50 protein-coding genes and 3 pseudogenes (1 of these 53 cut by a window edge) are annotated in these 57022 nt (G+C 71.0%); 20 read left to right on the top strand and 33 right to left on the bottom strand.

Translation table 11 applies throughout. The features are described 5' to 3' along the window. A pseudogene (locus tag ABZ484_RS12090) lies at positions 1-87 on the top strand (sugar phosphate isomerase); the annotation flags it as partial. A 9-nt stretch (positions 88-96) separates the two neighbouring features. Here the strand turns inward: ABZ484_RS12090 and ABZ484_RS12095 are convergent. From ABZ484_RS12095 to ABZ484_RS12105, 3 genes and pseudogenes are all read right to left on the bottom strand, one after another. Next, positions 97-384: pseudogene (locus tag ABZ484_RS12095) on the bottom strand (nucleotide pyrophosphohydrolase); the annotation flags it as partial. Between the two features lie 44 nt (positions 385-428). Then, complete coding sequence (locus ABZ484_RS12100; protein WP_358865789.1) at positions 429-1712, bottom strand: ATP-binding protein; 1284 nt, start codon at positions 1710-1712, stop codon at positions 429-431. Positions 1713-1808: 96 nt separating this feature from the next. Continuing rightward, positions 1809-2198, bottom strand: coding sequence for a cell division protein SepF (locus ABZ484_RS12105; RefSeq protein WP_358865790.1), 390 nt, complete (start codon positions 2196-2198; stop codon positions 1809-1811). A gap of 436 nt (positions 2199-2634) precedes the next feature. On the opposite strand from ABZ484_RS12105, the gene ABZ484_RS12110 reads away from it, so the two are divergent. Next, the gene (locus ABZ484_RS12110) at positions 2635-4284 is read left to right on the top strand and encodes a cellulase family glycosylhydrolase (RefSeq protein WP_358865791.1); all 1650 of its coding nucleotides are present in this window, start codon (positions 2635-2637) and stop codon (positions 4282-4284) included. A gap of 731 nt (positions 4285-5015) precedes the next feature. Here the strand turns inward: ABZ484_RS12110 and ABZ484_RS12115 are convergent. Together ABZ484_RS12115 and ABZ484_RS12120 are read right to left on the bottom strand one after the other, a co-directional pair. Then, entirely contained in the window at positions 5016-6044 is a 1029-nt protein-coding gene (locus ABZ484_RS12115) for a LacI family DNA-binding transcriptional regulator (RefSeq protein ID WP_358865792.1), read from the bottom strand. Between the two features lie 283 nt (positions 6045-6327). Next, entirely contained in the window at positions 6328-8802 is a 2475-nt protein-coding gene (locus tag ABZ484_RS12120; RefSeq protein ID WP_358865793.1) for a glycoside hydrolase family 2 protein, read from the bottom strand. A 268-nt stretch (positions 8803-9070) separates the two neighbouring features. Between ABZ484_RS12120 and ABZ484_RS12125 the strand changes: the two genes are divergently transcribed. The 3 genes from ABZ484_RS12125 to ABZ484_RS12135 all read left to right on the top strand — a co-directional run bounded on the left by ABZ484_RS12125 (position 9071) and on the right by ABZ484_RS12135 (position 12382). Further along, positions 9071-10390 carry an extracellular solute-binding protein gene (locus ABZ484_RS12125; RefSeq protein ID WP_358865794.1) on the top strand — a complete coding sequence of 440 codons (1320 nt, stop codon included), beginning with the start codon at positions 9071-9073 and terminating at the stop codon, positions 10388-10390. 115 nt (positions 10391-10505) lie between these two features. Further along, positions 10506-11510, top strand: a complete 1005-nt coding sequence (locus ABZ484_RS12130; protein ID WP_358865795.1) for a sugar ABC transporter permease — start codon at positions 10506-10508, stop codon at positions 11508-11510. Continuing rightward, entirely contained in the window at positions 11507-12382 is an 876-nt protein-coding gene (locus ABZ484_RS12135; protein WP_358865796.1) for a carbohydrate ABC transporter permease, read from the top strand. Before ABZ484_RS12130 ends, ABZ484_RS12135 begins: the two co-directional genes overlap by 4 nt. Before the next feature lie 73 nt (positions 12383-12455). Here ABZ484_RS12135 and ABZ484_RS12140 read toward each other — a convergent pair whose 3' ends face one another. From ABZ484_RS12140 to ABZ484_RS12170, 7 genes are all read right to left on the bottom strand, one after another. After that, a complete protein-coding gene (locus ABZ484_RS12140) occupies positions 12456-13457 on the bottom strand; it encodes a polysaccharide deacetylase family protein (RefSeq protein ID WP_358865797.1) in 1002 nt (333 codons plus the stop codon). A gap of 37 nt (positions 13458-13494) precedes the next feature. Beyond that, positions 13495-14496: a glycoside hydrolase family 11 protein gene (locus ABZ484_RS12145; protein WP_358865798.1), complete on the bottom strand. Its 1002-nt coding sequence runs from the start codon at positions 14494-14496 to the stop codon at positions 13495-13497. A 323-nt stretch (positions 14497-14819) separates the two neighbouring features. Continuing rightward, positions 14820-18023 (bottom strand): M28 family peptidase, encoded by a 3204-nt coding sequence (locus tag ABZ484_RS12150; RefSeq protein ID WP_358865799.1) that lies wholly within the window; start codon positions 18021-18023, stop codon positions 14820-14822. Positions 18024-18256: 233 nt separating this feature from the next. Continuing rightward, positions 18257-19693 carry a helix-turn-helix transcriptional regulator gene (locus ABZ484_RS12155; RefSeq protein ID WP_358865800.1) on the bottom strand — a complete coding sequence of 479 codons (1437 nt, stop codon included), beginning with the start codon at positions 19691-19693 and terminating at the stop codon, positions 18257-18259. 731 nt (positions 19694-20424) lie between these two features. Further along, entirely contained in the window at positions 20425-21084 is a 660-nt protein-coding gene (gene folE, locus ABZ484_RS12160; protein ID WP_358865801.1) for a GTP cyclohydrolase I FolE, read from the bottom strand. A gap of 1 nt (position 21085) precedes the next feature. Continuing rightward, positions 21086-21541, bottom strand: a complete 456-nt coding sequence (locus tag ABZ484_RS12165; protein WP_358865802.1) for a hypothetical protein — start codon at positions 21539-21541, stop codon at positions 21086-21088. Positions 21542-21614: 73 nt separating this feature from the next. Further along, complete coding sequence (locus tag ABZ484_RS12170) at positions 21615-22163, bottom strand: DUF2231 domain-containing protein (protein ID WP_358865803.1); 549 nt, start codon at positions 22161-22163, stop codon at positions 21615-21617. Positions 22164-22284: 121 nt separating this feature from the next. Between ABZ484_RS12170 and ABZ484_RS12175 the strand changes: the two genes are divergently transcribed. The 8 genes from ABZ484_RS12175 (at position 22285) to ABZ484_RS12210 (ending at position 29961) form a co-directional block, all read left to right on the top strand. Continuing rightward, positions 22285-23037 (top strand): helix-turn-helix domain-containing protein, encoded by a 753-nt coding sequence (locus ABZ484_RS12175; protein ID WP_358865804.1) that lies wholly within the window; start codon positions 22285-22287, stop codon positions 23035-23037. 234 nt (positions 23038-23271) lie between these two features. Then, the gene (locus tag ABZ484_RS12180) at positions 23272-23973 is read left to right on the top strand and encodes a GNAT family N-acetyltransferase (RefSeq protein ID WP_358865847.1); all 702 of its coding nucleotides are present in this window, start codon (positions 23272-23274) and stop codon (positions 23971-23973) included. Between the two features lie 194 nt (positions 23974-24167). Continuing rightward, positions 24168-24821, top strand: coding sequence for a GntR family transcriptional regulator (locus ABZ484_RS12185; protein WP_358865805.1), 654 nt, complete (start codon positions 24168-24170; stop codon positions 24819-24821). A gap of 47 nt (positions 24822-24868) precedes the next feature. Continuing rightward, positions 24869-25627, top strand: coding sequence for a PIG-L deacetylase family protein (locus ABZ484_RS12190; protein WP_358865806.1), 759 nt, complete (start codon positions 24869-24871; stop codon positions 25625-25627). Beyond that, complete coding sequence (locus tag ABZ484_RS12195) at positions 25627-26322, top strand: 4-carboxy-4-hydroxy-2-oxoadipate aldolase/oxaloacetate decarboxylase (RefSeq protein ID WP_358865807.1); 696 nt, start codon at positions 25627-25629, stop codon at positions 26320-26322. Before ABZ484_RS12190 ends, ABZ484_RS12195 begins: the two co-directional genes overlap by 1 nt. Then, on the top strand, positions 26319-27401 hold the full coding sequence (locus ABZ484_RS12200; RefSeq protein ID WP_358865808.1) for a 4-oxalomesaconate tautomerase: 1083 nt from the start codon (positions 26319-26321) through the stop codon (positions 27399-27401). The genes ABZ484_RS12195 and ABZ484_RS12200 overlap by 4 nt, the downstream gene beginning before the upstream one ends. Next, entirely contained in the window at positions 27398-28351 is a 954-nt protein-coding gene (locus tag ABZ484_RS12205; protein ID WP_358865809.1) for a catechol 2,3-dioxygenase, read from the top strand. Before ABZ484_RS12200 ends, ABZ484_RS12205 begins: the two co-directional genes overlap by 4 nt. A gap of 296 nt (positions 28352-28647) precedes the next feature. Continuing rightward, positions 28648-29961 (top strand): aromatic acid/H+ symport family MFS transporter, encoded by a 1314-nt coding sequence (locus ABZ484_RS12210; protein WP_358865810.1) that lies wholly within the window; start codon positions 28648-28650, stop codon positions 29959-29961. A 96-nt stretch (positions 29962-30057) separates the two neighbouring features. On the opposite strand, the gene ABZ484_RS12215 is transcribed toward ABZ484_RS12210, so the two are convergent. From ABZ484_RS12215 to ABZ484_RS12230, 4 genes and pseudogenes are all read right to left on the bottom strand, one after another. Continuing rightward, positions 30058-30753 (bottom strand): hypothetical protein, encoded by a 696-nt coding sequence (locus ABZ484_RS12215; protein ID WP_358865811.1) that lies wholly within the window; start codon positions 30751-30753, stop codon positions 30058-30060. Positions 30754-30782: 29 nt separating this feature from the next. Next, positions 30783-31799: pseudogene (locus ABZ484_RS12220) on the bottom strand (hypothetical protein); the annotation flags it as partial. 221 nt (positions 31800-32020) lie between these two features. Beyond that, entirely contained in the window at positions 32021-32464 is a 444-nt protein-coding gene (locus tag ABZ484_RS12225) for a PIN domain-containing protein (protein WP_358865812.1), read from the bottom strand. Further along, positions 32461-32721, bottom strand: a complete 261-nt coding sequence (locus ABZ484_RS12230) for a CopG family transcriptional regulator (protein ID WP_358865813.1) — start codon at positions 32719-32721, stop codon at positions 32461-32463. The genes ABZ484_RS12225 and ABZ484_RS12230 overlap by 4 nt, the downstream gene beginning before the upstream one ends. Before the next feature lie 260 nt (positions 32722-32981). Between ABZ484_RS12230 and ABZ484_RS12235 the strand changes: the two genes are divergently transcribed. Beyond that, on the top strand, positions 32982-33476 hold the full coding sequence (locus tag ABZ484_RS12235) for a hypothetical protein (RefSeq protein WP_358865814.1): 495 nt from the start codon (positions 32982-32984) through the stop codon (positions 33474-33476). A gap of 302 nt (positions 33477-33778) precedes the next feature. Here ABZ484_RS12235 and ABZ484_RS12240 read toward each other — a convergent pair whose 3' ends face one another. Both ABZ484_RS12240 and ABZ484_RS12245 read right to left on the bottom strand, forming a co-directional pair. Continuing rightward, positions 33779-35110 (bottom strand): TRAM domain-containing protein, encoded by a 1332-nt coding sequence (locus ABZ484_RS12240; RefSeq protein WP_358865815.1) that lies wholly within the window; start codon positions 35108-35110, stop codon positions 33779-33781. 119 nt (positions 35111-35229) lie between these two features. Further along, the gene (locus ABZ484_RS12245; protein WP_358865816.1) at positions 35230-37305 is read right to left on the bottom strand and encodes an APC family permease; all 2076 of its coding nucleotides are present in this window, start codon (positions 37303-37305) and stop codon (positions 35230-35232) included. 463 nt (positions 37306-37768) lie between these two features. Between ABZ484_RS12245 and ABZ484_RS12250 the strand changes: the two genes are divergently transcribed. Further along, a complete protein-coding gene (locus ABZ484_RS12250; protein WP_028424335.1) occupies positions 37769-38440 on the top strand; it encodes a TrkA family potassium uptake protein in 672 nt (223 codons plus the stop codon). After that, positions 38440-39117 (top strand): TrkA family potassium uptake protein, encoded by a 678-nt coding sequence (locus tag ABZ484_RS12255; protein ID WP_358865817.1) that lies wholly within the window; start codon positions 38440-38442, stop codon positions 39115-39117. Before ABZ484_RS12250 ends, ABZ484_RS12255 begins: the two co-directional genes overlap by 1 nt. Positions 39118-39250: 133 nt before the next feature. On the opposite strand, the gene ABZ484_RS12260 is transcribed toward ABZ484_RS12255, so the two are convergent. The 8 genes from ABZ484_RS12260 to ABZ484_RS12295 all read right to left on the bottom strand — a co-directional run bounded on the left by ABZ484_RS12260 (position 39251) and on the right by ABZ484_RS12295 (position 46816). Beyond that, complete coding sequence (locus tag ABZ484_RS12260; RefSeq protein WP_358865818.1) at positions 39251-40027, bottom strand: DUF3159 domain-containing protein; 777 nt, start codon at positions 40025-40027, stop codon at positions 39251-39253. 3 nt (positions 40028-40030) lie between these two features. Continuing rightward, positions 40031-40429 carry an OB-fold nucleic acid binding domain-containing protein gene (locus ABZ484_RS12265; protein WP_358865819.1) on the bottom strand — a complete coding sequence of 133 codons (399 nt, stop codon included), beginning with the start codon at positions 40427-40429 and terminating at the stop codon, positions 40031-40033. A 58-nt stretch (positions 40430-40487) separates the two neighbouring features. Further along, positions 40488-41174, bottom strand: coding sequence for a response regulator (locus ABZ484_RS12270; RefSeq protein WP_358865820.1), 687 nt, complete (start codon positions 41172-41174; stop codon positions 40488-40490). Next, entirely contained in the window at positions 41171-43822 is a 2652-nt protein-coding gene (locus ABZ484_RS12275; protein ID WP_358865821.1) for a sensor histidine kinase KdpD, read from the bottom strand. Before ABZ484_RS12275 ends, ABZ484_RS12270 begins: the two co-directional genes overlap by 4 nt. A 162-nt stretch (positions 43823-43984) precedes the next feature. Continuing rightward, on the bottom strand, positions 43985-44677 hold the full coding sequence (locus ABZ484_RS12280) for an ABC transporter ATP-binding protein (protein WP_358865822.1): 693 nt from the start codon (positions 44675-44677) through the stop codon (positions 43985-43987). Positions 44678-44875: 198 nt separating this feature from the next. After that, positions 44876-45646 (bottom strand): DUF3710 domain-containing protein, encoded by a 771-nt coding sequence (locus tag ABZ484_RS12285; protein WP_358865823.1) that lies wholly within the window; start codon positions 45644-45646, stop codon positions 44876-44878. 1 nt (position 45647) lies between these two features. Beyond that, positions 45648-46226: a dUTP diphosphatase gene (dut, locus tag ABZ484_RS12290; RefSeq protein ID WP_358865848.1), complete on the bottom strand. Its 579-nt coding sequence runs from the start codon at positions 46224-46226 to the stop codon at positions 45648-45650. A gap of 5 nt (positions 46227-46231) precedes the next feature. Further along, positions 46232-46816 carry a PaaI family thioesterase gene (locus ABZ484_RS12295; RefSeq protein ID WP_358865824.1) on the bottom strand — a complete coding sequence of 195 codons (585 nt, stop codon included), beginning with the start codon at positions 46814-46816 and terminating at the stop codon, positions 46232-46234. A 57-nt stretch (positions 46817-46873) separates the two neighbouring features. Here ABZ484_RS12295 and ABZ484_RS12300 point away from each other — a divergent pair, with 57 nt between their 5' ends. Beyond that, a complete protein-coding gene (locus ABZ484_RS12300; protein ID WP_358865825.1) occupies positions 46874-47347 on the top strand; it encodes a DUF3093 domain-containing protein in 474 nt (157 codons plus the stop codon). 88 nt (positions 47348-47435) lie between these two features. Here the strand turns inward: ABZ484_RS12300 and ABZ484_RS12305 are convergent, their stop codons facing one another. The 4 genes from ABZ484_RS12305 to ABZ484_RS12320 form a co-directional block, all read right to left on the bottom strand. Next, a complete protein-coding gene (locus tag ABZ484_RS12305; protein WP_358865826.1) occupies positions 47436-48458 on the bottom strand; it encodes a hypothetical protein in 1023 nt (340 codons plus the stop codon). Positions 48459-48471: 13 nt separating this feature from the next. Then, on the bottom strand, positions 48472-48768 hold the full coding sequence (locus tag ABZ484_RS12310; protein WP_003997302.1) for a DUF4193 domain-containing protein: 297 nt from the start codon (positions 48766-48768) through the stop codon (positions 48472-48474). A 404-nt stretch (positions 48769-49172) separates the two neighbouring features. After that, positions 49173-50405 (bottom strand): HAMP domain-containing sensor histidine kinase, encoded by a 1233-nt coding sequence (locus ABZ484_RS12315; protein WP_358865827.1) that lies wholly within the window; start codon positions 50403-50405, stop codon positions 49173-49175. Between the two features lie 6 nt (positions 50406-50411). Further along, positions 50412-51065 (bottom strand): response regulator transcription factor, encoded by a 654-nt coding sequence (locus ABZ484_RS12320; protein ID WP_028424348.1) that lies wholly within the window; start codon positions 51063-51065, stop codon positions 50412-50414. Positions 51066-51514: 449 nt separating this feature from the next. On the opposite strand from ABZ484_RS12320, the gene ABZ484_RS12325 reads away from it, so the two are divergent. Next, the gene (locus tag ABZ484_RS12325) at positions 51515-51688 is read left to right on the top strand and encodes a hypothetical protein (RefSeq protein WP_181446635.1); all 174 of its coding nucleotides are present in this window, start codon (positions 51515-51517) and stop codon (positions 51686-51688) included. A gap of 123 nt (positions 51689-51811) precedes the next feature. Here ABZ484_RS12325 and ABZ484_RS12330 read toward each other — a convergent pair whose 3' ends face one another. Then, positions 51812-52642, bottom strand: coding sequence for an inositol monophosphatase family protein (locus ABZ484_RS12330; RefSeq protein WP_358865828.1), 831 nt, complete (start codon positions 52640-52642; stop codon positions 51812-51814). Positions 52643-52650: 8 nt separating this feature from the next. Beyond that, the gene (locus ABZ484_RS12335) at positions 52651-53778 is read right to left on the bottom strand and encodes a ferrochelatase (protein WP_358865829.1); all 1128 of its coding nucleotides are present in this window, start codon (positions 53776-53778) and stop codon (positions 52651-52653) included. A 167-nt stretch (positions 53779-53945) separates the two neighbouring features. Between ABZ484_RS12335 and ABZ484_RS12340 the strand changes: the two genes are divergently transcribed. Both ABZ484_RS12340 and ABZ484_RS12345 read left to right on the top strand, forming a co-directional pair. Further along, positions 53946-55184, top strand: coding sequence for an MFS transporter (locus ABZ484_RS12340; protein ID WP_358865830.1), 1239 nt, complete (start codon positions 53946-53948; stop codon positions 55182-55184). Then, entirely contained in the window at positions 55144-56472 is a 1329-nt protein-coding gene (locus ABZ484_RS12345; RefSeq protein ID WP_358865831.1) for a D-arabinono-1,4-lactone oxidase, read from the top strand. Before ABZ484_RS12340 ends, ABZ484_RS12345 begins: the two co-directional genes overlap by 41 nt. Here ABZ484_RS12345 and ABZ484_RS12350 read toward each other — a convergent pair. Next, on the bottom strand, positions 56396-57022 hold the 3' portion of the coding sequence (locus tag ABZ484_RS12350; protein WP_358865832.1) for a hypothetical protein. Its footprint extends 219 nt past the window's final position; the window shows 627 of its 846 coding nt (coding positions 220-846); its start codon lies off the right edge, out of view — the gene reads right to left on this strand; the stop codon is at positions 56396-56398. The genes ABZ484_RS12345 and ABZ484_RS12350 overlap by 77 nt on opposite strands.

Here is a 57022-nt window from a genome sequence, read left to right on the forward strand (position 1 = left end):
GTCGGCGACGGCGGTCTGCCGCTCGTGCGCGACGCCCTGCGCACCAACGACACCCGGCTGGTCGCGGCGGCCCTCGGCGACTACGCGACCGACCATGCGGTCGATCTTCGCCGAGAGCGCTGCCAGGGGATCCACGTCGAGCACTTCGCACAGTTGCAGCAGATAGGCGAGGACGTCCGCCACCTCGTCGCGCACACGGTGGGCGGTCTCCGGGTCGGCCATGACCCGCGCCGACTCCTCCGGAGTCAGCCACTGGAAGATCTCGACCAGTTCGGACGCCTCCACGCTGAGCGCGGCCACCAGGTTCTTCGGGGTGTGGTACGGCTGCCAGTCGCGCGCGGCGGCGAACTCCGCGAGCCGGCGCTGCAACCCGGCCAGGTCCACGTCCCCGGGGCCCCGGGACTCCTCGCGTTCCTCATGGTGATCGGTCACCGCACCAGGTCTACCACTCGCGCCTGTCCCGCCTCCCCCACCGCACCCGCCCACTCCCCGTCGCTCACCGCCCCGGCGAGGCGGATGTGGCCCCGTTCGCACATCCGCGCCGCCAGCCGCAGCAGCCCGTCGCGCTGCCGGGGGTCCAGCCCCGTGCCGAAGTCGTCGCAGAGCACCGTCAGCGTCTGCAACGCCGCCGGCACCTCCCCCACCGGGTCGACGTCCAGCACCCCCGGCCCCGTCAGCAGCACCAACGCCAGCGCCGCGTACCGCAGTTCGCCGTCGCCCAGCCGCTCGAACCCGGTGCGCACCCCGTCCCCGCGATCCAGCACCGCCCGCACCCGCCCGTCGCCCACCGGCTCGGCGAGCACATCGGCCACCGGCCCCGCGCATCCGGCGCGCACCGCCTCCACCAGCAGCCCGTGCCGCCGCCCGCACTCGGTGCGGGTACGCCACAGGACGGCGGCCAGGTTGTCGCACCCGCGCATCAGACGTCCCGTTCCGACCGGCGCCGGCCCGCGCATCCGTGCGGGCCGCGGCTGGCACACGTACACCGACCTCAGGGCGACCACCATCTGCTCCGCGGCGGCGAGCACCTGCCGCTGCCCCTCGGTCTTCCCGGCCACCCGCAGCGGCAACAGCGCGGTGCCGAGCCGGTCGTCGGGCAGCGGCGCCCTGGTCACCACCGTCGAGCCGGCCGTGTACCAGGTCGCCTGGACGGCCCGCCGGCCAGGATCGCGCAGCGCCGTCTCCAGCAGGACGCGCCCGCCGGCCGTCAGCCTCTCCCCCACGACGCGCAGTCCGGGCTCGGCCTGCACGGCCAGATCCAGCCGCACCGGCCCCTGGGGGCCGTCCGCCGTACAGCCGATCCGGAATCCGCGGCGGTGCTGGGCGTCCGGCCGCGCGCGCTCGGGAACGCAGGCGCCGGGATCCGGGAACACCTCGTCGAGTTCGGCACCGCCGCCGAGCCGGGCGAGCGCCTCGTACGCCCTGAGCGCGCTGGTCTTGCCGCAGCCGCTGGGCCCGGCCAGAAGCGTGAGCGGCCCGAGCGGGAAGCGGGAGCCGCGGTGCCCGGCGAAGGCGGACAGCCGCAGTTCGGTGACACACGGCCGCTCCGGCGGGGTCGGGCTCGGGGACGTACGGGAGGTGGACGGGGACGCGGACGGGGGCGCGGCAGCAGGCCTGGGCGAGGCCGTCTCGGGCAAGGACGGCTCGGACGAGGACGGCTCGGACGAGGACGGCTCGGACAGGGGCATGGCGGACGCCGGGAACACGGACATGCCCGGACGGTAGGGCCCTACCGCACGGGCGAACCGTTCCGCCCGGCCCGCCTTCCTACGATCGGGGGACGGCCCCCGGCAGTCCGCCGTCCCGGCTCACGCGCCGGGAGCCGCCGCCCCTTCCATCAGCCCGCTCACCTCGGTGCCGGCCGGCGTCAGCAGGAACACGTTCCGGTCGACCCGGTGCATCCCGCTCGCCAGGCCGAAGACGACGCCCGTGCTGAAGTCCAGCACCCGCTTGGCCACCTCGGTCTCGGCACCGGTGAGGTCCAGCAGCACCGGGACGCCCGCCATCAGCGTCTCGGCGACATCACGGGCGTCCGCGAACACGTTCACCCTGAGCACGACGAACCGGCGCCGCGTCTCCGTCTCCGCCTCCGGGAGCGCTCGGTGGCTCACCGCGGACGGCCAGGCGTCGCGGCCCCGCAACGGGACGACCTGGGCGAGCCCCTCCCACTGTTCATCGGTGACGTCGTAGCTGTTCACCGGCTCCCCCTGACCTGACTCGCGCTGATCGCCTGCATCAGCCAATTCTTACGCCATGTCACCTGTTCGGCCCAACAGCGACACGGTGCGCGACGACACCCGGCCCGTCGTCACCGTCGCCCCCACGCCTCGCTCAATCAGAGATCAGGGCGAATATACCGGTTTATCGCCCGCGCAAGATTGCCGCGCCCCGCTGCGCACCGGAAAGAATTCACTAAACACCTTCTAAACCCTCCACGCCTTCTGGACAACGTCACCCGCTCCCGACACAGTGGTCGCCCGGCGGGAGCGAACAGCGCTCCCGCACCCACGCCAGGGAGCGCACCGACAGGAATGAGGCACCACAGAACGTACTGAACCCGCGCTGAACCGGTTTCCATCAGCGAGACTTTCGCAATTTCCCACCTGTCGTGCCCCCTCGACCCGGGAGCACCCCATGAGAAGAAGACTCACCGCCGCCACAGGCACCGTCCTCGCCCTGTGCGCCTCTCTTCTGGCCTTCACCCCGCACGCCGAGGCCGCCACCACCGACGCCACCGCGACCGCCACCGCCGGGTTCCAGGTCCGCGACGGCCGCCTGCTCGACGCCAACGGCGCGGACTTCGTCCTGCGCGGCGTCAACCACGCCCACACCTGGTACTCCAGCCGCACCGACCAGGCGCTGAAGGACATCAAGGCGAAGGGCGCCAACTCCGTGCGGGTCGTGCTCAGCACGGGCGACCAGTGGACCAGGAACGACACCGCGGACGTCACCCACGTGATCGACCAGTGCAAGCAGAACCGCCTCGTGTGCGTCCTGGAGGCCCACGACACCACCGGCAACGGCGAGGCGGGTGCCGCGGTACCGCTGTCCAAGGCCGTCGACTACTGGCTGAGCATCAAGGACGCCCTCGCGGGCCAGGAGAAGTACGTCATCGTCGACATCGGCAACGAGCCGTACGGGAACGCCGGTTACGGCACCTGGACCAACGACACCGAGACCGCCATCGCCCGGCTGCGCGCCGGCGGCATCGACCACACCCTCATGGTCGACGCCCCCAACTGGGGCCAGGACTGGTCGTTCACGATGCGCGACAACGCCGCCGGTGTCTTCGCCGCCGACCCCGACCGGAACACCGTCTTCGACATCCACATGTACGGCGTCTACGACACCGCCGCCGAGGTCACCGACTACCTCGACCACTTCGTCAGCGCGAACCTGCCCGTGGTCGTCGGCGAGTTCGGCAACATGCACTCCGACGGCGACCCCGACGAGGATGCCATCATGTCCACTGCCCAGTCGCTGGGCATCGGCTACCTGGGCTGGTCCTGGAGCGGCAACAGCGGCGGCGTCGAATACCTCGACCTCGTCCAGAACTTCGACGCGAGCAAGCCCACGGCCTGGGGCCAGCGGCTCTTCGACGGCGCCAACGGCATCAAGGCCACCGCGAAGGAGGCCACTGTCTTCTCGGGCGGCAGCGCCGACACCACACCGCCCACCGCGCCGGGCATGCCGACCGCCTCCGACGCCACGGCCGACAGCCTCCGCCTGACCTGGCCGGCCGCCACCGACGACACCGCGGTCACCGGCTACGACGTCGTACGTGTCGACGGCACCACGGAGACCGCCGTCGCCTCCTCGGCGACGACCGGCGTCACCGTCACCGGCCTCACGGCGAACACCACCTACGCCTTCGCCGTCTACGCCCACGACGCGGCCGGCAACCGCTCACCGCGCTCGGCCACCGTCACCGCCACCACCGGCCGCGGCGACACCGCCGCCGCCTGCGCCGTCGGCTACAAGCTGAGCGACTGGGGCAGCAGCTTCAACGCGGACGTCACCATCCGCAACCTCTCCACCCAGGCGGTCGACGGGTGGGAACTGGACTTCGCCTTCCAGGGCGGCCAGCGGATCAACTCGGTCTGGAACGCGAAGGCGACGCAGAGCGGCAACCAGGTCAGCGCCACCAACGAGTCCTGGACCCGCACCATCCCCGCGGGCGGCCAGGTGAGCTTCGGCCTGAACGGCTCCTCGACGGGCGGCAACGGCGTCCCCGCCGCCTTCACCCTCAACGGCCGCACCTGCACCATCGCCCCCACCTCCTGACCACCCGGAAGGGAAGGGGCAAGGAATGATCGGAGGGTTTGCGCCAACCTGCCGGAGAGAGGCCCTGCCGCGCCTCCTGACGGTGGCACAGCCCTCCGCACGTCCCCGCAGGCCCGCGGGACCATAAACCGGCGAGACCGCAGACCCGCGAGACATGGGGACACGCAGGGACGTGCGGAGCACCGGAGCCGCAGACCGTCCAGGTACGCCGGGGCCGCAGCCCCGCGTCGCGCTCCCTCCGACGCGCGGGATCCAGCGACCAACCAGGGCCGCAGGCCGCAGACCGGCCGGATTCGCCGGGGACCACAGGCCACCGCCACACCCCGGCCCAGGCGCGAGATCCACGGACCAGCCGGAGCCGCAGACCGCCGACCAGGCCGAATTCGCCAAGGCCGCCGGCCTTCGTAGCCGCAAGTCGGCCGGGGCAGTGGCCAGGGACCAGCCGAGACCTGGGAGTCGCAGACCGACCGGGGCCAGAGACCAGACACCAGCCGAGACCCGGGAGCCGCAGACCGACCGGGGCCGGAGGCCAAAGACCAGAGACCCAGCCGAGACCCGGGAGCCGCAAGCCCGCGTAGTGCCCGCGGCCGCGTCGCGCCCAGCCGACCCGGCGGGGGCCGCAAGCACCGCGGGCACCGCAGGCACCGCGGGCACCGCAGGCACCGCGGGCACCACAGCACCACGAGCACCAAGAGCACCGCGGGCGCGTCGCACTCCCGCCCCGCCCCCGCCTACGGCCGCGGCGGTGCCGTGGACGCGCGCGGGACGAGCGAGGGGGTCGCCACCGGGCGGGACGGGACGTCCTCACCCGCGATCACCTCGAACAGCACCCGCGCCACCTGCGCGCCGAAGCCGTGCACGTCGTGGCTCATGGCCGACAGGGTCGGATGGGTGAGCCGGCACAGTTGGGAGTCGTCCCAGGCGAGCAGGGACAGCTCGTCGGGGACGGAGATGCCCATCTCCGCCGCCACGCCCAGCCCGGCGACGGCCATGAGGTCGTTGTCGTAGACGATCGCCGTGGGGCGGTCGGCCGTGAGCAGCAGCGAGCGGGTGGCGCGGGCGCCCTCCTCGCCGGAGAAGCCGGTCTCCGCGTGCAGGCCGTCGTCCAGGCCGAGGCCCTCCATCGTCTCCCGGAAGGCGGCCCAGCGGATGGCGCTGTGGCCCAGGTCCGCCGGTCCGCCCACGCGGGCGATCCTGCGGTGGCCCAGGGCCGCCAGATAGCGCACGGCCTCGGCGGTGGCGGTGGCGTCGTCGGTCCACAGCGAGGGCAGTCCCCCGGTCAGGCTGGGATGCCCCACTGCCACCGCCGGCAGCCCGAGCGCCCTGAGGGGGCCGAGGCGCGGGTCGTCGCGGTGGAAGTCGACCAGGATGGAGCCGCCCACCTGGCGCTCCCGCCACCAGGTCTCCTGGAGGACGATCTCCTCCTCCAGGCTGCTGACCAGGCGCAGCAGCAGGGAGCAGCGGCGTTCGGCGAGCACGCTCTCGATGCCGGAGATGAACTCCATGTAGAACGGCTCCAGGCCCAGCAGCCGGGCCGGACGGCAGATCGCCAGGCCGATGGTGTCGACGGACTGCCGGGACAGGCTGCGCGCCGAGGAGTTCGGCGCCCAGCCCAGCCGCCGGGCCGCGGCGAAGATGCGCTCGCGGGTGGCCTCGGAGACGCCCGGCTTGTGGTTGAACGCCAGCGACACCGCACCCTTGGAGACGCCGGCGGCCGCCGCGACGTCCTTGATGGTCACGCGTTCGGCGGGCGCGCTCACCTGAAACCTCCGAGGAAGGCTCCGGCTCGGGCCGGGTGATGAATCGGCCCCCTGCGGAGCAGGGCAGGGAATGAGATTCCATCCAAAAGGCGAAAGACTGCCCACACGGTTCGGTAAGCTGACTGTCGTGCGTTGCGAGAGCCAAGCACGCGCAACTCCTTTGTCCTAACGGGCAACCGGGCAGGTTCCGTCCCGGCTGGTGCTGAGAGCGTCAGACTGGTCCGCTCGCCGAGCGAACGAGCTGCTTGAGCCAGGAATCCCTCGGCTTCAGCAGGGGGAGGGTTCAATGGGGTTCCACGCAGAACAGGGCTGAACGCACCGCGTTGGCATCGGTGCCGGTGTTGACACTGGTACCGATGTCGCCGGTGAGCCCGCTGATCCGGAACCGGGCCCGCTCGCCGGGCAGCAGTGTGCGCAGACCGCTGTCGCAGACGGCGTGCGGGCCGAGCCGGTCGGCCTGCAGCAGGAGATCTCGTACCAGGGTCTGTGCTGTCACCACGACCTCGACACTACCGCCGCCGTCACCGTCCAGGCTCGGGGCCGGGGCGCCTACCTCGACGTCGTAGCGGGGTGCGGGGTGGGCGAAGTCCTTGTCGGGGACGGGGAAGTGCAGCGCCCGGTGGCCGTCGGCGTCGGCCACCAGGAACTCCTTCGCCGACCGCCGGTCCGGTACCAGGTCGTCGGGGACGGTCGGGCGGACCACCGAGCGCGGCGCGGCCGTCACGTCGAGCACGGTCTCCTGGACGGTGGATCCGTCCGCGCGCAGCCGCCGCAGGCGGACGGGGGTGTGCCAGGGCTCGGCGGACTGGTTGACCACGGCGAGGGTCGGGGCCCCGGCGTCCCCCGCCGGGGGCAGGAGCGTGAGGAGGCGGTCCGCGTAGACGCGGCGCAGTTCGTGGTAGAGCGGCTTGGGGCGGCCGTCGCCGTCGATGGCCGCCCAGGAGCTGACCGGCCAGCAGTCGTTGAGCTGCCAGACCACGGTGCCGGCGCACACCGGCCAGTGCGCGCGCCAGTGCTCGATCCCGGCGGCCACCGCGCGGGCCTGCACCAGTTGGGCGAGATAGTGCCAGCGGTCGAAGTCGTCCTCGGGCGGGGTGAAGTGGCGGGCGATGCCCCGGTTGAGCTTCCCGGCTCCGTCCTCGGCCTTCTGGTGGTGCAGCATGCCCGGGGAGTCGGGTGCGAGCCGCTCGCCGGGCAGCGCGCGGCGCAGCGTCGTCATCGCGGGCGGACCCTGCCAGCCGAACTCGGCGACGAAGCGGGGCACCGAGGCGCGGTAGTCGGCGTAGTCGCGCCGGTTCCACACCTCCCAGGAGTGGTGGGTGCCGTGCGCGGGGTCGTTGGGGTGGTGCTCCCACGAGCCGGACCAGGGGCTGCCCGCGGTGTAGGGGCGGGTGGGGTCCAGGTCGGCGACGACGCGGGGCAGCAGGTCCAGGTAGTAGCCGCCGCCCCAGGAGTCGCCGGCGAGAGCGGGCTCCCAGTCCCAGTCGCGGAAGCCCCAGAGGTTCTCGTTGTTGCCGTTCCACAGGACGAGGCTGGGGTGCGGCATCAGTCGGACAACGTTGTCGCGTGCTTCCGCCTCCACCTCGCCGCGCAGCGGCTGCTCCTCGGGGTAGGCGGCGCAGGCGAAGAGGAAGTCCTGCCAGACCATGAGCCCGAGTTCGTCGCAGGCGTCGTAGAAGGCGTCGTCCTCGTAGATGCCGCCGCCCCAGATCCGTACGAGATCCACGCCCGCCTCGGCGGCCTGCCGCAGCCGGGTCCGGTAGCGCTCGGGTGTGACGCGGGACGGGAAGGCGTCGTCGGGGATCCAGTTCACGCCGCGGGCGAAGAGCCGTACGCCGTTGACGACGAAGGTGAAGCCCGTGCCGTGCTCGTCGCGGGAGCGGTCGATCTCGACGGTCCTGAATCCGATCCGGCGCCGCCAGGAGTCCAGCGTCCGGGCCTGGTCCGCAGCCTGGTCCAGCAGGGTCAACTCCAGGTCGTGGAGAGGCTGTTCCCCGTACCCCCGTGGCCACCAGAGCGCGGCCTCGGGCACCCGCAGGTGCAGCACCGCGTGCTCGCCGTCCACCACGGCACGCGCCTCGGCGCCCGCCACCGTGGCCCGCAGGGCGAGCCGGCGGCCCACGCCCCGGGCGGTGCGTTCCAGCTCGACATGGAGCTCCACCCGGCCCTCGCCGTCGGCGACCGTGACCAGCGGGCGCACCCGGGCCAGCCGGGCCGTCGACCACCGCTCCAGCCGGACCGGGCGCCAGATACCGGCGGTCACCAGGGTCGGGCCCCAGTCCCAGCCGAAGTTGCAGGCCATCTTGCGGATGTACTGGAGCGGTTCCGGATAGACGCCCGGCCGTTCACCGGTCAGCGCGCGCACGGACGCCGCCTCGTCGTACGCGGAGGCGAAGTCCACGCGCAGCCCGCCGTGGACGCCGGTGACGTCGAAGCGGTAGCGGCGGTGCATGTTGCGGGTGCGGCCGAGCTCCCGGCCGTCCACCGTGATCACGGCGGCGGTGTCGAGGCCGTCGAAGACGAGGTCGGTGCGTTCGTGGAAGCCGGGGGCGGTGTCGTCCGCCGCCAGGTCGCGGGTGTACGTCCACGCCCGGTGCCCCACCCACGCGACCTGCTGCTCGTTGCGCCCTAGGTAGGGGTCGGGGATCACGCCGGCGGCCAGCAGGTCGGTGTGGACGCAGCCGGGGACCGTGGCGGGCAGCCGCGTCCCGTCGTGGTGCAGGCTCCAGCCCTCGCTGAGCTGGATGACGTCCTTCATGTGCGGCTCCTATCGGCAGGGCGGGGCGGGCCAGTTCTCTGCGACGCACTCAACCTAACGCCAGCTTCATGAACCGGTCTAGTCCCTTACCCCGTCGCACCATCGAGAAGTCAGTGCAGGTGAAAGGCGCAGAGAGGGCAGTGGCACACAGTGACGGATAACGATTGGATATCGCGGGTAATCTCTCAGCTTTACCGGTTCACTAGCGGCTGCCATAGTGCCGTCAACGTCGGAGCCCGAGCCGTAACCCCCGGAAGGAGTTGGGCACATGGGGAGGAAGACGCTGAGCGCCGCTCTGCTCACCACCGCGATGCTGGCCGTCGCGGGGTGCAGTTCAGGGGGCACACCGTCGAACGAGACCGCCACCGCGCCGACGGACCCGGAGGCCGTCTCGGGCACCATCACCGTTCTGACCCACCGCACCGACCTCGTGCAGAACGGCGCGATGAAGAGGTACGCGGACGAGTTCGGCAAGATCTACCCGAAGGTGAAGGTGAAGTTCGAGGGCATCACCGACTACGAGGGCGAAGTCAAGATCCGTATGAACACGGCGAACTACGGGGACGTCCTGATGATCCCCGCGGTCATCGCCAAGGGGGACTACCCGAAGTTCTTCGCGCCACTGGGATCCACGGCCTCCCTGCGGGGCACGTACCGCTTCACCGACAAGACGGACGTCGACGGCAAGGTCTACGGCATCGCGAGCTTCGGCACGGCCAACGGCTTCGTCTACAACAAGGCCCTGTGGAAGAAGGCCGGCATCACCGCCTGGCCCACCACTCCGCGACAGTTCCTCGACGACCTGAAGGCGATCAAGGACAGGACCGGCGAGACCCCCTACTACACCAACTTCAAGGACGGCTGGCCGCTCAGCAGCCCCTGGACCAACAGCGTCGGATCGGTCAGCTGCGACACCAGGGCCTCGGACGCCCTGGCCGGCACGGACAAGCCGTGGACCGAGGGCAGCGACCTCCAGGTGATCGACACCCTGCTCTACGACATCGTCCACGACGGGCTCTCCGAGAAGGACCCGACCACCACCAACTGGGAGGGCTCCAAGGCGCTCCTGGCCAAGGGGAGGATCGGCAGCATGCTGCTGGGCTCCTGGGCGATCACGCAGATGCGGGACGCCGCGAAGAAGGCCGGCACGAACCCCGACGACATCGGCTTCATGCCGTTCCCGATGCAGAAGGACGGCCACTTCTGCGCCACGCTGCTGTCGGACTACCAGCAGGCCGTGAACATCCACTCCGGGCACAAGGCCGCCGCCCGCGCCTGGATCGACTGGTTCACCGGGAAGTCCGGCTACGCGGCCACCGAGGGCGCCGTCTCTCCGCTGAGGTCCGCCGCACTGCCGGACACACTGAAGGACTACGTTGACAACGATGTCAAGATGATCGAGCGGTCCGAGGCGAAGACCGCCGAGGTCAACACCATCGACAACGCCTCCGAGATCGGCCTGAACAAGCAGGACTACCGGCAGAAGCTCGTCGACATCGCCCGCGGCGCCCAGAAGGGCTCGCTCCAGGACTACTTCGCCGACCTCGACAAGCGCTGGGCCGAGGCCAGGCGGACCGCCGGACTGTGACCCGGCGGCCGGCACACCGGGCTCCCGCACGCCCCATCGCGTCGGGGCCGGGACCCGGTGCGCCGCGCGCCGACCGCACGAGCGCTCCTCGCGGACGACGAAAGGCCCCGCCGACATGACCGACACCAGCGACATGCGAGACATGAGCGATGTCCCCCGCGTCGCGACACCACCGCCCGTCCACCCTTCCCTCCCACCGCCCGTCCCCCTCAAGAGGGCGGACCGTACCGGCGCCCGGCGCCGCTCCTGGCGCGACCGCGGTCTGCGCCGCGCCACCCCCTGGCTGTTCCTGCTCGTCCCCCTGGCGCTGCTGATCACGTTCACCTACGTGCCGGTGGGGAACATGATCTACTACAGCTTCACCGACTGGGACGGCGTCAGCCCCGACCGGAACTTCGTCGGCGCCGACAACTACACCGAGTTGTTCACCCGGCCCGAGCTGTTCCGGGTGTTCTCCGTGAGCCTGTACTACCTCGCCGCCTCCGCCGTGCAGATCGCGATCGCGCTGTACTTCGCCACGGTCCTCAGCTTCGACCTGCGGCTGCGCAACCTCTTCAAGGGGATCCTGTTCTTCCCCTATCTCGTCAACGGCGTCGCGATCGGCTTCGTCTTCCTGTACTTCTTCCAGGACGGCGGCACCCTCGACGCGATCCTGTCCCTCTTCGGCGCCGGCGGCGACCACGCCTTCCTCGGCGACCCGCACTCGGCCAACATCTCCCTGGCCGGGGTGTCCGTGTGGCGTTTCACGGGTCTGAACTTCGTGCTGTTCCTCGGTGCGATCCAGTCCATCCCCGGCGAACTGTACGAGGCGGCCCAGCTCGACGGTGCGAGCCGCCTGCAGCAGTTCCGGCACCTGATCGCCCCGAGCATCCGGCCCGTGCTCAGTCTGAGCGTCATTCTGGCGATCTCCGGGTCGCTGTCCGTCTTCGAGATCCCGTACATCATGACCGGCGGCGCGACCGGCACCCAGACCTTCGTCATCCAGACGGTCAAGCTCGCCTTCCAGTTCAACAAGACCGGCCTGGCCTCGGCCTGCGCCGTGGTGCTGCTGCTGATCATCCTGCTGATCACCTGGATCCAGCGCCGGCTGGTGCCCGACGAGAAGGCGGATCTGACATGACCGCTCCCACAGCCCCCGCGCCGCGTCTCGCCCCGGCCCGGCGCAGGCGCCCCGGCGGCGCCACCGTGCTGACGTACCTGTCCCTGGTCGTCGCCTCGCTCGTGGTGCTCGCCCCGCTCGTCGTCGTCTTCCTGACCTCGCTGAAGACACCCCGCGAAGTGGCAGACGGCACCGGCGCGCTGAGCCTGCCGCGCGACTGGCTCAACTTCTCCAACTACGCGACGGCCTTCACCGACGGCCACATGCTCACGGCGTTCGGCAACACGGCCTTCATCCTGCTGTTCTCCGTCACGGGCACCGTGCTGATCGGCTCGATGACCGCGTACGCCATCGACCGCTTCGAGTTCCGCCTCAAGAAGCTCGTCATGGCACTGTTCCTGGTCGCCACCCTGGTGCCGGGCGTGACGACGCAGGTGGCGACCTTCCAGGTGGTCAACGGCTTCGGCCTGTTCGACACCCGCTGGGCGCCGATCCTGCTCTACATGGGGACCGACATCGTGTCGATCTACATCTTCCTCCAGTTCATCCGGTCCATCCCCGTCTCCCTGGACGAAGCGGCCCGACTGGACGGGGCGAACGCCTTCACCATCTACCGCAGGATCATCTTTCCGATGCTCAAGCCGGCGATCGCCACGGTGGTGATCATCAAGGGCATCACCACCTACAACGACTTCTACATCCCCTTCCTCTACATGCCCTCGGAGGACCTGGGCACGATCTCCACGGCGCTGTTCCGGTTCAAGGGCCCCTTCGGCGCGCACTGGGAGGCGATCTCCGCCGGGGCGGTCCTGGTCATCCTGCCGACCCTGCTGGTCTTCCTGTTCCTCCAGCGCTACATCTACAACGGCTTCGCCCAGGGGGCGACGAAGTAGGCCGAAGGAGGCGGGCCTCGGGCAACGGCCGTGGCGCGGCGGTCATGAGGCCGCCGCGCCGGATCGGCAGGGGTCAGCTCGCGGAGCAGGTGACCGTGGGCCAGGTGGTGCTGCCGTTCTTCTGGACGGTCACGCCCCAGTTGTTGCCGTTGCCGTTGGGCCTGGCCACCAGCGTCTGGGCGTCGGGATAGCTCGCGGTCACGTTCCAGGTCGCCATCACCTTCTCCGGCGAGGGAACCTTCATCGTCACCGTCCAGTTGCTGGAACCGCTGACCGAGACGTTCAGGTTGTACCGGTCACTCCACGACTGGCCCGCCGACAGCGTCGCGGTACAGCCCCCGCCGGTGCCGCCCCCACCGCCACCACCGCCGCCGGAGGACCCCCCGTCGGGGGCGACCGCGCGGCCGGTCGACGGGGAGATCATGCCGGCGCACAGGCCCTTGCTCGCCAGGGTCTGCGCGATGCGCGGGATCGCGGCGAGGGTGTTGGCGGGCCACTCGTGCATGAGGATGATCTGCCCGTTGCCGAGCCGGCCCACGGCCTGCACGATCGCGTCGGTGGTCGCACCGTTCCAGTCCTGGGAGTCGACGTCCCAGATGATCTCGGTCAGGCCGTACTTGGCCTCGACCGACTTCAGCGTCGCGTTGGTCTCGCCGTAGGGCGGGCGGAACAGCTTCGGTGTGCCGCCGCCCGCGGCGGCGATGGCCTGCTGGGTCCGGGAGAGCTCCGAGTCGATCTGCGACTGGCTCTCCTGGATCAGGTGCGGGTGGGTGTAGCTGTGGTTGCCGACCCACATGCCGGCGTCGATCTCGGCCTTCACCTGGGCGGGGTACGCGGCGGCGTACTGGCCCTCGTTGAACATGGTGGCCCGCAGCCCGTTCTGCTTGAGCGCGCTGAGCAGTGCCGGGGTGTGGTCATTGGACGGGCCGTCGTCGAAGGTGAGTCCGACGTACCCGTTGCAGGTCGCGGCGTGCGAGGCGGTGGCGTCGACGGCGGAGACGCCCGCCACGGCCAGCGCGGTCACGGCCAGTCGGGCGACCATGGAGCGCCACGGCCCGCGTGGTGTGGTGCGCATGGACGGTGTCCTCCTCTCGTGTCTCGTGCGGGCGGGGTCAGCTCGCGGTGCAGGTGACCGTGGGCCAGGTGGTGCTGCCGTTCTTCTGGACGGTCACGCCCCAGTTGTTGCCGTTGCCGTTGGGCCTGGCCACCAGCGTCTGGGCGTCGGGATAGCTCGCGGTCACGTTCCAGGTCGCCATCACCTTCTCCGGCGAGGGAACCTTCATCGTCACCGTCCAGTTGCTGGAACCGCTGACCGAGACGTTCAGGTTGTACCGGTCACTCCACGACTGGCCCGCCGACAGCGTCGCGGTACAGCCCCCGCCGGTGCCGCCCCCACCGCCACCGCCGCCGCCGGAGTCCGAACCGCCGACCGTGATGTTGGAGTTGCCGCTGCTCTGGTAGCCCTCGGTCGCGAGGATCATGTAGTTGAAGGAGCCCAGGTTCATGCCGTGACTCGCCCAGGCGTCGAAGTGGTTGCCGGTGGTGATGGTGCCACCGGTCCGCTTGGACTGCCGCACGCTCCAGTACTGGTTGAAGGTCTTGGTGCCCTCGATGGAGGGGGCGTTGTAGCGGGTGGTCTCGTAGATGTCGTAGGTGCCGCCGTCGCTGGCGACCGTGCCCTTGTACGTCCCGGTGGGCCGGTAGGTGCCCCAGTTGTCGACGATGTAGTACTCGACGAGCGGGTTGGTGGTCCACCCGTACAGGGACAGGTACGCGTTGCCGGACGGGTTGAAGCTTCCCGAGTAGGTGACCGCCTTTCGGCCGCCGGTGCTCCAGCCCTTGCCCGCGACGAAGTTGCCGGTGTTGCTCCATGAGGTGCTGTAGTTGCCGCCGGAGCCCATGTTCATGGAGACGGTGCCCTGACTGTCCGTCCAGAACGAGTAGTAGTACCCGTTGTTGGTGCCGGTCTGGTTGGACGTGATGGTCGTGTCGGCACTGGCGGCGCCGGGCAGCAGCATGGCCGCCATGGCGGCCAGTGCGATGGCCCAGGCGCTGGTGACGAGCAGTCTGAGCCGGCCGCCGCCACGGCCCTTGGGATGCGCGAGTGCGTTCATGTCGGTGCTTCCTCCTCGCTTCCTCCTGGTGAGGTGTCGTCGAGTGTTGATCTGCCCCTGACAACTGTCAACAGTTTCGGCACGGATTTCGAAAGCTTCGCCGACCAAATACCGTCCCCGCCAGGCCATTTACGCAGCTCATTCCAGTGAGGCTTCAAGTTGGACGATCAAGCCCCCGCACACACTCCAATTTCTTGATCGGGAGGCAGGCTCCCCGTATCGAAACTTTCGCCGCTGTTAACGACCGCTGACAGAACGACGGCCCGGCCGGCCCCCGAGTTCACGAGGGCCGGCCGGGCCGGTGTGCGCGTCCGTGGGTCAGGTCAGATGGGCTCCCACAGGGCGGGAACGTTCGGCGGCTCCCAGCCCGGGTAGGCCGTGTGACCCTGGATGCACCGGTAGCTGACGCCGTTGTAGGTCACGACGTCCCCGGCCGTGTAGGTGGCGCCCGGCCGCCAGGTGGTCTGGCCGCCACCGCCGTTCACGGTGAGGGTGAAGGTGGTGGTGTGGCTGACCTCGCCCGTCCCGGTGAAGGTCAGGGTGTAGGTGCCCGCGGCCGTGCCCGCCGCGGCCTGGACCGTGGCGGTCGAGGACTGGCCGGAGGTCACCGAGGCCGGGCTGAACGACACGTTCACGCCTGCCGGGGCACCCGATGCCGACAGCCTGACGCTCTGGGCGTCGCCGCTGGTGGTGGCGGTGGAGACGGTCACCGTGGCGGAGGAGCCCGGGTCGACGGAGCCGGTGGCGGGGTTCGCGGAGATCGAGAAGTCGTTCGCCGGGGTGGGCGTGTCACCGACGGCCGTCTTCCAGATCGTGTGGGCGATCCCGTCCGCGCTGCGGTTCAGCGCGGTCGCGTTGATGTTGCTCGTGGTGTCGCAGGCGGAGTGGTAGCACGAGTCGTAGGCACGGCCCGCGGTGCCGCCCCACTTGGCGGCCTCGGTGGCGGACTTCACGGCCGAGGCTCCGGTGGCGTAACCGGAGGTGGGGATGCCGACCTGCTGGAAGGAGGAGTCGTCGGAACGGCCCTGGCCCTCGACGTTCTCCTGGGGTGCCAGGCCCAGGGAGTCCCAGTACGCCTTCATCGGGGCGGAGGCCGCCGAGTTCAGGTTGTTGATGAAGTAGCCGCCGTTGAGCGAGGCGACCATGTCGAAGTTGTAGTACGCCCTGATCTTCGAGCGATCCGTGCCGGAGAGCGTCCTGGCGTAGAAGTCGGAGCCGTTGAGGCCCTGTTCCTCGTCGGTCCACCAGGCGAAGCGGACCCGGTTCTCCATGGTGGGGTTGGTCCGTGCGAGGGTCAGCGCGGTCTCCAGCAGGGCGGCGGAGCCGGAGCCGTTGTCGTTGATGCCGGGTCCGGCGGACACGCTGTCGAGGTGCGCGCCGAACATGTAGACGCTGTTCGCGTCGCCCTGCGGCCACTCGGCGATCAGGTTGTTGCCGGCGCCCGCGGTGCAGCCGGAGGTGCAGGCCTGCTCGGTGACCGTGTAACCGGCCGCCTGGAGCTTGCCCTTGACGTAGGCGAGGGAGGCCCGGTAACCGGCGGTGGTGGAGCGGCGGTTGCCGCCGTTCTGCGAGGCGATGGTGTTCAGCTGGGCCAGATGCGCCTGCACCTGCGCCACGTCGACGTCCGGCGGGGTGGACGGGTCGCCGCCACCGCCGCCCACCCTCAGCGTGTACTGGGCGGTGTGGGTCCTGGCGCCCGCGGTGCCGGTGACCGTGATCGAGTAGGTCCCGGCGGGCGTGGAGGGCGAGGTGGACACCGTCAGGGTGGAGCTGTCACCGGAGGTGACGGTGGCCGGGCTGAAGGAGACGTTCACGCCGGCGGGCGCGCCGGAGGCGGTCAGCGAGACCTGCTGGGCGCTGCCGGAGACGGTGGTGGTGGCGACGGTGGCGCGCGCCGAGGCGCCGGCGTCGACGCTGCCCGAGGCCGGGCTGAGGGCCAGCGAGAAGTCGGTCTGCTGCCCGGTGCAGGTGGGGTCACCGGCCTGGGCGGGGATGCTGATCGCGTCCCAGGCGGCCTTGGTGGCGTTGAACAGGCCGCAGCTCGCGTCCAGGTTCTTCGCCGAGGTCAGGGTGGCGGTGCGGTAGCGCTTGTAGGTCATGCCGCTGGTCTTCAGCAGCATGCCGCCGTAGAAGATCCGGCCCGCGTTCTGGATGCCGACGCCGGTCACCGTGCGGCCGTTGCAGGTGGGGCTGGAGGGCTTGCCGCCGCCGGGGCTGGAGCCCTCGGCGAGCAGGTAGAACCAGTGGTTGAGCGGGCCCGCCGCGGCGTGCTCCTCCGTCTGCGGGATCGACGCGGAGTAGCAGTTGGGGTCGTTGTTGACCTGGCTGGGGTTGTACATGTTGCGGATCGGGCCGCGGCCCTGGAGGTTGATCATCTCGCCGACGGTGTAGTCGGGGGTGTCGTACGGCGACGGCTCGTCGGCGTACGCCTCGGTGAGGGCGCCCATGATGTCGCCGGTGGCCTCGCCCAGGCCGCTCTCGTGATGGGCGCCGCCGGGCGTGTAGGAGTCCAGGCCGTGGCCGAACTCGTGGCCGACCACGTCGATTCCGGCGATCCACTGGCCCGCGCTGTTGTGGCCGATGGTGATCGTGGAGCCGTCCCAGTAGGCGTTCAGCTCGCCCAGCCCCACGCGCACCGGCCAGCTTCCGCCGTTGCCGTTGTGGCCGTTGCGGCCGAGCCAGTTCTTGAGCATGTCCGACTCCTTCTGCGCGGCGAACATGGCGTCCACGCAGCCGGTCTCCTTGCTCCTGGGGTCGCCCGTGCCCCAGTTGTCGGTGGACTTGGTGAACAGTCCGCCGCTGTGGTCCGAACACTGGAGGCCGGGGCGCGTGGTGTCGCGCAGCACGTAGGAGGTGCCCGACCGGGAGGTGTCGATGGTCAGGGGGTTGGGCCCGTTCCACCTGCTGGTGCCGCTGCCGGCCCGTACGTCGTCGTAGGCGTCGAGGACCTTGCCGGTGCGCGCGTCGACGAAGACGTGCAGCCTGCTCGGTACGCCGGCCTCGGTGCGTCCGGTGAGCACGGTCTCCCAGGCGAGGGCGGCGGTGTTGTTCCGGACCCGGACCACCAGTCGCCTGGAGTCGACCTTCTCGACCTCCGCGAGCCGGGCGCGGCTGGTCCTGACCGCCTGTGCGGCCGTGACCCGGGCCCTGGTGGAGACCGAGATCCTGGCCTTGGTGGCGGACTGGACCGAGCGGACCGTGCCCTCGCCGTCGGCCAGCACGACCGCGTCGCCGCCCACGACCGGAAGGCCCCGGTAGGAGCGCTCGTACGCGACGGAGTACAGGCCCTTCACCCAGGGGGTGACCTGACGCCGGTCGTACTGCTCCTCGGGGCCCTTGGCGAGCGCGTCGAGGCCGCTGCGCGCGGCCTGGTCGGCGGCGGCGACGGCCTTGGCGACGGGGGTCGGCCCGGGCTTTCCGGCGCGGGGTGCGGTGGCCGGCGCCGCGGAGGCGAGGGTGGCCGGGACCACCACCCCGCCGAGTGTGACGGCCAGGGAGACCCCGGCCACCACCAGCTTTCTCAGCATCGTGGCTCCTTGTGAGAGTGGGGAAGCTCCGCCCGGCGGCGGTCCAGAGCATGCATGAGCATGCACATGACAACCACGCGCACGACGAGTACGGCGGTGTCTCCGCCCCTCTCGCCGGCGGTGGCGGTCTCCCGCCGCCGGGCTGGCCGAACCCTCACACCCGGCCGCGCCCGGGTCAACGGCCGGGAATGCCGCCGTCACGGCTTGTCAAAATCCGGCAAACGGACGCCGGTTCAGACGCCGGGCTCCACCGGCCCCCGGGCGCCCGCCTCCCGCACCGATTCGCGGTACCGCCTGACCTCGGCGACCCCTGCCCAGTGGGTGAAGAGCCGGGCGTGCAGTCCGCGCAGCTCGGCGTTGATCATCAACTCGCGCGAGTCCACGGCCTCCGTGAGCACCGGGGCCGCCAGCTCGACCGCCGCGCCGGGATCGCCGGCGCAGGCCCAGCTGTCGGCGAGGCGCAGGGTGAGCAGCAGATGGGTGGCACGCATCGACGGCGGCAGTTGGGCGCGCGAGCGTGCGGTGGCGTCGGCGGCGCGCCGGGCCGTCGTACGGTCCCCGGTCACCGCGGCGAGGTCGCGCAGAGCGCCGCCGATCGCCGACTCCACCCGCATCTCGCCCTCGGCGCCCGACAACCAGGGCGCCTCCAGGTGGTCGCGGTGGCCCAGGCGGGCGAACGTGCGCCGGGCCGCGGCGATGTGCCGGCGGCACTCGGCGACGTCGTGACCCAGGGCGTGTCCGCGGGCCTGGTACAGGGACGACAGAGTGGCCACCCACCGCCGCCGGGCGTCCACCGCACCGATGGCCCGCGCGTACGCGAGCGTAGATCCGGCATCCTGGTCGAGCCGGACCAGGGTGCACATGTCGCTGAGCAGCGTCGCCCGGGCCGGGGCGTCGTGGACGGCGTCCGCCCAGGCCAGTCCGTGGCCGAACCAGGCCATGCCGATGCTGCTCTGGCCGCGCTGCATCCGCAGGCGCCCGGCGACCTGGGCGTACTGGGCCGCCAGCCGCAACTGCCCGTACGGCAGCCGGCCGGTGGAGTCCACGGCCTCCGCCCACCGCGTCAGCGCCCGCAGCAGCCGCTCCACGGTGGCCACACCGTCCGCGGTGACCTGCTGCAACGTCCGGCGGATCAGACAGGCCAGGACGGCGGTGAGCCCGTGCAGCAGCTCCGGTTCGGCGCTCGTCGCCTCGGCGAACCGGCCGTCCGTCGCCGTCAGCGCCGGTAACAGGAGCGATGTCTCCGCCTGGTCGGGCACCGCGCACCCCACGGTGCCGTGCAACGGGCAGGCGAGCCCCTCGGCGGGCAGCACCGAGGGCCACGACCGGAGGTCCGGCAGGAGGCCCTCGGCGCCGGGTGCGTCCGCCCCGGGCAGCGGCGCGAACAGCGCGGGGCACAGCGCCGAGCGGCCCGCGCCGTACGGCACCTCGCGCGGCGCGGCGACGAGCGCCGCCAGCTCGCCGCCGGTCTCCAGGACGGAGTCGAGCCCGCGCACCAGCCCGGCGGGCGGTTCCCGCAGCCCCGCCTCCAGCCTGCTGATGAGGCTGTGGTGATACCCCACCTTCAGGCCGAGCTGCGCCTGGGTGAGCCCGGCCTGTCTGCGCCGGGACCTGAGCCGCCGCCCGAACTCCGCCCACGGCGGTGCTGCCTGCGCTGCTTCGACGGACATGGGCCCTCCCGGGCGAGGCTCGCGCCTCCAGCCGTGTGACATCCGCAACTTCGCGCCTTGCCGTTCCCCGACAGCACAGGCGAGGGACCCCGCCACGTCAATCGGGTCGGCCGAACAGCGGCCGTATTGGTATGTACCAGAGCGGCGACGAGGACCGTGACAGGGCCGTACCAGGGCCGTACCGAGGCCACGTACGGCACCGGGTCGTCCGATCGGACGACCCGGCCGTCAGCCGTCCCGTTCCCGGGGACGAGCCGGAACGCCGACGGGACGGGCGGGCGGCGTCACCGGCCCGAGGCTGCAGGGTCCGGTAGGCGATCCACCCGACGAACAGGCCGACGCAGCCCGAACCCACCAGGCTGAGGACCGAATACTGCTGCACGCTGCTTCTCGAGGCCGCTCCGACACCGTGGGTGCACTCCGGACGGATCCGCAAGCCGGCGCAAAGGCACTCTCCCAGGGGCCAGTTGCCTCGGGGTCAGCGGCGGTTGCCGAGGGCGGCGATGCCGGCCCGGGCGAACTTCTCGGCGCTCCGACCGGAAGTACGCCCTGGCCCTGCGCTCAGCCCTCCGCACCCACTCCGGCCCGGCCGCTGAGGGGGCCGCCAGGGAATGCCGCCACGGGGTGAGGAGCCGTTCCGGCACGGCGGCTCCACCGCCCCGCGTGCGCCAGCCCGATGGGGTGGTGGAGCGCCGGGGCAGGAGGCCGCCGCGGTCAGCGGGCCGCCGCGGTCAGGAGGCCGCTCCGGTCAGGCCGAGGAATTCGCTGCGGGAGCGGGCGTCGGAGCGCAGCAGGCCGAGGAGGGTCGAGGTCATGGTGCTGGACCCGGTGGCCTGGACGCCGCGCAGGGTCATGCAGCAGTGTTCCGCCTCGATCACCACGCCGACGCCCTTGGGCTCCAGATGTGTCTGCAACCAGTCGGCGACCTGCTTGGTCAGGCGTTCCTGGACCTGCGGACGGCAGGCGAAGTGCTCGACGACACGCGCCAGCTTGGACAGACCCAGGATGCGGGCTCCGGGCAGATAGCCGACGTGCGCCGTGCCCACGAAGGGCAGCAGGTGGTGCTCGCACACCGACCGGACCGGTATGCGGCGGGCCAGGACGAGTTCGTCGTATCCCTCGTCGTTGGGGAAGGTGGTCAGGTCGAAGGGGCGCGGGGTGAAGAGTTCCGCGTAGGCGCGGGCCATCCGCCCCGGTGTGCCGCGCAGGCTCTCCGAGGCGGTGGAGATCCCGAGCGCGGCGAGGAACTGGCCGGCCGCGGCTTCCGCGGCGGCCAGGTCGATCCCGTCGGACTCGTGGACGACCCGCAGGGCCGGCCGCGCGGGTGTCGCGGCTTCCTCGTCGAGGGGGTCCGTCAGGGCGGCGGTGGCGTGGTGGGGGTGCTCGGTCATGTCAGCTGCCCCCGATACCCAGGGCGGTGAGCAGCACCAGGACGAGGGTGACCACGGCGAGCAGACCGTGGGCCAGCACGACCGACACCGGGAAGTGCCGCTCGGCGGGGACGGTGCCTTCGGCTCCCGGCCCCGCGGCGGCCACTGCCGCGTCGACCGTGGCGTGCTCCCGCCGGACGGGGATCCAGCGGGCCAGCATCACGAACCCGAGCAGCGCCACCGGCAGCAGCAGGCCGAACGAGGTCCAGGCGAGCGCACTCTTGTCCGCCACGATGTAGATGATCCACACGACCAGTCCGATGGCGGCCAGGGCGAAGTGGCCGAAGACGACGGGTGCGGGCAGCCGGCTGGTGCCGGTCTGCTGCTGGCGGATTCCGCCGCGTTGGATCCAGGTGCCGAGCATGTAGAAACCGCCGAGAGCGGTGATCACCCAGGTGATCAGGGCGGCGATGTCCATGGGGAACTCCCGAGGGGGACGGTGGTGAAGGCAGCCGGAGGACACCGGCCGTCAGGGTGGGCGTGGGGGCCGGTCATACGGCCGGGCGGGTGCCGTTCCGGCCGCGGCCGGACGTGTATCCCTCGGCCTGGGTGTTCTCGTCGGCGACGCGTACGCCGTAGCGGTAGGCGAGCTTGCCGCCCAGGAATCCCGAGATCGCGAGGGCCACGATGCTCAGTGCCGACAGGACGAGCGGGCCGATGCCGACGCCTGCGCCGCCGGCGTAGTCGCCGTGGCGCCACAGGAAGTTGACGACGTAGGCGGCGGTCACCAGCAGGTTGAGCGTCATGTGGACCAAGGCGGTGCGAAAGGCCGGGGTGCCGGCCGGGATCGCGAACAGGTCCAGGAATCCGACCATGGCCGCCAGCAGTGCGCCGATCACGCCGACCGCGATCAGCCACTCCGAGGACTGGGTCAGGAAGCCCGGACGGTGCACGACGTGAGACGCGATGTCGAACACCAGGCTGGTCACCCAGGCACCGATCGGCACGGTCACCAGGATCGGGTGGAACGGGTGGCCGTATGGACCGGCGAGCGAGGCGCTGACCGGGCGCTTCGCCTGAAGCTGTGACTCACTGGCCATCGGAACCTCCGACTAGTTTCACCAATGAATCTTGGTCTTATTTCGGAGCTCCGTCAAGATGTGCAGGACAGAGAGCCAAAAGAACACTTGTGCCCGCGCGAATGGGAGTTACCGTGGACCTGTGCCTTCTGATCCGACCGAGCGGGCCGACACGGCCGACAGCGCCATCGACTCCGTCAGCGTCCTGAGCGAGGACTCTCGCCGGCGCATGTTCACCTTCATCCGCCGCGCCCGCCGCGCCGTCACCCGCGACGAGGCCGCCGCCAGCGTCGGCATCTCCCGCAAGCTCGCCGCCTTCCACCTCGACAAGCTCGTGGACGCCGGCCTGCTGCGCGCGCGCTACGAAACACCGGGCGGGATCCGCAAGGTCGGCAGGCAGCCCAAGGTGTACGAGCCCACCGACGCCCAGATCACCGTGAGCATCCCCGACCGGCGCCACGAGCTCCTGGCCGACCTGCTCCTGGACGCCGTCCTCACCGAGGGCGCCGACGAGAACGCCACGCAGGCGGCCATGCGGACCGCCGAACATCGAGGCCTGCGGCTGGGCGAGGCGGCCCGGGACGAGACCCGCCCGGGCCGCCTGGGCCCCGAGCGCGGCCTGACCGCCTGCGAGCGGCTACTGGACCAGTACGGCTACGAACCCGTCCGGGAGACCCCGACCCAGCTCCGGCTGCGCAACTGCCCGTTCCACCCACTGGCCGCGAAGGCCCCGGAGCTGGTGTGCGGCATGAACCACGCCTTCCTCTCCGGCTACCTCCACGGCCTCGAGGTCAACGGGGTCCAGGCCGTCCTGGCCCCCGAGCCCGGCGAGTGCTGCGTACGCCTGGCCCCGAGCGACCCCGACCGTCCCGGTGAGACGGCACAGGACCGCTGACCACCTGACGACAAGGTGCAGGTCGGATACCCCACCTAGGCCTTTCGTTTGGATCACGCCGGGCTCGCGGGCCCTGACGCAGCTCCACGCACCCCGGCGGGGCCGCCTCCTCGATCACACGCGCCGCCCAAGCGTTCCCGTAGGCGTACGTCCTGTTCCCGGGCAACCGGAACGCAGGGACGTCCACCGGCCCCCACCACAGCCGCGCCCACCAGGTGAAGGAACAGCACGATGATGAACGAGGACGAGTCGGCGCTCGACGACCCGGTGGGCCAGTCCCTCCGCGGGCGGCACGCGCATCTCGCCCGGCGGCTCGGCCGGGCCGCCACCTATCTCCCGGACGTGGCGACCTTCTCCGCCGTCTCCGCCGAGCCGGGCGCGGAGGACTGGGCCGACCTGGCCGCGTTGCTCGGTCCGGGCGCCTTCGCCGACATGTTCGGCTGCCCGGCCGTTCCGCCGCCGAGCTGGGAGCCGGTCTTCCGCCTCGAGGGCCGTCAGATGGTCCGGCCCGGTGGTGGCGTGCCCGACCTTGCTCACGCCACGCCCGACAGCGGCGTGGTCGAACTGGGCAGGGAAAGCGTGCTCGAGATGCTCGACCTCGTCGCGCGGACCGAGCCGGGGCCGTTCTGGCCGCGCACCCGTGAACTCGGCACCTACCTCGGTGTCCGCGTCGACGGTGCCCTGGTGGCGATGGCGGGGGAACGCCTCAGGCCCCCGGGCTGGACCGAGATCAGCGCCGTCTGCACCGCTCCGCAGGCACGCGGCCAAGGCCACGCCGCCCGTCTGGTCGGAGCGCTCACCGCGCGCATCGTGGCGCGTGGCGATCGTCCCTTCCTGCATGTGGCCGAGACGAACACCGCCGCGATCGCACTGTACGAGCGCCTCGGCTTCAAGACGCGCAGGCAGGTGACCTTCCGAGGCTTCCGTACCCCCTGACGGCCCGGCTCCGCACGGCCGCCGACCAGCAGTCGGCGACGTCGGCGCCGACGAGGCGACCGCGCTTCCTCATGCGCAGCCCGCGTGCACAGCCCGCGGCGCGCCCCCAGGGCGCCCGCGAAGTGAAAACAGAATTGTTGACAATTCTGTTCGCCTAGATTTAGCGTCGACAGGCACTCACTCAGGGAGGGCAGATGCCGAAGGAAGCCCGTCCAGGCTCCGGAGAGCAGGCCAAGCAGTACGCGCTGGAGCGCTTGCGGAACGCGATCCTGCGCGGCGAGATGGCGCCGGCCCAGCGGCTGGTGGAGAACGAACTCGCCGAGCAGTACGGCGTCACGCGAGCCAGCATGCGCGCCGCGCTGCTCGATCTGACCTCCGAAGGGCTGGTCGAGCGGATCCGCAACCGCGGATCACGAGTGCGCGTGGTGACGGTCGAGGAGGCCGTGGAGATCACGGAGTGCCGGATGGCGCTCGAAGGACTGTGCGCCGCCAAGGCCGCCGAGGCCGCGACCGACGCACAGCTCGACGAGCTGACCGACCTGGGCAAAGCCATGTCCAAGGCGATCGCCGACGGCGATCCGATCTCGTACTCCGAGCTCAACCACGCGCTGCACGCCCTGATCCGGGACATCTCCGGCCAGCACACGGCCGTCGGTCTCCTGGAGCGGCTCAACGCCCAACTGGTGCGCCACCGCTTCCAGCTGGCGCTGCGCCGCGGCCGCCCCCAGCAGTCCCTGAGTGAGCACCTGGCCATGATCGAGGCGATCAGGGCCAGGGATCCGCAAGCGGCCGAGACGGCCGTTCGCGCCCACCTCAGCAGCGTGATCGACGCCCTGCGCGCCGACTGAACCCGCTCCGGGGGCGGGTGCGGCACCTGTCACCAAGGAGAAGCAGCATGACCCACGGCAACGGCGCACCCGCCGCCACCCCACCCCGTTCGACCCTCGTCGTCACCGCACACGCCGGTGACTTCGTGTGGCGGGCGGGCGGCGCCATCGCCCTGGCCGCCGCCCGTGGCGAGAAGGTCACCATCGCGTGCCTGACCTTCGGCGAGCGCGGCGAGTCCGCCAAGGCGTGGCGCGAGGGCAAGAAGCTCGACGAGATCAAGGCGATACGCCGCGACGAGGCCGAGCGCGCCGCCGCCACGCTGGGCGCCGAGGTCCGCTTCTTCGACGCGGGCGACTACCCGCTGGTCGCCACCGCCGAACTGACCGACCGGCTCGTCGCCGTCTACCGGGAGACGCAGCCCGACGTCGTCCTCACGCACCCGGTCGAGGACCCCTACAACGGCGACCACCCGGCCGCCAACCGCATGGCCCTTCAGGCCCGCGTCCTCGCCCAGGCCATCGGCTACCCGGGCGAGGGCGAGATCATCGGCGCCCCGCCCGTCTTCTACTTCGAGCCGCACCAGCCCGAGATGAGCGGCTTCAGGCCCGAGGTGCTCCTCGACATCACCGAGGTCTGGGACACGAAGCGCAAGGCGATGGAGTGCCTGGGCGCGCAGCAGCACCTGTGGGAGTACTACACCGACCTCGCCGTGCGCCGCGGGGTGCAGCTCAAGCGCAACGCCGGCCCGAACCTGGGACTGCCCCACAAGACGATGGCCGAGGCGTACATGCGGCCCTACCCGCAGATCGCGAAGGAGCTCGCCTGATGCCCGGCGTCATCGTCACCAACCCGCCCAGGGCCGAGGCGAAGGACGTCGCGGCGCTGGCCGGCCACGGCACCGCCACTGTCGGCGAGGCCATGGGCCGCACCGGGTTCCTCGGTACGCATCTGCGCCCGATCCAGCAGGGCGTACGTGTCGCGGGCACCGCCGTCACGGTGCTGTGCTGGCCCGGTGACAACCTCATGATCCACGCGGCGGTCGAGCAGTGCGGCGAGGGCGACATCCTCGTCGTCACCACCACCTCGCCCTGCACGGACGGCCTGTTCGGCGAGCTGTTCGCCACGGCCCTCGCCCATCGTGGGGTGCGCGGCGTCGTCATGAACACCGGCATCCGCGACACCGCCGAACTGCGCGCGATGGGCTTCCCCGCCTGGTCCGCCGCCGTCAGCCCGCAGGGCACGGTCAAGGCGACCGGCGGCAGCGTGAACGTACCGATCGTGATCGGCGACCAGGTGGTCCGCCCCGGTGACGTGATCGTCGCCGACGACGACGGGGTGGTGGTCGTCCCGCGCGAGCGCGCCCGCCACACCGCCGAGGCGTCCGAGGCTCGCGAGCAGAAGGAGGCGGGGGCTCGCGCCGCCTTCCTGGAAGGCCAACTGGGCCTGGACCGCTATGGGTTGCGCGAGACGCTCGTACGGCTCGGGGTGACCTACCGGTCGTACGAGGAGGACGCGTCGTGACCGGCCCCGCGTCGCTGCGCTGCATGCTGATGCGCGGCGGCACCTCCAAGGGCGCCTACTTCCTGGCCGACGACCTGCCCCCCGAACCGGCCCTCCGCGACGACCTGTTGCTGCGCGTCATGGGCAGTCCGGACCCGCGCCAGATCGACGGACTCGGCGGAGCGCACCCGCTCACGAGCAAGGTCGCCGTGGTGTCGCCGTCCGCCGTCCCCGAGGCCGACGTCGACTACCTCTTCCTTCAAGTCGCGGTGGACGAACCGGAAGTGTCGAGGCGTCAGAACTGCGGCAACCTGCTCGCCGGGGTCGGCCCGTTCGCGGTCGAGCGGGGTCTCGTTCAAGCCGGGAACGACGAGACCTCCGTACGCATCCGCATGGTGAACTCCGGTGACCTCGCCACGGCCACCTTCCCGACGCCGGGCGGCCACGTCGACTACACGGGTGACACGGAGATCTCCGGTGTGCCCGGCAGCGCCTCCGCGGTGGTCGTCGAATTCCCGCCGGGCAAGGCCGAGTTGCTGCCTACGGGGAACGTGCGCGACACGGTCGCCGGCATCGAGGTCACCTGCGTCGACAACGGGATGCCGACGGTCCTGATCCCCGCCCAGGCCCTGAGGGTCACGGGTTACGAGGACCCGAAGGCCCTGGAGACGAACCGGGAACTGGCCGCCTGGCTCCACGAGATCCGCCAGGAGGCCGGTGAGTTGATGGGCCTGGGCGACGTCACGGGCACCACCGTCCCCAAGCTGACCCTCCTCGCCCCGCCGCGTCACGGCGGCGCCGTCACCACCCGCACCTTCATCCCGGTCCGCTGTCACACCTCGATCGGTGTCCTCGGCGCCGCGAGCGTGGTCGCCGGGCTGCGTATCGAGGGAAGCGTCGCGCACGGCATCGCGGCACTCCCCGAGAGGGGCGACCGGCTGCGCATCGAGCATCCCAGCGGATTCACAGACATCGAGAGCGACATCGATCACACCTCCGACGGCGGCCCGAGGGCCCGTCGCACCGCCGTCGTCCGCACCGCCCGCAAGATCTTCGACGGCACCGTCTTCCCCGTACCACCCACTGGAGGTCGCTCATGACCCCGCCTCTCGGCGACATCGCCCACATCGGCCACGCCCAGCTGTTCACGCCGGATCTGGACGCCTCGGTCGCCTTCTTCACCGACTTCCTGGGCCTCACCGTCAACGGCCAGGACGGCGACACGGTCTACTTGCGGACCTTCGACGACTACGAGCACCACAGCCTTGTCCTCACCAGCCGCGACCAGCCGGGCCTGGGCCGCCTCGCCCTGCGCACCTCCGGCGAGGAAGCCCTCCAGCGCCGCGTGCGGGCCGTCGAGGCGGCCGGGGGCACGGGGAAGTGGGTCGAGGACGAACCCGGCCTCGGCAGGCTGTACGTCACCACCGACCCGGACGGCCACGAGCACGCCCTGTACTGGGAGAGCGAGCACTACCAGGCCCCCGACGAGCTGAAGCCGGCGCTCAAGAACCAGCCGCAGGCCAAGCCCGACAGAGGAGTGGGGGTGCGGCGCCTGGACCACGTCAACTTCCTCGCGGCCGACGTCCTCGCCAACGCCGAGTTCCAGGAACAGGTCCTCGGCGCCCGCTCCACCGAGCAGATCCGGCTCGACTCCGGGAAAACGGCGGCGCGTTGGCTGACGTACACCAACAAGTCGTACGACGTCGTCTACACCGAGGACTGGACCGGCAGCGAGGGCCGGCTGCACCACATCGCCTTCGCCACCGACACCCGCGAGGACATCCTGCGCGCCGCCGACCTCGCCATCGACAGCGGCGTCTTCATCGAGACGGGCCCGCACAAGCACGCCATCCAGCAGACGTTCTTCCTCTACGTCTATGAGCCCGGCGGCAACCGCATCGAGCTGTGCAACCCGCTCACCCGCCTCGTCCTCGCCCCCGACTGGCCACTGATCACATGGACCGAGGAGGAGCGCAGGAAGGGCCAGGCGTGGGGCCTGAAGACCATCGAGTCGTTCCACACCCACGGCACGCCTCCCGTCCAGCCCTGATCTGATCCGACCTGCCCTTTCCGGCCCCGGGGGGTGGCTGTCCGGGCCCCGGGGGATGGCTGTCCGTGCCCCGGGGCGGAATCGTTGCCAAGATTGTTAACAAAAACGTTGACGTAGCGGTGGTGGCTTCTTAACGTCTAGGCCACAGCGAGCTCGAGGCTCCCGAGCGGAGTCGGCAGCTCAGGGGCACGCTCCGTCCGTCCTCCCATCCGGCCGCGCGAGCCGCACCGGCCCCACCGCCCTTGCAGCCAGGGACCAGGGCCCCGCCCTGACGTCCCGCACGAGAGGAAACAACGATGTCCTCCTCCGCCACCTCCCCGCTCGCCCGGGCGACCGGGACAGCGGCCCGCCGAAGCCGTAACGCCGTCATCGCCCTGTGCTGGGGTCTCGTCCTCCTGGACGGCATCGACACGTTCATCTACGGCTCCGTGCTCCCGAAGATGCTCGGCGGCCACAGCCTCGGGCTCACCCCCGACATCGCGGGCACCATCGGCAGTTACGCCAACTTCGGCATGCTGCTCGGCACGATCCTGTCGGGTATGGCGTCGAACTGGATCGGCCGCCGCATCACCGTCTTCGTCAGCGTCGCGATCTTCACCCTCGCCACGCTGGGCACCGGATGGTCGCAGTCCTCCGGCCAGTTCGGGGTCTTCCGGTTCGTGTGCGGCTTCGGCCTCGGCGCGCTGCTGCCGATCGCGATCTCGTACGGCATGGAGTTCACCAGCCGTGGCCGCCGCGCCCTGGCCACCGGCGTCATCATGACCGCGCACCAGACCGGCGGCGCCCTGGCGCCGCTCATCGCCCTCTGGCTGGTCGACGACCACGGCTGGCGCTCGGCCTTCATCGCCTCCGCGATCCCCGCCCTGATCCTGCTGCCGGTCGCCTTCAAGCTGCTGCCCGAGTCGCCGACCAACCTGCTCACCCGTGGCCGCCGCGCCGAGGCCCAGGCGCTCGCCGCGGACTTCGGCACCGAGCTGCCCGAGGTCAAGGCGAGCGGCATGGGCAAGCTGGACGCGCTGAAGAACCTCTTCCGGGGCGGCCAGTGGTCCACCACGCTGTGCTTCTGGCTGACGTCCTTCGCCGGTCTGCTCCTGGTCTACGGAGTCGGCCAGTGGCTCCCGAAGATCATGGTCGACCTCGGCTACGACACCGGCGACTCGCTGCTCTTCTCGACCTTCCTGAACGTCGGCGGCATCTGCGGCATGCTCATCGCCGGCCGCACCGCCGACAGGATCGGCCCCCGCAAGGTTGTCATCGCCTGGTTCGTGCTGACCGCGGTCTTCGTCTACCTGATGGGCGTCAAGATGTCGGTCGGCCTGCTGTACGCGGTGGTCTTCTTCGCCGGTCTCCTGCTCTTCTCCGGCCAGACCATGGTCTACGCGACGGTCGGCACCCACCACAACGACGAGGACCGCCCCACCGCCCTCGGCTGGGTCTCCGGCATGGGCCGCTTCGGCGCCATCTTCGGCCCGTGGATCGGCGGCGCTCTGATCGAGGCGGGCAACGCCGACATCGGCTTCACGATGTACGCCTGCGCCGCGCTGTTCGGCGCGGTGATGATGACGCTGGCCGCGCTCACCATCAAGACGCGCTCGACCGCGAAGCTCTGACCGCACGGAGGTGAAAAGGCCCTCCAGCGCCGGGACTTCCGCACTGAAGGGCCTCTCCGTCCGCGTACGGCGAGCGGCTTTCCGCGTTCTCAGCGGCTACGCGGGATCCAGCACGGGCCTCGCGGGAAGCCCGCCGTTCTTCTCGCAACGCAGTTCCTTCGCCATGGCCAGTGAGACAGAGTGGGCCACGGTCGCGTAGGCGTCCTTCAACGCCTCCACGTCGCCCTCAGGCGGCTTCGGCATACCCCAGCGCTCCACGCCGATGACGATGTGAGCACCTTCCGACGAGTTGGCGAACTTGTCGCTCCGGCACCCGAAATAGACGTACGCCATGTCCGCCGCCGCCAGGGACTCCTCCCCCATCTTCAGCACGGTGAACTTCGGTGCCGCCGGGTCGTCCGTCGAGACGTCGTCGGTCAGCCTCCAGGTGATTCTGAGTTCGAAATCCGGCGCGCCGATGGGCATGAAGACACGGCAGACGTCCTTGGTCACGGTCACGGTGGAGGTCGAGAACGCCGCGACAAGGTCCGCCGCGGCCTTCGCGACGGTATACCTCTCCGCCGACGCCTCGAACCGCGACGACCCCGTGATCACCTTCAGCGCCCGGGACGCGTCGGCGGACACGGCACCGCCACCGCAGAGTTGTGTCCCCGCAACGACCTTGTAGTCCTTCGGGAGTTTGTCCTTGTCCCCGTCCCCTCCACAACCGGTGGCCCCGAGAACCAACGAGCCGGCCATGGCCGCGGAGAGCAGTCCCCCGCGTACCGACCCACGACTGATCACTGTCCGCATCCTCATGTCTCCTCGGCCGTCCACCGGCATCAGCCGGTCTCCGGGTCGTTGCCCTGCTGGTTCTCCCGGTCGTTGCCGACTCCGTAGCCGATCGGCATCGATTCGTGCAGGTCCTGCGCGAACACGGATTTGTCGGCGTCCACACCGTTGTGCCGCAGGAACTCCTCCATCGGGGCCTCGGCCATGCTCTCACCGGCGGAGTAGATCCTCTTCCTGTCCTCCTCGGTGAGGTCCTCCATCTTCTCCTTGTGCTCATCCACCGAGCCGTCGGAGATGTCGCCGACCATCTGGCCGATGAACTGTTCGGCGGCACCACTGGCGGTATCGGTCGCCAGCGGGATGAGCACCGCGGCCGTGCCCACGGCCGCGGTCGCGGGCAGGAAGGCGACGCCCGCCGCGACGCCCGCCGTGGCCCCGAACTCGATGCAGCCCGACCGCTTGGCGACGGCCTTCTCGTAGTCCTCGTGGGTCTTGAGGTTCGTCGCCTCCACCTGGTCGGCCCGGGACTGGTCGAGCATGCCCTGCACCTCGGCGCCCACGCGCACGGTCGCCCTGGCAGCGCCCTCGTTGATCTTTCCGTCCGGGCCCACCGTCTCTTCCAGCGCGCTGCGGGTGTAGACCTGCTCCGCGGTCGAGACCGTCGCGTAGGCGTCCGGGTGCTGACCCAGGGTGCTGAGGAAGCCCCGGACGACGCTCCGCCCGTTCCCGTCCGCGGTGTCGAGGTGCCCGTCCGGGTTCTTGCCCGGCGCGAACACGCTGTCCGGATCGTTCTTGTCCAGCGCCCAGTTGATGTCGTCGATGTAGCCGGCGCCCATGACGCCCAGGCTGTCGGCCATCGCCTCGTGGTGCTTCTTGAGCAGACCCGGGTCCGCACCGTACTTTTCCATGACCTTCTGCATGACCGCGGCGTTGTCCCCGTCCCGCACCACGCCGGAGTCCGGATGCACTGCGGGGTAGCCGAGGGTCGCTGCCTCCAGGGCGTGGCCGAGAGCGTCGGGCATCTGATCGAGCGACGCCTTGAGCTCCTTCTCGTCGAGCGAGTTGACTGTCGGGGAAGGTCGAAGCCGCAGGTCAGGAAGCCTTCCGAGCAGGCTCCAGAATCGCCACGCACTCCATGTGGTGCGTCATCGGAAAGATGTCGACCGGGACCGCATCCGGGGAACTGCAGGTCAGGTGGGGTTTCCCGCCTCACCAGGGAGCCCGCGAGGGTCGCGAGCGTCATGACCGACGGAATCCGACGGACGACACAGCCAGGCACCATCCGAAATCAGATCGGAAGGTCGTCGGGCAACACCCGGAACACCTTGTGCCGGCCCAATGGGCGCACAGCCCGAAAATCGCGCCGGTCGAGCGTGAGTACGGCGTCGGTGTCGTACTCAGCGGCAAGGGCCACGTTCACCGCGTCCGCGAGGTCCAGGTCCAAGTCGCGATAGCGGGCCCGCACCGACTGGGCGGCACCCAGATGGTCCTCCGTGATCTCGGGGAGAACGACACGGCCTCGTCGCACCCAGTGGCGGATGTCGTCGACCGCGCTGAGCGCCGCTTCACGGCCGAGCTCACGCGTGGCGACATGGTCGATCTCCGCGAGCAGCAGCGGGGACATCACCAGGAGCCCAGCAGCCATGATGGCTTCGTTCGACGCTTGATGCTCGGGGTGGGCGGAGTCGAGCGCCGCAAGCAGCCCGGAAGTGTCCGCGATGACGACGATCACGCAGCGGTCCCGGTCCCGGTCTCTCGGCGCACCGCATCGGCAACAGCGTCACGCACGTCATGCTTGCCGGGAGTGTGCCCCGCCCCCTGGAAGGTGCGGGAGAAGAGAGGCTCGTCCCATACGCGGTTGGCCATGGCCGCGAGATGGATGCCCTGACGGATGATCTCTGCCTCGCTGATACCGCGCCGCTTCGCAGCCTCTTTAATGATCGCGAGGTCTTCCGGATCAGCGTAGACGTTGGTGCGCTTCATCGACATGTACCAAGATTAGCGTATGTACCACAATGATGTATGTCCATGCAGCCGGGGCGCCTCCGTGAGCGATGCATCCCGACCGGGCAGCAGACGGTCGCATCCCGCGCCGTGGCGCAAGGGATCAAGTACGGGACGTCTGGGCGGGGAAGGGCACGACCGGATCGGTCGCAGACCTCGTCGCCCGGTTCGGCGAGGAAGTCAGGGCCAAGCCGCAAGGGCCCGCAGGGGCGGTCAGCAGCAGGGAGGACAGTCTCACCGCACCGGTGGAGCAACTGCTGCGCGGCATGGCCTCGCGGCAACGCCTCAAGCTCATCGCCCACGGTCAGAGTCGGGTCAAAGAACTCGGGATCCGGCCCGACTTCGCCATCGCCAGCGGCGGCAGGACCGTAGGGCACGTCGAGCTGAAGCAGCCGGGCTCGGGGGCCGATCCGGAGAAGTGGTCGGTGAAGACCCACGACCGAAAGCAGTGGGAGAAGATCAAGGCACTCCACAACGTGCTGTACACCGACGGATACCAGTGGGCGGTCTACCGTTTCGGCGTGCAGGTCGGCCCTACCGGAATCCTGGTCGGAGACCGGGAAACCGGTAGCCGGCAACTCATCGCCTGGAAAGGGCTTTCCTCCACGGAATACCAGCACGCTTCTGACACTGGCGTCGGAGGACGGCCTGTACTCGCCGGTCCGGCTTGTGAGCTGCGGAGGCGTCATGTCCATCGCCGGCGACTCTCCTGGGTCCGCACCCGTGGCTGCTGGAGTTGACTGCATCACATCGATCTTCGTCGTGCCCTCACCGCTGAGTGGAGCCGACTCCACCGGTTGCCAACGGGGCCGCCCTGGCAGACCGCACAGCCGCGTCGGACGCGACCTGCTGACGTGACGGGGCTGCAGAACGAGCGCCATGCGAGCGTCAGCGGCCCGAGGAACGCACGGACACGACTTGCGCCGCGGTCGCCACACCCTCCTGAATCCGCAGGTCAGGCCGCCTTTACAGACGATCGACACCGCTCATCCGTCGCCGGCGGAAACAGGTCGAGTAGCCGAAGAGCGCTGCAAAACCGCAGTCAGCGCCCCTTCTCGACCGGCTCCAGAATCGCCACGCACTCCACATGATGCGTCATCGGAAAAAGATCGAACACCCGCAGCGTCCGTACCCGGTAGCCCTGTTCGCGGAAGTACGCCAGGTCGCGGGCGAGGGCGGCCGGGTCGCAGGCGACGTAGGCGATGCGGCGGGCGCCGAGGGAGGAGAGGTGGGAGACGGTGTCGCGGCCCGCGCCGGAGCGGGGCGGGTCCAGGACGATCAGGTCGGCCTCGGTGATGCCGGTGCGGGGCAGGACGGACTCGACCTTGCCCTGTTCGATGCGGACGCGGGGGAAGTCGGCGAGGTTGTGCCGGGCGTCCTCCACCGCGCGCTTGCCGGACTCGATGCCGAGGACCGCGCCGTTGTCGCCGAGGCGGTCGGCCAGCGCACCCGCGAAGAGGCCGACACCGCAGTAGAGGTCAAGGGCCGTCTCGCCCTTGCGGGGCAGCAGACCCTGCATGACCGCCGTCACGAGGGTGTCCGCCGCCTTCGGGTGGACCTGCCAGAAACCGCCGCCGCCCACGCGGTGGGTGCGGCCGTCGGCGCGCTCGCGGACGAAGGGGCGGCCGTGCACGCGGTGGACGCCGCCGGACTTCTCGTCGACGCGGAGGACGGAGACCGGCTTGTCCAGTTCCACCAGCGGGAGGCGGGCGCCCGGACGCGGGGTCAGGATCACCTGGCGGTCCTGCGAGCCGGTCGCGGCGATCGCCTCGACCGTCTCCATGCCCGTCCAGTCACGCCGCTCGATGCCGAGTTCGCTGACGCCCTGCGCCGCGATCATGCAGTGCTCGATCGGCTCGACCTCGTGCGAGCGGTGGCGGCGCAGACCGGCCTTCCCGGTGGCCGGGTCGACCGCGTACTGCACACGGGTCCGCCACTGCGGGACCTGCCCGGCGGGCAGCTTGTCGCCCTCGGCGGGCATCACCGTGCCGTCCCAGCCGGCCTCCTCGGGCGTGAGGCCCGCGAGGCGCTTGAGCTGTTCGGCGACGACCTCGCCCTTCAGGCGGCGCTGGGCGCCCGGCTTGGCGTGCTGCCAGTCGCAGCCGCCGCAGCGGCCGGGGCCGGCGTAGGGGCAGGGCGCCTCGATACGGTCCTTGGCCGGCTCCAGGATCCGTACGGCGTCGGCACGCAGGAACCGCGCGCCCTCCTCGCCCTCGGTCACGCGTGCCACGACCCGCTCGCCGGGCAGCGTGTGCCGGACGAACAGCACCTGGCCCTCGGAGGTCCGGGCGATGCAGTGACCGCCGTGGGCGACGGGGCCGATCTCGACCTCGTACTCCTCCCCCACCAGCGACTTCTTCGGTTCTGCGGGCATGGCGGGGTGACTCCAGATCGAGATCGCGGACGGGGGCGGGAGCGGCCCCGCGAGGGGGCCCGACAACAGCCCACCAGTCTACGGCCTCGCCACCCCGCCTCGGCCCGCCCCGGCCTGCCTCAGTCCTTGCCCGAAGAGGACGAAGGCGCCGAAGACGCCGAAGGCTCCTTGGGCCGCACCACGGCCGGCCCGCGCCGGACCGCACCCGGGGCGTTCCAGTCCTGCCGCTTGCGGGCCCGGTCCCGGGCGGCCTCGGAGGACACCAGCTGGTACGGCACCGAGGTCACCATGACGCCCGGGGTGAACAGCAGCCGGCCCTTCAGGCGCAGGGCGCTCTGGTTGTGCAGCAGGTGCTCGTACCAGTGGCCGACGACGTACTCGGGGATGATCACCGAGACCGCGTCGCGCGGGGACTGGCTGCGCAGGCTCTTGACGTACTCGATGACCGGCCGCGTGACCTCGCGGTACGGGGAGTCGAGCACCTTCAGCGGTACGTCGATGCCGCGCCGCTCCCACTCCTCGCGCAGCGCCTTGGTCTCCGCCGGGTCGACGTTGACGGTGAGCGCCTCCAGGGTGTCCGAGCGCATCAGCTTGGCGTACGCCAGCGCCCTCAGGGTGGGGCGGTGGATCTTGGAGATGAGGACGACGGAGTGGACGCGGGAGGGGCGGACGCTGTCGTCGCTCGGGCCCTCCGGTGCGGCGATCTCCTCGGAGACGCGGTCGTAGTGCTTGCGGATCGCCGTCATCGTCGCGAAGAAGATGCACATGCCGAGCAGGGCCACCCAGGCGCCGTGCGTGAACTTGGTGAGGAGGACCACGACCAGCACCAGACCGGTGAGGCAGGCGCCGAAGGCGTTGATGGCCCGCGAGCGGATCATGTGGCGCCGCTTGGCCTGGTCCTTCTCGGTGGCCAGGTGGCGGTTCCAGTGCCGGACCATGCCGGTCTGGCTGAGCGTGAAGGACACGAACACACCGACGATGTACAGCTGGATCAGCCGGGTGGAGTCGGCGCCGTAGATGACCGTGAGCAGGGTCGCGGCGCCCGCGAGCAGCACGATGCCGTTGGAGAACGCCAGGCGGTCGCCGCGGGTGTGCAGCTGGCGGGGCAGGTAGCGGTCCTGGGCGAGGATCGAGCCGAGGAGGGGGAAGCCGTTGTACGCCGTGTTCGCGGCGAGGAACAGCACCAGGGCGGTGGCGGCGGCCAGGACGACGAACAGGAAGCTGCCCTTGCCGAACACGGCCTCGGCGACCTGGGAGATCACCGGGTTCTGGACGTATCCGGAGCCGACCGGGACGCCGTTGTGGAGCAGGTCGGTGGCCGGGCTCTCGGCCATGCGGACGTTCGTCGACGCGGCGAGGGCGATGATGCCGCAGAACATCGTCACGGCCAGCAGGCCCATCATCGCCAGCGTGGTCGCCGCGTTCTTGGACTTGGGCTTGCGGAAGGCCGGAACGCCGTTGGAGATCGCCTCGACACCGGTGAGCGCGGCGCAGCCGGAGGAGAAGGCGCGCAGGAGCAGGAAGATCAGCGCGAATCCCGCGAGCCCCTGGTGTTCGGCCTTGATGTGGTAGTCCGCCGTCGGCGCCCGCATGGTGTCGCCGAGGACCAGCCCGCGGAACGCGCCCCACAGGATCATGACGAAGACGCCGGCGACGAAGACGTACGTCGGGATCGCGAACAGCGTGCCCGACTCCTTCACCCCGCGCAGGTTCATCAGCGTCAGCAGCACGATGACGATGACCGCGCACAGCACCTTGTGCTCGACGACGAACGGGATCGCGGAGCCGAGGTTCTCGATGCCGGAGGAGATCGAGACGGCCACGGTCATGACGTAGTCGACGAGCAGCGCGCTGGCCACCGTCAGGCCCGCCTTGGGGCCGAGGTTGGTGGTCGCCACCTCGTAGTCGCCGCCACCGCTGGGATAGGCGTGCACGTTCTGCCGGTAGGAGGCCACCACCGTGAACATCAGCACGACCACCGCGGCCGCGATCCACGGGCTGAAGTGGTACGCCGACACGCCCGCGATGGACAGGACCAGCAGCACCTCCCCGGGCGCGTACGCCACGGAGGACAGCGGGTCGGAGGCGAAGACGGGGAGTGCGATGCGCTTCGGCAGAAGGGTCTCCCCCAGCCGGTCGCTGCGCAGTGCGCGCCCGATCAGAATCCGTTTGGGCACGTCGGTCAGTTTGGACACAACAGAGGATCGTAAGGCTTCGAACAGGAGGTCGCCCACCTGCCACCCGAGATCTGCCTCACGAGTGAAATCGGGGGCCGCGAGCGTTACGGATTCCGCAGGTGAGGGCGCGGCCGTGCCTAGATGACGGAACTTGACTGAACTCTGCCGATTCCGGCCCGTTCGACCGTCCCCGCCCGACCCCCCGGAGGTCCCATGCCCCCGACCGCGGAGCTGATCGGCGCCGCCGCGACGCTGCTCGGCCTCGGATTCCTCACCCTGTGCAGCGTGCGCAGCATCACTCGGCGCCCGCCCGCCGAAGCGGAACAGGTCCCTCGGCCGGGGCCGGCGGGGGCGCGGTCGCCGAGATCCGTCCGCGATGCGGCCGGGGGGTGCCGGGCCCGTACCGCCCATGTGTAGCTTGTCCCTCTGTCTGAGACCCTGATGGGGCTGAGAAGTAGCTGTTGACACCGGAAGGACGGTCGTGCACATCGTCATCATGGGCTGCGGGAGAGTGGGTTCCGCTCTCGCCCAGACCCTGGAGCAACAGGGGCACACGGTCGCCGTGATCGACCAGGACCCCACCGCCTTCCGCCGACTGGGTCCCGGGTTCGGCGGTCGCCGGGTCACCGGGATCGGCTTCGACCAGGACACCCTGCGCGAGGCGGGGATCGAGGAGGCGGGCGCCTTCGCCGCCGTCTCCAGCGGCGACAACTCCAACATCATCTCCGCGCGGGTGGCCCGGGAGATGTTCGGCGTGGAGAACGTCGCGGCCCGGATCTACGACCCCCGCCGCGCCGAGGTCTACCAGCGCCTGGGCATCCCGACCGTGGCCACGGTGCGCTGGACGGCCGACCAGATGCTGCGCCGGCTGCTGCCCTCGGGCGCGGAGCCGCTGTGGCGCGACCCCACCGGCGGGGTGCAGCTCGCCGAGGTGCACGCCTCCCCGAAGTGGGTCGGCCACAAGATCAGCAAACTGCAGGAGGAGACGGGCGTCCGCGTGGCGTTCCTGACCCGCCTCGGCGAGGCGATCCTGCCGTCCTCGCAGACGGTGCTGCAGGAGGGCGACCTCGTGCACGTGATGATGCGGACGGACGACGTGGAGAAGGTCGAGGCGGCGTTCGCCGAGGGCCCCGAAGAGGAGAGCGGTCACTGATGAGGGTCGCCATTGCCGGTGCCGGCGCGGTCGGTCGCTCGATCGCGGGCGAGCTGCTGGAGAACGGCCACGAGGTCCTTCTCGTCGACAAGGCGCCGACCGCGATCTCGGTCGAGCGCGTTCCGCAGGCCGAGTGGCTGCTGGCCGACGCCTGTGAGATCACGTCCCTGGACGAGGCGGCGCTGCAGCGCTGCAACGTCGTGATCGCCGCGACGGGCGACGACAAGGTGAACCTGGTCGTCTCCCTGCTGGCGAAGACGGAGTACGGCGTGCCGCGCGTCGTGGCCCGGGTGAACAACCCGAAGAACGAGTGGCTGTTCAACGAGGCGTGGGGCGTGGACGTCGCCGTGTCCACTCCACGTCTGATGTCCGCCCTGGTCGAGGAGGCGGTGAGCGTCGGCGACCTGGTGCGCCTGCTCCGCTTCAGCCACGGCGACGCCAACCTGGTGGAGCTGACCCTGCCGGAGGAGTCGGCGCTGGCCGGCACGCAGGTCGGCGAGGTCCAGTGGCCCCAGGACACGTCCCTGGTCACCATCATCCGCGGCAACCGCGTCCTCACCCCGTCCCAGGAGGACTCCCTGGAGGTGGGCGACGAACTGCTGTTCGTGGCCGCGCAGGCCCGCGAGGGCCAGCTGGAGGACCTGCTGTCGGTGCGGCGGGAGGACGCCGAGGACTGAGTCCGCCAGGTTGTGACGGGTCGCGGAGACGTCACGACGTGAAGGGAAGGGGCGCCCGGAGATCTCCGGGCGCCCCTTCCCTTTCACTTTCCGCTCAGCCGTCCAGCCGTGCAGCCGTGCAGCCGCTCAAGGGCTAGCGGCGGTGGCGGCCGCCGCCGGGGCTGCTCGATCCGCCCGGGGTGTCGCCGCGCTCGGCCGCCAGGGCGGCCTTGCGCTCCTCCTCGGCCTTCTCCTCCGCCTCCATCTCCGCGAACACGTCGATGGGAGCGGGAGCCTTGGCCAGGAAGAGCCAGGTCAGGTACACCGCCAGCAGGAACGGCGGGATCTTGAGGATGATCAGGACCCAGCCGAGCTGCGTCGTGTCCGCCCACCAGTACAGCGGGAAGAGGATCGCGCACTTCGCGAGCAGGATCAGGCCCCAGGCCCAGCTGGCCTTCGCGTACGCCTTCTTGCGGCCCGGGTTGCGGGTGCGCCAGGAGAGGTTCTCCTTGAAGACCGGGCCGAGGATCAGGCCGATCAGCGGGACGCCGGCGAGCGTGGTGACGATGTAGGCGAGGCCCAGGCCCAGCGTGTAGAGCATGCCCGGCAGGTAGAAGTCCTTGGCGTTGCCGGTCATCATCGCGAAGACCACACCGAACGCCACGCCGAAGACGCCGCTGAAGGCGTGCTTGACGGTGTCCCGCATCGCCAGCCGGACCGCGACCAGCACCACGGAGACCACGAGCGCGGCGATCGCCGACCAGTGCAGGTCCTTGTTGATCGTGTAGATGGTGACGAAGAGCAGGCCGGGCAGGACGGTCTCGACCATCCCCCGCACCCCGCCGAACGCCTCGAACAGCGCGGCCTCCGTCACCGCCCTCGCCTCGTCGCCGGCGGTATTCTCTTCGGTCGGCTTGTCGAGTGACGTCACGGGCTACTCCCGTCCGAGGGGTCGCAGTTCGTACTTGGGGTTGAACAGCACCCGGCGGCCCCGGCTCATCGAGATCCGGCCCGATGCGATCAGCTTGCGCCCCGGTTCTATCCCGACGATGGAGCGCCTGCCGAGCCAGACCACGTCCAGTGCGGCGGAGCCGTCGAACAGCTCGGCCTCCAGTGCCGGCACGCCCGCGCGCGGACGCAGGGTGACCGTGCGCAAGGTACCAGTAACGGTGACGATCTGCCGGTCGTGGCAGTCACCGATCCGCGTACAGCCCGCGGTGTCGGCGTCCTCCCGCAGCTCCTCGGACTCCAGGTCCTCCTGCGAGGAGGAGAGCCGGTCGAGCATGCGCCGGAACCGGCCGGCCGGCTTTTCGGAACGAGGAACAGCACTCATATCTGAAGCGTACCGGTGCACACCGACAGCGCCGTAACCCCGCTCACCCCGGCCGTCCTCACCGTTCGAATCGGTAGCCCATCCCGGGCTCGGTCACGAAGTGCTTGGGGTGCGACGGGTCGGCCTCCAGCTTCCGGCGCAGCTGGGCCATGTACACGCGCAGGTAGTTGGTCTCCGTCCCGTACGACGGCCCCCACACCTCCTGGAGCAGCTGCTTCTGGCTGACCAGGCGGCCGGTGTTGCGCACCAGCACCTCCAGCAGGTGCCATTCGGTCGGCGTCAGCCGCACGTCCTTGCCGCCCCGGTTGACCTTCTTCGCGGTCAGGTCGACGGTGAACCCCTCCGTCTCCACCGTCGTCACGTCGTCCTCGCCGGTCCCCACGGGTTCGGCCCGGCGGACGGCGGCGCGCAGCCGGGCGAGCAGCTCGTCCATGCCGAAGGGCTTGGTGACGTAGTCGTCGGCGCCCGCGTCCAGCGCCTCCACCTTCTCGTCGGAGGAGTGCCGCGCGGACAGCACCAGGATCGGCACCCGGGTCCAGCCGCGCAGTCCCCGGATCACCTCCACACCGTCCATGTCGGGCAGGCCCAGGTCGAGGACGACCACGTCGGGGTGGCGGGAGGCGGCCAGGTCGAGGGCGGTCCGGCCGTCGGGTGCGGCGTCGACCTCGTACTTGCGTGCCTTGAGGTTGATCACGAGGGCGCGCACGATCTGCGGCTCGTCGTCGACCACCAGCACCCTGGTCATGAAGCCTGCCTTTCTGCGTGTACGGGGCTGTGCGCGCCCTCGGGGCGATACGTCTCGGAGCGCGTCCCGGAGCGCGTCCCGGAGCGCGTCCCGGAGCGCGTCTCGGAGCGCGTCTCGGAGCGGTACGTCCCCTGGGGGCGCGCCTCGGGGCCGGCGTCGGCCGCACGGAGGCTGAGGACCATGGTGAGGCCGCCGCCGGGCGTGTCCTCGGCGGTGAGGGTGCCGTTCATGGCCTCGGCGAAGCCGCGGGCGACCGCCAGGCCGAGGCCCACGCCCGCTCCGCGCGGGGCGTCACCGTGCCGCTGGAAGGGCTCGAAGATGCGGTCCTTGGCCTCGTCCGGCACGCCGGGACCGCGGTCGACGACGCGGACCTCGACCCGGTCGGCGATGGCGCTGGCGGACACCAGGACCGGTTCGTCCGGCGGACTGTACTTCACCGCGTTCTCCACGACGTTGGCCATCGCGCGCTCCAGGAGCCCGGCGTCCACGGCGACCATCGGCAGCGTCTCGGGGACGTCCAGGGTCACGCTGTCCTCGGGCACTCCGCCGAGCGCCATCGGCACCACCTCGTCGAGGTCGATCTCGCGGATCAGCGGGGTGACGGTGCCCGTCTGCAGGCGGGACATGTCCAGCAGGTTGCCGACCAGGTGGTCCAGCCGGTCGGCGCCGTCCTCGATGCCTTCGAGGAGTTCGGCACGGTCCTCCTCGGACCACTCGACGTCCTCCGACCTGAGCGAGGAGACCGCCGCCTTGATCCCGGCCAGGGGCGTGCGCAGGTCGTGGCTGACGGCGGCGAGCAGCGCGGTGCGGATGCGGTTGCCCTCGGCGAGGGCGCGAGCCCGGTCGGCCTCCTCCCGCAGGCGCCGGCGGTCCAGGACGACGGCGGCCTGGGCTGCGAAGGCGGCCAGCACCCGGCGGTCGGAGGCGGGCAGCACGCGTCCGGTCAGGGCCAGCGCCATGTGATCGCCGACGGGCATGTCCACGTCCGCGTCCTCCGGGCGCGCCGGCGGCCCTCCCGTGCCGACCCGCCCGGCGCACGTCCAGGGGTCCACCTCGCCCCGTCGCTCCAGCAGTGCCACCGACTCCATGGCGAAGGTCTCGCGGACCCGCTCCAGCAGCGCCTCCAGGCTGGTCTCGCCGCGCAGGACGCTGCCCGCGAGGAAGGACAGTATCTCCGCCTCGGCACGCAGCCGGGCGGCCTGGTGGGTGCGGCGCGCCGCGAGGTCCACCACGGACGCCACCGACACCGCGACCCCGACGAAGATCACGATGGCGACGATGTTCTTGGGGTCGGCGATGGTGAGCCGGTGCAGCGGCGGTGTGTAGAAGTAGTTCAGCAGGAACGATCCGACGGCTGCCGAGGCCAGCGCCGGCAGCAGCCCGCCCAGCAGGGCCGCCGCCACCGTCACGGTGAGGAACAGCAGCATGTCGTTGGCCAGGCCCAGGTCCACGCCGTTGAGCAGCAGCGCGAGGACCACCGGTGCCACGAGGGCCATCACCCAGCCGGAGACGATCCGGGCCCGGCCGAGCCGGGCGCCGCGGGCCACGGGCAGTCCGCGGCCCTTGGCGACCTCCCCGTGGGTGACGATGTGCACGTCCAGGTCGGGGCCCGACTCGCGGGCCACGGTGGCGCCGACTCCCGGCCCGAACACGTACTGCCAGGTCTTGCGGCGCGAGGAGCCCAGCACGATCTGGGTGGCGTTGACCCCGCGGGCGAAGTCGAGCAGCGCGGCCGGTATGTCGTCGCCGACGACGTGGTGGAAGGTGCCGCCGAGATCCTCCGCGAGGGTGCGCTGGAGGGTCAGCTCCTTGGGCGAGGCGGCGGTCAGTCCGTCGCTGCGGGCGACGTAGACGGCCATGACCTCGCCCCCGGCGCCCTTCTCGGCCAGGCGCGCCGCCCGGCGGATCAGGGTGCGGCCCTCGGGGCCGCCGGTCAGACCCACCACGATCCGCTCGCGGGAACCCCAGATCTTCGACACCTGGTGCTCGCTGCGGTAGCGCTGCAGGTACTCGTCGACCCGGTCGGCCACCCAGAGCAGGGCGAGCTCGCGCAGGGCCGTGAGGTTGCCGGGCCGGAAGTAGTTGGACAGGGCCGCGTCGACCTTGTCGGGTGTGTAGATGTTGCCGTGCGCCATGCGGCGGCGCAGCGCCTCCGGTGACATGTCGACCAGCTCGATCTGGTCCGCCCGGCGTACGACCTCGTCGGGGACGGCCTCCCGCTGCGGAGTCCCGGTGATCGACTCGACGACGTCGCCGAGGGACTCGAGGTGCTGGATGTTGACCGTGGAGATGACGTCGATCCCGGCCGCGAGCAGCTCCTCGACGTCCTGCCAGCGCTTGGCGTTGCGCGAGCCGGGGACGTTGGTGTGGGCGAGGTCGTCCACCAGGGCCACCTCGGGGCGCCGGGCGAGCACCGCGTCCACGTCCATCTCGGTGAACGTGCCTCCCCGGTACCCGATCTCCTTGCGCGGCACCTGCTCCAGGCCGTGCAGCAGCACCTCGGTGCGCGGCCGGCCGTGGTGCTCCACGAAGGCGACCACGCAGTCGGTGCCGCGCTCGATGCGGCGGTGTGCTTCGGAGAGCATCGCGTAGGTCTTGCCGACGCCCGGTGCCGCGCCGAGGTAGATCCGGAGCTTGCCGCGTCCCATGGCCTCCATTGTCTTCCCGTCACAGGTGTGCACGCAGCGTCGACCTTACGGCCATCAATCCCGGCAAAAGGTGCCGGGCGGGGACGGGAACCCGTCTTTGACGCAACTCTGACGCCCGGGGAAGCGACTCGGCTGGACGCGGGGCTCGGTCGAGCCGGCGGCTCAGTGCTCGACTATCTCGCCGTCGCGGAGCTCCAGCACCCGGTCGGCGAGGTCCAGGAGGGCCAGGTCGTGCGTGGCGACGAGGGCGGTCACCTGCTGGCTGTGGACGACGGCGCGCAGCAGCTCCATCACGGCGAGGCCGGTCTCCGCGTCCAGCTGGCCCGTCGGCTCGTCGGCTATCAGCAGGGCGGGGTCGTTGGCCAGCGCGCGGGCTATGGCGACGCGCTGCTGCTGGCCGCCGGAGAGCTCGCCGGGCCGCTGCCTGGCGTGGTCGGCCAGGCCGACGAGGGACAGCAGCAGCTCCACACGCTGCTCCCGCTCCCGCGGGTCGGCGCGCCGCAGGCGCATCGGCACCCCGACGTTCTCGGCGGCCGTCAGGATGGGGATGAGCCCGAAGGACTGGAAGACGAAGCCGATGCGGTCCCTGCGGAGGGCGAGCAGCCCGTCCTCGCCCAGCTCGGAGAGGTCGCGGCCGTCGACGTGGACGCTGCCCCGGTCCGGCTCGTCGAGGCCGCCCACGATGTTGAGCAGGGTGGTCTTGCCGGAGCCGGAGCGACCCTTGAGGGCCACGAGTTCGCCCCGCGGCACCTCGAAGGAGACCCCGCGCAGGGCGTGCACGGCGGACGCCGCCTGCCCGTAGGACTTGTGGACGTTCTCGACGCGCACCATGGTCTCGGTGACGACCTGGCTCATGTGCCCTCCCCGCTCTGCTCCCCCGTGGACCGTGCGCCAGTATCACGACCGGCACCCGCCCCTTCAATCCCTCGGTCCGACAACGCACGGCGCCCCTCGGTGGTTCCGTACGAAGGTCTTTCGTCCCGGAGACCGTCGCACGGTCCCCGCACACGGCGAAGGGCCGCACCCCGAGGAGTGCGGCCCCCGCGTGGCCGTTCAGCGCACCTCGGTGATCTCCGGGCCGCGCTGCAGTTGTCCCATGCCGCCCGCGAAGCGGGACTGGCCCTCGTCCTGCTGGACGCCCTCGGGCACCATCTGGGCGTCGTTCGGCAGCTTCAGGACGATCGGGTCGCGAGGTGCCATCGGGCCCTCGCCGCGGACCACGACCGTGTCCCTGAAGATCTGCTCGAGCAGTCCGGCCGCCTGCGGCTGCACCGCGCCCTGTCCCGAGATCACCCCGCGCAGGAACCAGCGGGGGCCGTCCACACCGACGAACCGTACGACCTGGAAGCCGCCGGTGCCGTCCGGCAGCTGGACCGGCACCTGGGCGCGCAGCTCCCAGCCCAGCGGTCCTTCGACCTCGTCGACGATGCCGCCCTGCTGGGTGATGCCGGTGGCGATCTCCTCGCGCACCTCGCCCCAGATGCCCTCGCGCTTGGGCGCGGCGAAAGCCTGGAGCTGGACGGCGCTGTCCCGCAGGACGACGGTCGCCGCGACGATCGCGTCGCCCGCGACCTCCACCCGCAGCTCCATGCCGTCGACACCCGGTACGAACAGACCCCCGAGGTCCACCCGGCCCTCGCCCGGGTCACGCACCTCGGAGCTGTCCCAGGGCCCGTCGGGCCGCGGTTCGGGCTCGAGCCTCACCCGCTCGCGCTCGGCCTCTTCCTCCGCTTCGTCCGCCTCGGTGTCGACGCTGTCGACGACCTGCTCGGCCTCGCCGGCCGCGTCCTCGGCGGCACCCTTCTTCTTGCGACGTCCGAACACGTCACTGTCCTTCCCGGTCGGATACGACCGAAGCGTATCGATTCCCACCCGCCTGACCGCCCATGGCGGCCCGACCGCTTGTGCCGCTCACGCCGTCCACCGCGGCGTGGCCACCGGTGGACCCGAAGCCCCCCTCGGCCCGCGCCGAGTCGGGAAGTTCCGCCACCTCCTGGAAGCGGACCCTCTCGACCTGCTGGACGACCAGTTGGGCAATCCGGTCGAAGCGCTCGAACCGCACGGACTCGCGCGGGTCGAGATTCACCACGATCACCTTGATCTCCCCACGGTACCCGGCATCAACCGTCCCCGGGGCATTCACGAGGGCGACACCGCACCGGGCGGCGAGGCCGGAACGTGGGTGCACGAAGGCCGCGTACCCCTCGGGGAGCGCGACAGACACTCCGGTGGGCAGTACGGCCCGCTCCCCGGGCGCCAGTTCGCAGGCCACGGTGGTGCGCAGATCGGCACCCGCGTCACCGGGGTGCTCGTAGGCCGGAAGCGGTACGTCGGGGTCGACGCGCCGGATCAGCACGTCCAGGGGGTCACGGCCGCCGGGATTCGCCGGGCTCACGGGACTCACAGGGCTCACGGGTTCACCTCGAAGGCGCGGGCCCGGCGCACCTGGTCCGGGTCGTTCATGGCGGCCTGGATCTCCGCCTCGCGGCCGTGCTGGACGAAGTGATCGACCTTCACCTCGATGAACAGGGCCTCCGCGCGGACCGCGACCGGCCCCTTCGGGCCGCCGACGCGGCCGGTGGCCCTCGAGTAGATCTTCCGGCCCGCCACCGCGGTGACCTCGGCCTCCAGATACAGCGTGGTGCCGACGGGCACCGGCCGCACGAAGTCGGTCTCCAGCCGTCCGGTGACGGCGATGGTCCGCAGCAGCCAGTTCAGCGAGCCCAGCGTCTCGTCCAGGGCGGTCGCGAGGACCCCGCCGTGGGCGAGGCCCGGCGCGCCCTGGTGGGCGGGCTGCACGGTGAACTCGGCGGTGATGCTGACGCCGTCCCCGGCCCGGGCCTGGAGGTGCAGCCCGTGCGGCTGCAGACCGCCACACCCGAAACACTCGCCGTAGTGCGCGCCGAGGAGTTCGCCGGGCGCGGGGGCGTCGGGATGCCGCACGGGTCGCACGGCGTCGGCGGGGGGCTGAAGAGCTGCGGAACTACCACTCACAGGCGCAGACCTTACCCGCGCCCGAAGCCGTCGCCGACATCGTGCCAAGCTAGCTTCATGCAGCTCTCCGCCCAGCCGTACGAAGAACGTCTCACCGCGCCCCGCTCCTGGTGGCTGATCAGCTTCCTCGTCGGTGTCTCGTGTGCCCTGATCCTGCTCCCCTTCGGCACGCTGCCGATGCTCGGCGGCCTGGTCGGCGGCACCGCCGTCGCGGCGATCACGGCCAGCTCCTACGGCTCCGTACGCATTCGTGTCGTGGGCGGCTCGCTGATCGCGGGCGAGGCGAAGGTGCCGGTCACGGCGCTGGGCGAGGCGGAGATCCTGGACGCGGAGGAGGCACGCGCCTGGCGCACCCACAAGGCGGACACCCGCGCCTTCCTGCTGCTGCGCGCCTACATCCCCACCGCGCTGCGCGTGGAGGTCACCGACCCGGACGACCCGACGCCGTACCTGTACCTGTCGACGCGTGAGCCGCAGCGCCTGGCGGAGGCCCTGCGGGCGGCGCGGGCGGCGGCGCCCGGGGCCGCGTAGGCGGCCTCGCCGGGTCCCGGCCGGGTCCTCGTCAGAGGTCCTCGCCGGAGGCGCACCGTGGGCGCGCCGGGGGCGCGCAGGGCGTGATTCAGCGCCGGCGGTGCTCGCCGTCTCCCGTGGCGTCGTCGCCGGTCCCGCTCGCGTCGTCACCGGTCCCGGTGGCGTCCTGAGTGGTTCCGGTGGTGCCCGCCACCGGCAGCGGGTTCTCGGGAGTCTCCAGGGGCGGCAGCGCGGTCAGGTCGTCCCAGGGGACCTGGATCTTGCGCAGGTCCGCGCGGACGCGGGCCGCGAGCTTCTTGGTGTCGCGCCGGTTGATGACGGCGCCGACGGCCGCGCCCACCAGGAACGGCATCAGGTTCGGCAGGTCCCGCACCATGCGCTTCATGATCTGCTGGCGCAGCTGACGCTTCATGTGGCCACCGAGGGCCGTGTCGATCGTCGACGGCTTCATCGCGTCGATCCCGCGCTCCCCCGACCAGGAGGACAGATACGCGGTACTGCGGACCTTCAGGTTGCCGGGGGGCCGCACCCCGTACACCTCGTGGAGTTCGGCGATCAGCTTGAGCTCGATCGCCGCGACTCCGGTGATCTCCGTGGCCAGTTCGGTCGGCATCGCGGGCGGCACCGGCAGCATCGCGGCGGCGCCGATCCCCGCTCCGATCGTCGAGGTCCCGTTGGCCGCTCCCGCCACCAGCCTGTCCGCGAGCTGCTCGGGCCCGAGACCCGGGAACTGCCGGCGGAGCGTGGCGAGATCGCGTACGGGGACCCGTGGGGCGATGTCGATGATGCGGTCGGCGAGGTGGCCCAGTGCCGCCCTGGCGCGGCTCCCGCTCTTGCGGACGCCGGTCCTGGCGGCCTCCCGGGCTCTGCTGCGGATCGCGGCGGCCCGCCGTCGGGCGACGGGCGCGCCCCCTTCCGCCGCGGCGCCGGGGTCGTCGCCGCGGACCTGCTCGAGCGAGGCCGATCCCGTCGATGCCGTGGCATCGGTCCGGTCGGACGGACGGGAAGGGCCTCGCTCGTGGTCACGCGCGCCGTTGGGGCCGTCGTGCGGCCCCGAGTCCGCTCCCCTGCGGGGGAAGCGGCGCTTCCAAGGAGGGGTCGAGCCGGTCACGGCCGACCCCGCCTCAGTCGCAGTCGCGGCAGATCGGCTGGCCGTTCTTCTCACGGGCCAGCTGACTGCGGTGGTGCACCAGGAAGCAGCTCATGCAGGTGAACTCGTCCTGCTGCTTGGGCAGTACCCGGACGGCCAGCTCCTCATTGGAGAGGTCTGCCCCGGGCAGCTCAAGGCCTTCGGCGGCCTCGAACTCGTCGACGTCCACGGAGGAGGTCGACTTGTCGTTCCGCCGAGCCTTCAGCTCTTCCAGGCTGTCCGAGTCGACGTCGTCGTCGGTCTTGCGTGGGGTGTCGTAATCGGTTGCCATGTCGCTCTCCCCCTCTGGGTGTCTGCGGTGTCTCCAGCGCACGTAACGCGTGAGAGGCCGGACTTGTGCCCGCCTCGAGGCGGAGATTTTGCCTCACATCAAGGTCTGTTACTCAATCGACACCCAACCGGACTCCTCAAGAGTGATCGGCTTGGATGGCGATGGGGACCGTACACGGTTCGATTGGCGCAGTTCAAAGCGGTCTCACCGTGTACTTCCCGTGATCAGGACCCTTGAAAACCCGGACTTTCCCGGCTTTTCAGCCCTCCTCATGATCACGCAGAGTAGATGGCCGGAAATCCGCGCATGTGATCGATCACACAGGAGACGACCGCCACGGGTGCCCGAAAATTCCGCGCAAAGCGAACATCCTTCGGGGATGGCGCCAACGCCGGGCCATGATCTCAGACCGGCAGGGTGACACGCATCACGAGCCCGCCTCCCTCACGTGGCTGGGCCGAGATGTGGCCGCCGTGCGCCCGCGCCACCGAGCGCGCGATCGACAGGCCCAGTCCGACGCCCTTGTCACTGCCGGTGCGCTCGGTCCGCAGCCGTCGGAACGGCTCGAAGAGGTTGTCGATCTCGTACGCCGGAACGACCGGCCCGGTGTTCGTGACCACCAGCACCGCCTGGCCGTGCTCGACGTCCGTGTCGACCTCGACCCAGCCCTCTTCCGCCACGTTGTACTGGACCGCGTTCTGCACCAGGTTCAGCGCGATCCGCTCCAGCAGCACACCGTTGCCCTGGACCACGGCGGGCTTGCGCGCGCCGCGGATCTCGACACCCTTGGCCTGCGCCTCCCCGTGCACCTGATCGATGGCCTGCGTGGCCACCTCGGCCAGGTCCACCGGCTTGCGCTCGACGATCTGGTTGTCGCTGCGTGCGAGCAGTAGCAGGCCTTCGACGAGCTGCTCGCTGCGCTCGTTGGTGGCCAGCAGCGTCTTGCCGAGCTGCTGGAGCTCCACCGGGGCGTTCGGGTCGGACAGATGCACTTCCAGGAGGGTGCGGTTGATCGCCAGCGGTGTGCGCAGCTCGTGCGACGCGTTGCCGACGAAGCGCTGCTGGGCGGTGAAGGCCCGCTGCAGCCGCTCCAGCATGTCGTCGAACGTGTCCGCGAGCTCCTTCAGCTCGTCGTCCGGGCCGTCCAGCTCGATCCGCCGGGACAGGTCGGAGCCGGCCACCGCGCGGGCGGTCCGGGTGATCCGGCCGAGCGGCGACAGGACGCGGCCCGCCATGGCGTAGCCGAAGGCGAAGGCGATCACCGCGAGTCCCAGCAGGGCGAGCAGCGAGCGGCTCAGCAGGTCGTCCAGGGCGTGCTGACGCTGCTGGTTCACACACGCGTTCATGGCGCTGTTGAACTCGCTGGGCGAGGCCTTGTCCGGGAAATTGCAGATCGAACTGGTGACACTGCCCTCGACGATCTTGAAGGGCAGCTCGCTGCCTGCATTGAGCGCCTGGGCGGCCAGCAGGTAGATGATCGACAGCAGCAGGATGCCCGCGATCAGGAACATGCCGCCGTACAGCAGCGTCAGCCGTATCCGGATGGTGGGGCGCAGCCACGGAAAGGGCGGCTCCGGCCTTCTGGGGTCCCACGTGGGCTTGGGGGGCGCCTGGGGCGGCGCGGGTGTCGCGGCCACGGCGGATCAGATCCGGTAGCCGGAGCCGGGCACGGTGACGATCACCGGGGGCTCGCCCAGCTTGCGGCGCAGGGTCATCACGGTGACGCGCACGACGTTGGTGAACGGGTCCGTGTTCTCGTCCCAGGCCTTCTCCAGCAGCTGCTCGGCCGAGACGACCGCGCCCTCGCTGCGCATGAGGACCTCCAGAACGGCGAACTCCTTCGGCGCCAGCTGGACCTCCCTGCCGTCGCGGAAGACCTCGCGGCGGTTGGGGTCCAGCTTGATCCCGGCCCGCTCCAGAACGGGCGGCAGGGGCACGCTGGTGCGCCGGCCGAGGGCACGCACGCGTGCCGTGAGCTCGCTGAACGCGAACGGCTTGGGCAGGTAGTCGTCGGCGCCGATCTCCAGGCCCTCCACCCGGTCGCTGACGTCGCCCGACGCGGTGAGCATCAGCACGCGCGTGGGCATGCCGAGCTCGACGATCTTGCGGCAGACGTCGTCGCCGTGCACCAGCGGGAGGTCGCGGTCGAGGACGACCACGTCGTAGTCGTTGACGCCGATGCGCTCCAGGGCGGCCGCACCGTCGTACACGACGTCGACGGCCATGGCCTCCCGGCGCAGTCCGGTGGCCACCGCATCGGCGAGCAGCTGCTCGTCCTCGACGACGAGTACGCGCACGTCGCTTGTCCTTCCTGTGTCCACCCGCGTGACGCCGCTCGGGCGCACGCGGGCAGGGGCCTTCATGGGTGTGTGCCTCCATCCTGCCCTTTTCGGCCATAAGTCGGCTGTAAGCCGGGGAGACGGCGGCCCGCGGACCGGGCGTGCGGGGCGTGAGGGCCGGGCGCGAGAGGGATGAAGGGTCCGGGAATGCCGAAGTTTCTTCCGTGGTTCAGGTTTCCGCGGGAGGGAGCCGGGGGAGGACGGCTTTACACCCCGCGATCACGCTCTGCATGTGCCGCACGACCATGCGGTACCCCGCGATCGGCTTCCGCAGAGTGGGCGTGGGTGTCCGGCACCGTCGCCGCCCAGCAGGGGCAGCGCTGGGCACCTACTGGAGACGTGATCGTCCCTTCCGAACGGCACACCCCCGTGCCACCGACCCACGACCCAGGACGAGGGGGCGCAGCATGGACGCATTCACCGCAGGACTTCTGCAGCGCATAAAGGCGACCGAGTCCGACCTGACGCGGGCTCGTGACGAGGGCGACGACTTCCTCGTCGAGGTGGAGCTGGGCGAACTCGACGACCTGCGCCGCCTCGCCGCCGAACACGGTGTGGAGGTCGGCGTGTCCGGCGTCTGATCCGCGTGTGGTCGAGCGACCGCACACGAACGGGACCCCCGGCGTTCGACGCCGGGGGTCCCGTTGTGCTCGCGCTGCGGGAGCGCCGTGGGGGCCTGGGCGCCCCGTGGGCGAACGAGCCGCCTAGACGCCGCCGTGCCCGTCGTGCCAGGCGCCGAAGTCCTCCAGGAGGTTCTGGAGGGGCTCGAAGACCCCCGGACTCGCCGCGACCGTCAGGCCGCGGGACAGGCGTTCTCCGGGGCGGCCGCCGGTGCGGGCGCCGGCCTCGCGGGCGATCAGGTCGCCCGCGGAGTAGTCCCAGGGGTTCAGGCCGCGCTCGTAGTAGCCGTCGAGGCGGCCCACCGCCACGTCGCACAGGTCGATCGCGGCCGAGCCGCCGCGCCGGATGTCGCGCACCAGCGGGATCAGGCGGCGGGCGACGTCGGCCTGGTGGGCGCGGACCTCGGCGACGTAGTTGAAGCCGGTGGAGATCAGGGCCTGGTCCAGGGGCGGTGCGGGGCGGCAGGCCAGCTTGCGCTCCCCGGCCCAGGCACCGGTGGCCCAGGCGCCCCGGCCGCGCACCGCGTGGAACGTCTCGCCGCGCATGGGAGCCGTCACGACTCCGACGACCGGTTCGCCGTCCTGCTCGGCCGCGATGGAAACGGCCCAGGTGGGCAGGCCGTAGAGGTAGTTCACCGTGCCGTCGAGCGGGTCGATCACCCAGCGGACGCCGCTGGTGCCCTCGATGGAGGCGCCCTCCTCGCCGAGGAAGCCGTCGTCGGGGCGCCGGTCGGAGATGAGGCCGGTGATCAGCTTCTCGGCGGCGATGTCCATCTCGGTGACGACGTCGATCGGGCTGGACTTGGTGGCGGCGACCGCGAGGTCTGCCGGGCGGCCGTCCCTGAGCAGCGCGCCCGCGCGCGCGGCGGCCTGGAGGGCGAGCTGGAGCAGTTCGGTGTGCAGGGAGTCGGTCACGGTGCTCCTCACGCGTACGGGCTGTCGGTGCCCGCGGCGGCGGGGCGGGGGGCGCGGGCCGGGCAGCAGCCCACCGGGCAGACGTCGTGGCTCGCCCCGAGGGTCCCCAGGGCGCACGGCGTGACCTTCCGGCCACGCTCCGCCGCGGCGCGCTCCAGGATCAGGTCGCGGACCGCGGCGGCGAACCTCGGGTCGGCGCCGACCGTGGCCGAGCGGCGCACCGGCAGGCCCAGCTCCTCGGCCTTGGCCTTGGCCTCCGTGTCGAGGTCGTAGAGGACCTCCATGTGGTCGGAGACGAAGCCGATGGGCGCCATGACGACCGCGGGGGCGCCTTCGGTGTGGCGGTCCTCCAGGTGGTCGCAGATGTCGGGTTCCAGCCACGGGATGTGCGGGGCGCCGGAGCGGGACTGGTAGACGAGCTGCCAGGGGTGGTCGACGCCGGTGCGCTCGCGGACCGCGTCGGCGATCAGCCGGGCCACGTCCAGGTGCTGGCGGACGTAGGCTCCGCCGTCGCCGTGGTCGCCGGCGGGGCCGGAGGTGTCGGCCGCCGAGGTCGGGATCGAGTGGGTGGTGAAGGCGATGTGGGCGCCGTCGCGGACGTCCTCGGGGAGGTCGGCGAGGGATTCCAGCACACCGTCGATCATGGGTTCGACGAAGCCGGGATGATTGAAGTAGTGCCGCAGCTTGTCGATCCCGGGCAGCTCCAGGCCCTCGGCCTCCAGGGCGGCCAGCGAGTCGGCGAGGTTCTCGCGGTACTGGCGGCAGCCCGAGTAGGAGGCGTAGGCGCTGGTGGCCAGGACCAGGATGCGGCGGCGGCCGTCACGGACCATGTCCCGCAGGGTGTCGGTGAGATACGGCGCCCAGTTGCGGTTGCCCCAGTAGACCGGCAGGTCCAGGCCGTGGTCGGCGAAGTCCTTGCGGAGGGCGTCCAGCAGGGCGCGGTTCTGGTCGTTGATCGGGCTGATCCCGCCGAACAGGAAGTAGTGCTGCCCGACTTCCTTCAGGCGTTCCTTCGGGATGCCGCGCCCGCGTGTCACGTTCTCCAGGAACGGGACCACGTCGTCCGGCCCCTCCGGGCCGCCGAACGAGAGCAGGAGCAGGGCGTCGTACGGGGTGGCATCGAGCGCGTCTGGCATGTCTCGATCCTGCCACCCGGGGCTGACAGCCGGGATCCCGACCCGCATGGCGTGCGCGTCGGGGCCGTTTCATATGCGTGTGCGACGGGGCTGCCGAATCCGTAAGCTGTATCGGCTACCTACGCGCCTTACCGCAGCCCCGCCTAACCGCACCCCGGAGACCTCCCGTGCCCAGCCCCTACCGCGCCCTGTTCGCCGCCCCAGGCTCCAAGGGCTTCTCCGCCGCGGGGTTCATCGGCCGCATGCCGCTGTCGATGATGGGCATCGGCGTGGTCACGATGATCTCCCAGCTCACCGGGCGCTACGGGCTGGCGGGCGCGCTGTCGGCCACCATCGCGCTGGCCGCCGCCGGACTCGGGCCGCAGATCTCGCGGCTCGTCGACCAGTACGGGCAGCGCCGCGTGCTGCGGCCGGCCACGCTGGTCGCGCTGAGCGCGTCGGCGGGGCTGCTGCTCGCCGCGTACTTCCGGTGGCCGGACTGGGTGCTGTTCCTGTGCGCCGCCGGGATCGGTTCGGTGCCGTCCCTGGGCGCGATGGTCCGTGCGCGCTGGGCGGCGCTGTACCGGGGGACCCCGCAACTGCACACCGCCTATTCGTTCGAGTCGGTCGTCGACGAGGTCTGCTTCATTTTCGGACCGATCGTCTCCATCGGTCTGTCCACGGCCTGGTTCCCGGAGGCGGGGCCGCTGCTCGCCGCGTGCTTCCTGGCCGTGGGGGTCTTCTGGCTGACCTCGCAGGGGGCCACCGAGCCGAAGCCCCACCCGCGCGAACACCACAGCGGCGGCTCGGCTCTGCGCTCGCGCGGGCTTCAGGTGCTGGTGGGCACGTTCGTGGCCACGGGGTCGATCTTCGGCGCGGTCGACGTGGTCACCGTGGCGTTCGCCGACGAGCGGGGGCACAAGGGTGCGGCGAGCGTCGTGCTCGCGGTGTACGCGGCGGGCTCCTGCACGGCGGGCGTGCTCTTCGGCCTGCTGCGGCCGTCCGGGGCGCCCGCCCGCCGCTGGGTGCTGGGCATATGTGCGATGGCCGTGAGTATGATCCCCCTCCTACTGGTCGGAAACCTGCTGTTTCTGGCCGTGGCGCTGTTCGTCGCGGGCCTGTCCGTCGCTCCCACCATGATCACGACGATGGCCCTCGTCGAGGAGCACGTACCACGCGCGCACCTGACCGAGGGCATGACCTGGGTGAGCACCGGCCTCGCGGTCGGGGTCGCGTTCGGTTCGTCGGTGGCCGGCTGGGTGATCGACGCGGCCGGCGCGCGGGCCGGGTACGGGGTGCCGGCGGTGTCCGGGGCCGTCGCGGTCGCGGTGGGTTTCCTCGGGTACCGCCGGCTCAGCAGGCCGGCTCCGGGTCGGGGAGGCTCCGTTGAGCAGCACAGCGAGCGCGAAGAACGGCACGTGGCGTAACTGGGGCGGCAACGTCGGTGCCCGTCCCGCGCGGGAGGTCGCGCCCGCCTCGGTCGAGGAACTGGCGGCGGCGGTCCGGCGGGCCGCCGAGGACGGCCTGAAGGTGAAGGCCGTCGGCACCGGGCACTCCTTCACGTCCATCGCCGCCACCGACGGCGTCTTGATCCGCCCTCACCTGTTGACGGGCATCCGCACCATCGACCGCGACGCCATGACGGTCACGGTGGAGGCCGGCACGCCGCTCAAGAGGCTCAACATGGCACTCGCGCGCGAGGGCCTGTCCCTCACCAACATGGGCGACATCATGGAGCAGACGGTGTCCGGGGCGATCAGCACCGGCACCCACGGCACCGGCCGGGAGTCCGCGTCGATCGCCGCCCAGATCAAGGGCCTGGAGCTGGTCACGGCGGACGGCTCGGTGCTCTCCTGCTCCGACGAGGGGACCGAAGAGGAGCGCGCGGTCTTCGCGGCCGCGCGGATCGGCCTGGGCGCGCTGGGCATCGTCACGGCGATCACCTTCGCCGTCGAGCCGCTCTTCCTGCTCACCGCCCGCGAGGAGCCGATGCCCCTGGAGAAGGTGCTCGCCGAGTTCGACCAGCTCTGGGCGGAGAACGAGCACTTCGAGTTCTACTGGTTCCCGCACACCGGCAGCACCAACACCAAGCGCAACAACCGCAGTGCCGGCCCGGAGGCACCGGTGGGGCAGCTGGCGGGCTGGTTCGAGGACGAGTTCCTCTCCAACGGCGCCTTCCAGGTCGCCAACTGGGTGGGCCGCGCGGCGCCCGCCACCATCCCCGCGATCGCCCGGGTCTCCAGCCGGGCGCTGTCCGCGCGGACGTACACCGACATCCCCTACAAGGTCTTCACCTCCCCGCGCCGGGTGCGGTTCGTGGAGATGGAGTACGCCGTCCCGCGTGCGGCCCTGCCCGACACCCTGCGCGAGCTGAAGGAGATGGTGGACCGTTCCGGTCTGCGGGTGAGCTTCCCGGTGGAGGTGCGCACCGCGCCCGCCGACGACATCACCCTGTCCACCGCCTCGGGCCGGGAGAGCGCGTACGTCGCGGTCCACATGTTCCGGGGCACCCCCTACCAGCGGTACTTCACCACCGCGGAGCGGATCTTCACCGCGCACGAGGGCAGGCCGCACTGGGGCAAGGTCCACACCAGGGACGCGGAGTACCTCGCCGGGGTCTATCCGCGCTTCGGCGAGTTCACGGCGCTGCGGGACCGGCTGGATCCTGAACGCCTGTTCCAGAACGACTACTTGCGGAGGGTGCTGGGGTCGTAGCGGACGCGCTGGGCGCCGGGTCCGGGGCATCGGTTCCGGCCGTGCTCCCCGTCTCCGGGGTGCCGGTGCTCTCGCCGCCGCTGCCGGCGCCCGTGCCGGTGCCTCCGGTGGCGTCCGAGGTCGGCGCCGGGCTCACCGCCGTATCGCCGTCTCCGCCGCCGGAACCGTCCCCGCGCGGGGACGTCCCCTCACCGGTCCCGGCCGGCGCGGTCCGCGAGTCGGACGGAACCGGCGTCCGGTCCCCGGCCGGGCCGGACGGGGAGGACGGTGCGCGCCGGCCGGTCACGGCGTCACCGACCGTCGTGCCCTTCCCGCCGCTGAAGCTGTCGCCCGACACCAGTTCGTACGCGGTGATGCCGGCCATGGTGACCCCGAAGACAAGGGCGGCGGCGACCACGGGCCGCTTCCAGTTCCTGACGCGGGCCCGGTAGACGGTGCCGGGCGTGAACTCCCCCGGGGGCGGCGGTGTCGGGCCGCCGGGGACGGACGCCGGGACCGGCCTGGAGGCGACGGCCGTCGCGTCGCGCAGGTGTTCGCCGGTACGCCGGAA

The organism is Streptomyces sp. NPDC006393, from assembly GCF_040628575.1.
Lineage (GTDB): Bacteria > Actinomycetota > Actinomycetes > Streptomycetales > Streptomycetaceae > Streptomyces.

Excerpts from the sequence above, each read along its gene's own strand:
- ABZ484_RS12100 (WP_358865789.1), bottom strand. The coding sequence starts at position 1,712 with ATGTCCGTGTTCCCGGCGTCCGCCATGCCCCTGTCCGAGCCGTCCTCG.
- ABZ484_RS12110 (WP_358865791.1), top strand. The coding sequence starts at position 2,635 with ATGAGAAGAAGACTCACCGCCGCCACAGGCACCGTCCTCGCCCTGTGC.
- ABZ484_RS12120 (WP_358865793.1), bottom strand. The coding sequence starts at position 8,802 with ATGAAGGACGTCATCCAGCTCAGCGAGGGCTGGAGCCTGCACCACGAC.
- ABZ484_RS12125 (WP_358865794.1), top strand. The coding sequence starts at position 9,071 with ATGGGGAGGAAGACGCTGAGCGCCGCTCTGCTCACCACCGCGATGCTG.
- ABZ484_RS12130 (WP_358865795.1), top strand. The coding sequence starts at position 10,506 with ATGACCGACACCAGCGACATGCGAGACATGAGCGATGTCCCCCGCGTC.
- ABZ484_RS12135 (WP_358865796.1), top strand. The coding sequence starts at position 11,507 with ATGACCGCTCCCACAGCCCCCGCGCCGCGTCTCGCCCCGGCCCGGCGC.
- ABZ484_RS12140 (WP_358865797.1), bottom strand. The coding sequence starts at position 13,457 with ATGCGCACCACACCACGCGGGCCGTGGCGCTCCATGGTCGCCCGACTG.
- ABZ484_RS12145 (WP_358865798.1), bottom strand. The coding sequence starts at position 14,496 with ATGAACGCACTCGCGCATCCCAAGGGCCGTGGCGGCGGCCGGCTCAGA.
- ABZ484_RS12150 (WP_358865799.1), bottom strand. The coding sequence starts at position 18,023 with ATGCTGAGAAAGCTGGTGGTGGCCGGGGTCTCCCTGGCCGTCACACTC.
- ABZ484_RS12155 (WP_358865800.1), bottom strand. The coding sequence starts at position 19,693 with ATGTCCGTCGAAGCAGCGCAGGCAGCACCGCCGTGGGCGGAGTTCGGG.
- folE (WP_358865801.1), bottom strand. The coding sequence starts at position 21,084 with ATGACCGAGCACCCCCACCACGCCACCGCCGCCCTGACGGACCCCCTC.
- ABZ484_RS12165 (WP_358865802.1), bottom strand. The coding sequence starts at position 21,541 with ATGGACATCGCCGCCCTGATCACCTGGGTGATCACCGCTCTCGGCGGT.
- ABZ484_RS12170 (WP_358865803.1), bottom strand. The coding sequence starts at position 22,163 with ATGGCCAGTGAGTCACAGCTTCAGGCGAAGCGCCCGGTCAGCGCCTCG.
- ABZ484_RS12180 (WP_358865847.1), top strand. The coding sequence starts at position 23,272 with ATGAACGAGGACGAGTCGGCGCTCGACGACCCGGTGGGCCAGTCCCTC.
- ABZ484_RS12185 (WP_358865805.1), top strand. The coding sequence starts at position 24,168 with ATGCCGAAGGAAGCCCGTCCAGGCTCCGGAGAGCAGGCCAAGCAGTAC.
- ABZ484_RS12190 (WP_358865806.1), top strand. The coding sequence starts at position 24,869 with ATGACCCACGGCAACGGCGCACCCGCCGCCACCCCACCCCGTTCGACC.
- ABZ484_RS12195 (WP_358865807.1), top strand. The coding sequence starts at position 25,627 with ATGCCCGGCGTCATCGTCACCAACCCGCCCAGGGCCGAGGCGAAGGAC.
- ABZ484_RS12205 (WP_358865809.1), top strand. The coding sequence starts at position 27,398 with ATGACCCCGCCTCTCGGCGACATCGCCCACATCGGCCACGCCCAGCTG.
- ABZ484_RS12210 (WP_358865810.1), top strand. The coding sequence starts at position 28,648 with ATGTCCTCCTCCGCCACCTCCCCGCTCGCCCGGGCGACCGGGACAGCG.
- ABZ484_RS12215 (WP_358865811.1), bottom strand. The coding sequence starts at position 30,753 with ATGCGGACAGTGATCAGTCGTGGGTCGGTACGCGGGGGACTGCTCTCC.
- ABZ484_RS12230 (WP_358865813.1), bottom strand. The coding sequence starts at position 32,721 with ATGTCGATGAAGCGCACCAACGTCTACGCTGATCCGGAAGACCTCGCG.
- ABZ484_RS12240 (WP_358865815.1), bottom strand. The coding sequence starts at position 35,110 with ATGCCCGCAGAACCGAAGAAGTCGCTGGTGGGGGAGGAGTACGAGGTC.
- ABZ484_RS12255 (WP_358865817.1), top strand. The coding sequence starts at position 38,440 with ATGAGGGTCGCCATTGCCGGTGCCGGCGCGGTCGGTCGCTCGATCGCG.
- ABZ484_RS12265 (WP_358865819.1), bottom strand. The coding sequence starts at position 40,429 with ATGAGTGCTGTTCCTCGTTCCGAAAAGCCGGCCGGCCGGTTCCGGCGC.
- ABZ484_RS12270 (WP_358865820.1), bottom strand. The coding sequence starts at position 41,174 with ATGACCAGGGTGCTGGTGGTCGACGACGAGCCGCAGATCGTGCGCGCC.
- ABZ484_RS12275 (WP_358865821.1), bottom strand. The coding sequence starts at position 43,822 with ATGGGACGCGGCAAGCTCCGGATCTACCTCGGCGCGGCACCGGGCGTC.
- ABZ484_RS12280 (WP_358865822.1), bottom strand. The coding sequence starts at position 44,677 with ATGAGCCAGGTCGTCACCGAGACCATGGTGCGCGTCGAGAACGTCCAC.
- ABZ484_RS12300 (WP_358865825.1), top strand. The coding sequence starts at position 46,874 with ATGCAGCTCTCCGCCCAGCCGTACGAAGAACGTCTCACCGCGCCCCGC.
- ABZ484_RS12310 (WP_003997302.1), bottom strand. The coding sequence starts at position 48,768 with ATGGCAACCGATTACGACACCCCACGCAAGACCGACGACGACGTCGAC.
- ABZ484_RS12325 (WP_181446635.1), top strand. The coding sequence starts at position 51,515 with ATGGACGCATTCACCGCAGGACTTCTGCAGCGCATAAAGGCGACCGAG.
- ABZ484_RS12335 (WP_358865829.1), bottom strand. The coding sequence starts at position 53,778 with ATGCCAGACGCGCTCGATGCCACCCCGTACGACGCCCTGCTCCTGCTC.